Annotated in this window: 49 protein-coding genes and 2 tRNA genes (2 of these 51 running past the window's edge); 32 read left to right on the forward strand and 19 right to left on the reverse strand. The window is 65.6% G+C overall.

All coding sequences use genetic code 11. The features are described 5' to 3' along the window. From HIM68_RS08050 to HIM68_RS08060, 3 genes are all read right to left on the reverse strand, one after another. Positions 1-974, reverse strand: partial view of an ABC transporter substrate-binding protein gene (locus tag HIM68_RS08050; RefSeq protein WP_172171203.1) — the 5' portion only. 700 nt of this gene lie to the left of the window's left edge; only the first 974 of its 1,674 coding nucleotides appear in the window; it begins with the start codon at positions 972-974; its stop codon lies off the left edge, out of view. A gap of 143 nt (positions 975-1,117) precedes the next feature. Beyond that, positions 1,118-2,116 (reverse strand): ABC transporter permease, encoded by a 999-nt coding sequence (locus HIM68_RS08055; RefSeq protein ID WP_172171205.1) that lies wholly within the window; start codon positions 2,114-2,116, stop codon positions 1,118-1,120. Beyond that, entirely contained in the window at positions 2,113-3,102 is a 990-nt protein-coding gene (locus HIM68_RS08060; RefSeq protein WP_172171207.1) for an ABC transporter permease, read from the reverse strand. The genes HIM68_RS08055 and HIM68_RS08060 overlap by 4 nt, the downstream gene beginning before the upstream one ends. Positions 3,103-3,387: 285 nt before the next feature. Between HIM68_RS08060 and HIM68_RS08065 the strand changes: the two genes are divergently transcribed. After that, positions 3,388-4,680, forward strand: coding sequence for a GNAT family N-acetyltransferase (locus HIM68_RS08065; RefSeq protein ID WP_139908478.1), 1,293 nt, complete (start codon positions 3,388-3,390; stop codon positions 4,678-4,680). Positions 4,681-4,807: 127 nt separating this feature from the next. Beyond that, positions 4,808-6,400 carry a phosphoglycerate dehydrogenase gene (gene serA / locus HIM68_RS08070; protein ID WP_172171209.1) on the forward strand — a complete coding sequence of 531 codons (1,593 nt, stop codon included), beginning with the start codon at positions 4,808-4,810 and terminating at the stop codon, positions 6,398-6,400. 22 nt (positions 6,401-6,422) lie between these two features. Here serA and HIM68_RS08075 read toward each other — a convergent pair whose 3' ends face one another. Together HIM68_RS08075 and HIM68_RS08080 are read right to left on the reverse strand one after the other, a co-directional pair. Beyond that, on the reverse strand, positions 6,423-7,124 hold the full coding sequence (locus tag HIM68_RS08075) for a phosphatase PAP2 family protein (protein ID WP_172171211.1): 702 nt from the start codon (positions 7,122-7,124) through the stop codon (positions 6,423-6,425). After that, a complete protein-coding gene (locus HIM68_RS08080) occupies positions 7,121-7,972 on the reverse strand; it encodes a CoA ester lyase (protein ID WP_139468861.1) in 852 nt (283 codons plus the stop codon). Before HIM68_RS08080 ends, HIM68_RS08075 begins: the two co-directional genes overlap by 4 nt. A 298-nt stretch (positions 7,973-8,270) precedes the next feature. Here HIM68_RS08080 and HIM68_RS08085 point away from each other — a divergent pair, with 298 nt between their 5' ends. The 11 genes from HIM68_RS08085 (at position 8,271) to HIM68_RS08135 (ending at position 21,057) form a co-directional block, all read left to right on the forward strand. Then, positions 8,271-9,308: a 3-isopropylmalate dehydrogenase gene (locus HIM68_RS08085; RefSeq protein WP_172171213.1), complete on the forward strand. Its 1,038-nt coding sequence runs from the start codon at positions 8,271-8,273 to the stop codon at positions 9,306-9,308. A 214-nt stretch (positions 9,309-9,522) separates the two neighbouring features. After that, positions 9,523-10,614, forward strand: a complete 1,092-nt coding sequence (locus HIM68_RS08090) for a branched-chain amino acid aminotransferase (RefSeq protein WP_172171215.1) — start codon at positions 9,523-9,525, stop codon at positions 10,612-10,614. A 151-nt stretch (positions 10,615-10,765) separates the two neighbouring features. Continuing rightward, positions 10,766-12,169 (forward strand): MFS transporter, encoded by a 1,404-nt coding sequence (locus tag HIM68_RS08095; protein WP_367647473.1) that lies wholly within the window; start codon positions 10,766-10,768, stop codon positions 12,167-12,169. 130 nt (positions 12,170-12,299) lie between these two features. Then, the gene (locus HIM68_RS08100; RefSeq protein ID WP_172171219.1) at positions 12,300-14,057 is read left to right on the forward strand and encodes a DUF222 domain-containing protein; all 1,758 of its coding nucleotides are present in this window, start codon (positions 12,300-12,302) and stop codon (positions 14,055-14,057) included. Between the two features lie 78 nt (positions 14,058-14,135). Beyond that, a complete protein-coding gene (locus HIM68_RS08105; RefSeq protein WP_172171221.1) occupies positions 14,136-14,798 on the forward strand; it encodes a GNAT family N-acetyltransferase in 663 nt (220 codons plus the stop codon). Between the two features lie 74 nt (positions 14,799-14,872). After that, positions 14,873-17,074 carry a prolyl oligopeptidase family protein gene (locus tag HIM68_RS08110; protein ID WP_172171223.1) on the forward strand — a complete coding sequence of 734 codons (2,202 nt, stop codon included), beginning with the start codon at positions 14,873-14,875 and terminating at the stop codon, positions 17,072-17,074. Between the two features lie 10 nt (positions 17,075-17,084). Then, positions 17,085-18,164: a biotin/lipoate A/B protein ligase family protein gene (locus HIM68_RS08115; protein ID WP_172171225.1), complete on the forward strand. Its 1,080-nt coding sequence runs from the start codon at positions 17,085-17,087 to the stop codon at positions 18,162-18,164. Further along, complete coding sequence (locus HIM68_RS08120) at positions 18,161-18,964, forward strand: Type 1 glutamine amidotransferase-like domain-containing protein (RefSeq protein ID WP_367647474.1); 804 nt, start codon at positions 18,161-18,163, stop codon at positions 18,962-18,964. Before HIM68_RS08115 ends, HIM68_RS08120 begins: the two co-directional genes overlap by 4 nt. Positions 18,965-19,057: 93 nt before the next feature. Next, positions 19,058-19,843, forward strand: coding sequence for an FAD-dependent thymidylate synthase (gene thyX, locus HIM68_RS08125; RefSeq protein ID WP_139468853.1), 786 nt, complete (start codon positions 19,058-19,060; stop codon positions 19,841-19,843). Positions 19,844-19,962: 119 nt separating this feature from the next. Then, the gene (locus tag HIM68_RS08130) at positions 19,963-20,541 is read left to right on the forward strand and encodes a hypothetical protein (RefSeq protein WP_172171227.1); all 579 of its coding nucleotides are present in this window, start codon (positions 19,963-19,965) and stop codon (positions 20,539-20,541) included. An 81-nt stretch (positions 20,542-20,622) separates the two neighbouring features. Beyond that, complete coding sequence (locus HIM68_RS08135; RefSeq protein WP_172171229.1) at positions 20,623-21,057, forward strand: HIT family protein; 435 nt, start codon at positions 20,623-20,625, stop codon at positions 21,055-21,057. Between the two features lie 73 nt (positions 21,058-21,130). Here the strand turns inward: HIM68_RS08135 and HIM68_RS08140 are convergent, their stop codons facing one another. The 3 genes from HIM68_RS08140 to HIM68_RS08150 form a co-directional block, all read right to left on the reverse strand. Then, positions 21,131-22,186, reverse strand: a complete 1,056-nt coding sequence (locus HIM68_RS08140; RefSeq protein WP_172171231.1) for an alcohol dehydrogenase catalytic domain-containing protein — start codon at positions 22,184-22,186, stop codon at positions 21,131-21,133. 128 nt (positions 22,187-22,314) lie between these two features. Then, positions 22,315-23,283: a 3-methyladenine DNA glycosylase gene (locus tag HIM68_RS08145; protein ID WP_367647475.1), complete on the reverse strand. Its 969-nt coding sequence runs from the start codon at positions 23,281-23,283 to the stop codon at positions 22,315-22,317. A 37-nt stretch (positions 23,284-23,320) separates the two neighbouring features. Continuing rightward, positions 23,321-26,098 carry an ATP-dependent RNA helicase gene (locus HIM68_RS08150; protein ID WP_172171233.1) on the reverse strand — a complete coding sequence of 926 codons (2,778 nt, stop codon included), beginning with the start codon at positions 26,096-26,098 and terminating at the stop codon, positions 23,321-23,323. 128 nt (positions 26,099-26,226) lie between these two features. Between HIM68_RS08150 and HIM68_RS08155 the strand changes: the two genes are divergently transcribed. The 5 genes from HIM68_RS08155 (at position 26,227) to HIM68_RS08175 (ending at position 30,317) form a co-directional block, all read left to right on the forward strand. After that, the gene (locus tag HIM68_RS08155; RefSeq protein WP_139468848.1) at positions 26,227-27,033 is read left to right on the forward strand and encodes a fumarylacetoacetate hydrolase family protein; all 807 of its coding nucleotides are present in this window, start codon (positions 26,227-26,229) and stop codon (positions 27,031-27,033) included. A gap of 111 nt (positions 27,034-27,144) precedes the next feature. Beyond that, a complete protein-coding gene (gene gltX, locus HIM68_RS08160; RefSeq protein ID WP_172171235.1) occupies positions 27,145-28,611 on the forward strand; it encodes a glutamate--tRNA ligase in 1,467 nt (488 codons plus the stop codon). Next, positions 28,608-29,933 carry an alpha/beta fold hydrolase gene (locus tag HIM68_RS08165; protein ID WP_172171237.1) on the forward strand — a complete coding sequence of 442 codons (1,326 nt, stop codon included), beginning with the start codon at positions 28,608-28,610 and terminating at the stop codon, positions 29,931-29,933. Before gltX ends, HIM68_RS08165 begins: the two co-directional genes overlap by 4 nt. A gap of 202 nt (positions 29,934-30,135) precedes the next feature. Next, positions 30,136-30,207 (forward strand) — tRNA-Gln (locus HIM68_RS08170). Positions 30,208-30,244: 37 nt separating this feature from the next. After that, positions 30,245-30,317: transfer RNA gene (locus HIM68_RS08175), tRNA-Glu, on the forward strand. 163 nt (positions 30,318-30,480) lie between these two features. On the opposite strand, the gene HIM68_RS19180 is transcribed toward HIM68_RS08175, so the two are convergent. Together HIM68_RS19180 and HIM68_RS08185 are read right to left on the reverse strand one after the other, a co-directional pair. After that, positions 30,481-31,242 carry a DUF4282 domain-containing protein gene (locus HIM68_RS19180; protein WP_172171239.1) on the reverse strand — a complete coding sequence of 254 codons (762 nt, stop codon included), beginning with the start codon at positions 31,240-31,242 and terminating at the stop codon, positions 30,481-30,483. Between the two features lie 106 nt (positions 31,243-31,348). Next, on the reverse strand, positions 31,349-32,350 hold the full coding sequence (locus HIM68_RS08185) for an aldose 1-epimerase family protein (protein ID WP_172171241.1): 1,002 nt from the start codon (positions 32,348-32,350) through the stop codon (positions 31,349-31,351). Between the two features lie 119 nt (positions 32,351-32,469). On the opposite strand from HIM68_RS08185, the gene galT reads away from it, so the two are divergent. The 3 genes from galT (at position 32,470) to HIM68_RS08200 (ending at position 36,001) form a co-directional block, all read left to right on the forward strand. Then, positions 32,470-33,690, forward strand: coding sequence for a galactose-1-phosphate uridylyltransferase (gene galT / locus HIM68_RS08190; protein WP_172171243.1), 1,221 nt, complete (start codon positions 32,470-32,472; stop codon positions 33,688-33,690). Continuing rightward, the gene (gene galK / locus HIM68_RS08195; protein ID WP_172171245.1) at positions 33,687-34,994 is read left to right on the forward strand and encodes a galactokinase; all 1,308 of its coding nucleotides are present in this window, start codon (positions 33,687-33,689) and stop codon (positions 34,992-34,994) included. Before galT ends, galK begins: the two co-directional genes overlap by 4 nt. A gap of 131 nt (positions 34,995-35,125) precedes the next feature. Then, a complete protein-coding gene (locus HIM68_RS08200) occupies positions 35,126-36,001 on the forward strand; it encodes an alpha/beta fold hydrolase (RefSeq protein ID WP_172171247.1) in 876 nt (291 codons plus the stop codon). 24 nt (positions 36,002-36,025) lie between these two features. On the opposite strand, the gene HIM68_RS08205 is transcribed toward HIM68_RS08200, so the two are convergent. The 8 genes from HIM68_RS08205 to HIM68_RS08240 all read right to left on the reverse strand — a co-directional run bounded on the left by HIM68_RS08205 (position 36,026) and on the right by HIM68_RS08240 (position 44,631). Continuing rightward, complete coding sequence (locus HIM68_RS08205) at positions 36,026-36,304, reverse strand: hypothetical protein (protein ID WP_139468840.1); 279 nt, start codon at positions 36,302-36,304, stop codon at positions 36,026-36,028. Positions 36,305-36,321: 17 nt separating this feature from the next. Next, complete coding sequence (locus HIM68_RS08210; protein WP_139468839.1) at positions 36,322-38,019, reverse strand: sodium:solute symporter family protein; 1,698 nt, start codon at positions 38,017-38,019, stop codon at positions 36,322-36,324. Between the two features lie 216 nt (positions 38,020-38,235). Further along, a complete protein-coding gene (locus HIM68_RS08215; RefSeq protein WP_172171249.1) occupies positions 38,236-39,288 on the reverse strand; it encodes an ABC transporter permease in 1,053 nt (350 codons plus the stop codon). After that, positions 39,285-40,253 (reverse strand): ABC transporter permease, encoded by a 969-nt coding sequence (locus HIM68_RS08220; RefSeq protein ID WP_172171251.1) that lies wholly within the window; start codon positions 40,251-40,253, stop codon positions 39,285-39,287. The genes HIM68_RS08215 and HIM68_RS08220 overlap by 4 nt, the downstream gene beginning before the upstream one ends. Beyond that, entirely contained in the window at positions 40,250-41,806 is a 1,557-nt protein-coding gene (locus tag HIM68_RS08225) for a sugar ABC transporter ATP-binding protein (protein ID WP_172171253.1), read from the reverse strand. The genes HIM68_RS08220 and HIM68_RS08225 overlap by 4 nt, the downstream gene beginning before the upstream one ends. A gap of 1 nt (position 41,807) precedes the next feature. Continuing rightward, a complete protein-coding gene (locus HIM68_RS08230; RefSeq protein ID WP_172171255.1) occupies positions 41,808-42,902 on the reverse strand; it encodes an ABC transporter substrate-binding protein in 1,095 nt (364 codons plus the stop codon). A gap of 118 nt (positions 42,903-43,020) precedes the next feature. Next, the gene (locus tag HIM68_RS08235; RefSeq protein WP_172171257.1) at positions 43,021-43,779 is read right to left on the reverse strand and encodes a DeoR/GlpR family DNA-binding transcription regulator; all 759 of its coding nucleotides are present in this window, start codon (positions 43,777-43,779) and stop codon (positions 43,021-43,023) included. 135 nt (positions 43,780-43,914) lie between these two features. Continuing rightward, on the reverse strand, positions 43,915-44,631 hold the full coding sequence (locus tag HIM68_RS08240) for an IclR family transcriptional regulator (protein WP_025777351.1): 717 nt from the start codon (positions 44,629-44,631) through the stop codon (positions 43,915-43,917). Positions 44,632-44,806: 175 nt separating this feature from the next. Here HIM68_RS08240 and leuC point away from each other — a divergent pair, with 175 nt between their 5' ends. The 7 genes from leuC to HIM68_RS08275 all read left to right on the forward strand — a co-directional run bounded on the left by leuC (position 44,807) and on the right by HIM68_RS08275 (position 51,990). Further along, a complete protein-coding gene (gene leuC / locus HIM68_RS08245; protein WP_139468837.1) occupies positions 44,807-46,291 on the forward strand; it encodes a 3-isopropylmalate dehydratase large subunit in 1,485 nt (494 codons plus the stop codon). A 16-nt stretch (positions 46,292-46,307) separates the two neighbouring features. Beyond that, complete coding sequence (gene leuD / locus HIM68_RS08250) at positions 46,308-46,907, forward strand: 3-isopropylmalate dehydratase small subunit (RefSeq protein WP_139908461.1); 600 nt, start codon at positions 46,308-46,310, stop codon at positions 46,905-46,907. Positions 46,908-47,113: 206 nt separating this feature from the next. Beyond that, the gene (gene murA / locus HIM68_RS08255) at positions 47,114-48,430 is read left to right on the forward strand and encodes a UDP-N-acetylglucosamine 1-carboxyvinyltransferase (protein ID WP_139468835.1); all 1,317 of its coding nucleotides are present in this window, start codon (positions 47,114-47,116) and stop codon (positions 48,428-48,430) included. Further along, positions 48,427-49,194 (forward strand): 1-acyl-sn-glycerol-3-phosphate acyltransferase, encoded by a 768-nt coding sequence (locus tag HIM68_RS08260; protein ID WP_139468834.1) that lies wholly within the window; start codon positions 48,427-48,429, stop codon positions 49,192-49,194. Before murA ends, HIM68_RS08260 begins: the two co-directional genes overlap by 4 nt. Continuing rightward, positions 49,191-50,204: an NAD(P)H-dependent glycerol-3-phosphate dehydrogenase gene (locus HIM68_RS08265; RefSeq protein WP_172171259.1), complete on the forward strand. Its 1,014-nt coding sequence runs from the start codon at positions 49,191-49,193 to the stop codon at positions 50,202-50,204. The genes HIM68_RS08260 and HIM68_RS08265 overlap by 4 nt, the downstream gene beginning before the upstream one ends. Positions 50,205-50,248: 44 nt before the next feature. After that, positions 50,249-50,782, forward strand: a complete 534-nt coding sequence (locus tag HIM68_RS08270) for a YbhB/YbcL family Raf kinase inhibitor-like protein (protein ID WP_172171261.1) — start codon at positions 50,249-50,251, stop codon at positions 50,780-50,782. 92 nt (positions 50,783-50,874) lie between these two features. Beyond that, complete coding sequence (locus HIM68_RS08275; protein ID WP_139468831.1) at positions 50,875-51,990, forward strand: D-alanine--D-alanine ligase family protein; 1,116 nt, start codon at positions 50,875-50,877, stop codon at positions 51,988-51,990. Positions 51,991-52,047: 57 nt separating this feature from the next. Here the strand turns inward: HIM68_RS08275 and HIM68_RS08280 are convergent, their stop codons facing one another. Then, the gene (locus HIM68_RS08280; RefSeq protein WP_139468830.1) at positions 52,048-52,572 is read right to left on the reverse strand and encodes a DUF3515 domain-containing protein; all 525 of its coding nucleotides are present in this window, start codon (positions 52,570-52,572) and stop codon (positions 52,048-52,050) included. A gap of 32 nt (positions 52,573-52,604) precedes the next feature. Here HIM68_RS08280 and thiL point away from each other — a divergent pair, with 32 nt between their 5' ends. The 4 genes in view from thiL to rsmD are tightly spaced (at most 10 nt apart) and all read left to right on the forward strand, a layout consistent with a single transcriptional unit that may run on beyond the window. Beyond that, on the forward strand, positions 52,605-53,639 hold the full coding sequence (thiL, locus tag HIM68_RS08285; protein WP_172171263.1) for a thiamine-phosphate kinase: 1,035 nt from the start codon (positions 52,605-52,607) through the stop codon (positions 53,637-53,639). A 1-nt stretch (position 53,640) separates the two neighbouring features. Beyond that, positions 53,641-55,272, forward strand: a complete 1,632-nt coding sequence (locus HIM68_RS08290) for a DAK2 domain-containing protein (protein ID WP_172171265.1) — start codon at positions 53,641-53,643, stop codon at positions 55,270-55,272. Further along, entirely contained in the window at positions 55,269-57,416 is a 2,148-nt protein-coding gene (locus HIM68_RS08295; protein WP_172171267.1) for an ATP-dependent DNA helicase RecG, read from the forward strand. The genes HIM68_RS08290 and HIM68_RS08295 overlap by 4 nt, the downstream gene beginning before the upstream one ends. A gap of 10 nt (positions 57,417-57,426) precedes the next feature. Continuing rightward, positions 57,427-57,671: the 5' end (the start) of a 16S rRNA (guanine(966)-N(2))-methyltransferase RsmD gene (gene rsmD / locus HIM68_RS08300; protein ID WP_172171269.1), read on the forward strand. The gene runs 358 nt beyond the window's last position; only the first 245 of its 603 coding nucleotides appear in the window; it begins with the start codon at positions 57,427-57,429; its stop codon lies beyond the right edge, outside the window.

Here is a 57,671-nt window from a genome sequence, read left to right on the forward strand (position 1 = left end):
TTGTCGAGTCCCTTCGAATCGTTGTTCATCGCCAGGTATGACAAAGCTCCGGGGCCTGAGGTGACCAGACGCGACTTCGCATTCGGATCGTTCTGCACCTGGGCGAGCTGAGCAGCGGGCACGAAGCTTGCCGAGAAGCCGTTCTTCGCATCCCCGGAATCGGAGATGAGCGCCTGCGCAGTCACCGAAGCATCCTGACCGAGTTTGAAGACGACTTCGTCGGGGCCGGCGGTGCGCACCGGATCGGTCTTCTCATCCCAATTGTCATTGCGGGTCAGCACCGCCTCGGCACCGGACTTGTTCGACTCGACCTTGTACGGACCCGATGCGATGGGATCGAGGCCGTATTTGCCCGGATCGTCCTTCGACTCGGGCACGGGGGAGAAGGCCGGCATCGACGCGATCCACGGGAAGTCGCCGAACGAGGAATCGAGGTGGAAGACGATCGTCTTCTCATCAGGAGTCTCGACGGACTTGAGCTCCTTGCCCTTGAACGGGCCCGCATAGTCATCGCCGCCCTCAAGCAGCGTCTTGTGATAGCTGAGCCCTCCGGAGAGTTCGGTGGAGAAGGAGCGTTCGATGCCGTACTTGATATCGGCCGAGGTGATCTCCGAGCCGTCTTCGTACTTCAGCCCGTCCCTCAGCGTGAAGGTCCAGGTCTTGCCGTCGTCGCTGGCTGTACCGGTGTCAGTGGCGAGATCCGGGACGACCTTCGCCTGTTTGCCTGGCTGGATGTCCCAGGTGGTCAGGCGGCGGTGGACGAACGACAGGGACGTGATCGCCAGGCCCTGGCTCTTGCCCGGATCGAAGTCCATGTCCGGGGCGTCGGAGAAGATGTTGAGCGTCCCGCCCTTGTGCGTTTCGCCGAGGGTGTTGGACTCCCCGCCGTCCTCGTTCAGTTCAGGGTTGGCATTGCAGCCGGTGAGGACGAGACCCAAGGACAGGGTGGCGGCGATGAGTGCTGCGCGTTTCATGGTGTGCCTTTCGGATGTGCGGCGCTGACTGCGTCGCGAAGTCGGTCAAGAGACGAATGAGGAGGAGAGCTGGTATCGACATCGCCGCCGAGGCGGCCCCGTGCGCATGTGTTCGTGTGCGGTGCTCATCGGCCGGTCACCGTTCATCGGACGGCCTTGATTCGCGGGTCGAGCAGCGAATAGCTGAGATCGGCCAGCAGGTTGGCGATGATGACGACGGCGGCTGCGAAGAGAGTCACACCGACGATGACCTGGATGTCGAGGTTCGACACCGATTCGAGCAGCAGAGTCCCGACTCCGCCGAGCCCGAAGACCTTCTCCGTGATCACGGCCCCGCCGAGGAGTCCGCCGATATCGATGGCGAAGAGGGTGGTCAGAGGAACCACGAGGTTGCGCAGGCCGTGTTTGCCGATCACCGTCGTTTCGGACAGTCCCTTGGCCCTGGCAGTGCGGATGAAGTCCTGGCTGAGCACTTCGAGCATCTGTCCGCGAGTGAGCCGGGCATAGATGGCGCCGTTGGCGATGGCGAGCACGATCCACGGCAGGATGAGGTGGAAGGCCCACATTCCGGGGTTCTCGGTGAACGGCACGTAGCCGCCGATCGGCAGCACATTGAGGGTGAAGCCGAAGAGGAGGATGCCGAGCAGCCCGAGCAGATAGGTCGGTGCGGAGATGCCGGTGATGGCGGCGCCCATGACCGTGCTGTCGGCGGCAGTTCCGCGTTTGAGAGCGGCGATGAGACCGGCGGCTATTCCGCCGATTCCCCACAGGACCGCAGCTCCGAGGGTGAGCGAGAACGTGATCGGCAGGCGGTCGATGACGAGATCGGTGACCGAATCGCGCAGACGGAACGAATACCCGAAGCAGGGTGCGTTGCAGTGGATTGCGGCCGCGCCCTCACCATAGGTGCGCCCGCCGACGATGCCGCCGAGGAAGTCGAAGAGCTGCTTCCACCAGGCCTGATCGACGCCGAGATAGCGCTCGACCTCGGCCAGACGTTCCGGGGAGCAGGGTTTGCCGCACGAATACTGTGCCGGGTTCGCAGGCATGAGGTAGAAGATCGCGAAGCACGCAGCGGCGATGATGAGCAGTACGAAGGCCGCGCCGAGGAGGCGCATGAGGATGAATTTCGTGCGGTTCATGCCTGCCCTCCCGCGCTCAGCGGATCAGTCGAGACGGGAGCAGCCGCGGGGGCCGCCTCGGTGCTGGTGGTTGTCGAGGCCTCAGCCTCGGACGGGTCGAGGGCATCGCGGAGGCCGTCGCCGAACATGTTGAATCCGAGCGTGACGAGGAACAGTGCCATTCCGGGGAAGATGAGATACATCGGGTCGACTTGGACCCAGCTGATGGCATCGGAGATCGATCGGCCCCATGACGGAGTGGGCGGGTTGACGCCGACGCCGAGGAAGGACAGCGCAGCCTCGGCGCCGATCTTGCCCGGAATCGACACTGTCGTGAAGACGATGATGGTGGCGAGGATGTTCGGAATGATCTCGCGGATGATGATGCGGCCGCTGCCGATGCCCTGCGCCGCGGCGGCGCGGACGAATCCGCGCTCCCGCAAGGACAGGGTCTCGCTGCGGACGACGCGGGCGATCGACGGCCAGCCGAAGAACCCGATGACGAGGATGAGCAGCAGCGGTCGGGGGACGCTGGCCGGGACCGTTGCGGACAATGCGATGGCGAAGATGAGGAACGGGAAGCCGAAGATGATGTCGGTCAGCCTGGAGAGCAGACGGTCAGCGACTCCACCGTAGAAGCCGGCGATGAGGCCGACGGCGACGCCGACGATGATGGACACCGCGGTGGAGGCAAGACCGATGAGCAGTGACACCTGCGCCCCATAGCTGACGATGGCGAAGAGATCTCGGCCCGTGCGGGGTTCGACGCCGAACCAGTGTTGAGCACTTACTCCGCCCAATGGTTCGGTCGGGGCTGTGTCAGGGCCGAGTGCATCCGGGTTGTAGGCATACGGGCTGTTGCCGGTGATCGCAGAGAATGCGGGAGCGAGCGCAGCGAGGGCGACGAAGAAGACGACGAGCGCGAGGCCGATCATGGCGGGACGGGACCGCCTCAGGCGCGTCCAGGCGGTGATGCGCTGACCGCGTGGGGGTGGTGCTTGAGCCATGTTCTGCTTTCTTCGACGGCGTCGCCGTTCTTGAGTCGAGCGGGTGTGCTCGGAGAAGGGCGGGTGCGACCCGGAGGTGGCCGGGTTCGGCTTGGTTGCCTGAACTGCTCAACAATTATTACTCCTGAATTCCTCCTGGGCAAAGTCTGGATGCTTTCTCGGTCTGCGGACGGTCGGCTCCCGTGGGCGGCGATCGGCCGGTCCGTCTGGGATCTGTGAGCCCTCTGCCTAGCCTGAGCGCAATCATTCGTGGGCATGGAGGGTGATCTGGACTACTGTGGATGTGTGACGAATTACAGATTCGAAGACTTCGAGCCCACCATCGACGAAGCCGCCGGCGAGCCGGATGAGCGCACCAAGGCGTACTTCGCCTCGACGAGTGTGGGCTTCCACGACCCGCGTTCGACGGATGCGGCCCTGGTGGGCAGGGTGAAGCGGGCGATCGCCGATGGGCGCAAGCTCACCGCCGTCTACGCCGACCAGGAGTTCGGCCACGGATTGGATTCGTCGATCCCGGTCGCGACCTTTGCCTGGTTCGAAAAACTCGTCAACGTCGGCGGCGGTCGGCTGGTCCCGGGTCACCTCATCACCTGGATCACGGTGCGACCGACCCACCGGCGGCGCGGTCTGCTGCGGTCGCTGATGACCACGGACCTCGCCGAGGCGAAGGCGGCCGGCTACCCGTTCGCCGCACTGACCGCGACCGAAGGCGGAATCTACTCGCGCTTCGGCTTCGGTGTGGCGACCTGGCTGCGTTCGATCGAGGTCGACACCTCTCCCGGCTTCAAAATGGTCCGCGAACCCGATCGCCGTGTCGAGATGTGCCTGCCCAGCGAGCTGCGCGAACTCGCTCCGAAGATCTACGACCGTTTCATGCGGACCTCGCCCGGGGCGATGGAGCGCCAGCAGACCTACATCGAACGCGCCACCGGCGCCCTGAACACTGAGACGGGCGAAGAGGACCGCGGCGTCCGCGCGGCCCTGCACTTCGACGAACAGGGCGAGCCCGACGGCTATGTGTCCTACAAGTTCGCCGGCTGGTCGAAGACCCCGCCGACCGTCGACATCATCGACTTCGTGGCCGTCACCGATGCGGCCTACGCCTCCCTGTGGTCGTTCCTCGCCGCCATCGACCTGTCGACCCGCGTGACCTTCGGCGAGTCCGCCGAATACTCCCCGCTGCCGTGGCTGCTCACCGATTCCAGGCGTGTGAAGACCGTCGCGAGCGAGGACAATATCTGGATCCGCATCCTCGACGTCAAGGCCGCACTCGAAGCCCGGCCCTGGTACGTGCCCGGAACGCTGACGATCGACATCGACGATTCCCTCGACCTCGCAGGGGGACGCTTCACGATCACCTCGGATGGTGAGAGCGCCGAGGTGACCCCTGCCTCCGATTCGACGCCGGCAGACCTGGGGCTCGGCATCGCCGAGCTCGGGTCCCTGTACCTCGGCGGCGCCGATCCCGTCATCCTCGCGCGGGCCGGACGCATCGATGAGCAGACGCCGGGATCCGCCGTACTCGCCAGCGCAATGTTCAGCCTCGGTCGGGCACCGTATTCTCCGAACGGATTCTGAGCACGCCGCGGATTCTGAGCAACCCGAACGGTCTGTTGAGCGATTCTTCCCAGAATCTGAGACCTTGTGAAGGAATCCTGAAAGTCTCATAAGGTGGACGCGTCCCGGACGCAACAGGAGGAAATCAGTGCCCAAGCCCGTCGTGCTCATCGCCGAAGAACTGTCACCGGCCACCATCGAAGCTCTCGGAGGAGACTTCGAGATCCGTCACACCGAGGGCGCCGACCGATCCCAGCTCCTGCCCGCCATCGCCGACGCCGATGCGATCCTCGTCCGGTCTGCCACGCAGGTCGACGCCGAAGCCATCAACGCTGCGAAGAAACTCAAGGTCATCGCCCGCGCCGGCGTCGGACTCGACAATGTCGATGTCCCCGCGGCCACCTCGGCGGGTGTCATGGTCGTCAACGCACCCACGTCGAACATCATCTCCGCAGCCGAGCTGACGATGGCCCACATCCTCGGCTCGGCTCGCTACTTCGGTGCCGGAAACACCTCGCTGAAGGCGGGGGAGTGGAACCGGAAGAAGTACACCGGCGTCGAACTCTACGAGAAGACCCTGGGCATCGTCGGCCTCGGCCGCATCGGCGGACTCGTCGCCGAACGCGCGAAGGCCTTCGGCATGCGACTCGTCGGCTACGACCCCTACATCACCCAGGCCCGCGCGGCTCAGATGGGCGTCGAGGTCCTCGACCTGCCCGGTCTGCTCGCCGTGTCCGACTTCGTCACCGTGCACATGCCGAAGACGCCGGAGACGGTCGGCATGATCAGCACCGAGGAGCTCAAAGCCGCCAAGCCCGGAGCCCGGTTCATCAACGTCGCCCGCGGCGGCATCATCGACGAGGCAGCCCTGGCCGAGGCTGTGGCCAACGGCGAGGTCGGCGGTGCCGGAATCGACGTCTGGAACGTCGAACCGCCGGAGCACTCGGCACTCATGGATCTCGATGCCGTCAACGTCACCCCGCATCTGGGCGCCTCGACTCATGAGGCCCAGGAGAAGGCCGGCGTCGCCGTGGCGAAGTCCGTGCGCAAGGCCCTGGCCGGGGAACTCGTCCCCGACGCGGTCAACGTCGCAGGTGGCGCCATCCACGAGGATGTGCGCCCGGGCATTCCCCTGGCCGAGCGTCTGGGCCGGGTCGTCAACGCTCTGGCGGACTCCTCGGTCACGCACTTCAAGGTCGAGGTCAACGGCGAGATCGCCGACAAGGACGTCTCCGTCCTCAAGCTCTCCGCGCTCAAAGGCCTGTTCAAGGACGTCGTGTCCGATCAGGTCTCCTATGTCAACGCTCCGCTGCTGGCCGAAGAGCGTGGAATCGGCGTCGAGCTCGTCACCGATCCGTACTGCGAATCGTTCCGCAACATCACCCGACTTACCGCGACGACGAGCACCGGGCAGCGCATCTCCGTGTCCGGCACGGTCACCGGTCCGAAGCTCGTGCAGAAGCTCACCGAGGTCGACGGCTACTCGCTCGAGATCGAACTGACCGACAACCTGCTGATCTTCCGCTACGAGGACCGTCCGGGAATCATCGGTCAGCTGGGTCTGGCGCTCGGTGCGAACAACGTCAACATCGCGGGAATGCAGGTCTCGCCTGCGTCGACGAGCAACGAGGCGCTGTCCGTGCTCGCCGTGGATTCGGTCGTCTCGGACGAGGTCGTCAAGGCCGTGGCCGGTGCCGTGAACGCCTCGGCCTTCACCGGCGTCTCGCTCCAGGAGGACTGAGCCCCTCAGCAGCTGGACCCGTTCACCCCGCAAGCCACAGAGCGAAGCGGGGTGAACGGGTCCTCTGCGCTGTCAGGGTCCAGAATTCGTCGACGAGAACGGCGACGGCGATGCCGATGAAGGCACCGGCGATCGTGTCGGTGAGCCAATGGACCTGGAGCGCTGTCCGAGACCACATCATGCCGAGGATCCAGATCCCGGCGAGGATGAACGACCAATGGAAGCCCATCCTCGGTGCTTGTGCTTGTGCTTCCTGGGCTGTCGATCCGCGCAGCTGATGACGGCGGCAGGCGATGATGGCCAGACTCATGGCCAGTGCGGCGGCGCCCATCGAATGCCCCGAGGGATAGGAGAACCCCAAGGATTCGTAGAGCTGGTCGCCGGGGCGCAGCCGGGTGACGATGGCCTTGAGGATCTCCGAGGCGGCGATGCCGGCGAGCATTGTAGTGACGAGGAAGAGCGCCGAGCGCAGGCGTCTGCGCAACACGAAGACGCCTGTGAGCAACGCGGTGCAGATGACCACACCCGTGCCGCCGCCGACCTCGGCGAGGACGACGGCGATCCAATACGGCACCGAGCCTCTATCGAGGCCGACGAACTCCAACCAGGACTGATCGACCGGGGTGGGCCCGATGCGCTCGAAATGCAGCCACAGTCCGAAGGCGATGACGAGCAGGACGGCGGGCAGTGTTGCCCACAGCAGCCAAGGCGGCTGTCGGCTCAAGCGTTCCAGAGACCGTAGGCGTCGGCCATGGACGCGATCTTCTTGGCGCGGGCCAGGCGCGGCAGGTAGGAGCCGTCGGTGATCTCGGATCCGCCTTCGGCGGCTTCGAGCATCTGGCGGGCCCAATCGCGTTCGTCTTCGCTCGGGCTCATGGCCTCGTTGAGGGTGTTGACCTGGTCGACGGTGAGGACGAGCTTTCCGGTCATGCCCATCATATGTGTGACTTCGGCATCGGCCCAGACCTTCTCATCATCGGCATCGGCGGCCGAAGGGCCGTCGATGGGTCCGGGAAGGCCGCCCATGCGAGAGGCGATCGTCAGGCGTGAGCGGGCATAGGCCAGAGCCATCGGATCGCCGGAGAAGCCGGTGTCCTTGCGGAAGTCATTGGTGCCGAAGGCCAGACGGAAGGTGCCGGGCGCCTCGGCGATGCGGGTGGCGTTCTCCACTCCGCGGGCCGATTCCAAGAGGGCGAGCACGGGCAGGCCGGCCTTCGCGCGCATCGCGGTGTAGGACACCTGCTCAGGGCGTTCGGTCTCGGGCAGCATGACTCCGCGCAGGCCCGGAAGCATGGCGACGGCGGCGAGGTCGTCGGCCCAGAACTCGGATTCCATCTTGTTGATCCGCACCCAGGCGGACATTCCCGAGTCGAGGGCGCGCACGACATTGTCGCGGGCTTCGATCTTCTTGTCATCGGCGACAGAAGCCTCGAGGTCGAAGATGACGGAATCCGCTTCCGAGGTCTGCGCAGGAGTGAACAGTTCCTCCCTCGCAGCATTGACGAGCAGCCAGGACCGGGAGAGTTTGGCGGGCAGAGCTGCGGCGCGGGCGTTGCGGATGATTTCGGTCAATGATCGACTTTCTCTCGGGGCTGGGTGCGGTTGGCCCCCACGGGGTTTGGGGTGCTGTCTCCATTTTCGTCCCTGCGGCGTCGGATGTGTAGCCGAGAACAGTGATTGAGACGTGAATTTGTTCATGTCGGCACACGGAGCGCGGGGCAGCGGCGGGTGCGGCGGTCGTCGTCCGAAGTGTTCGCGCCACTGTTGCGCCGACGTCGCTGCATCTCCGCCCCTCTGCGACGGCGCAGACGACGGTTCACATTGTAAGACGCTGTAGTTGTATCGTGAGATTGAGTCCTATTCTGTGAGCATGAAGTTCTCAATCGCAGTCATGCCCGGAGATGGAATCGGCAACGAGGTCGTCCCCGAAGGCCTCAAAGTCCTCAAGCGCGCCATCGAGGTGTCCGGCGAGCCCGTCGAGCTCGAGCTCACCGATTACAAGGTCGGTGCTCAGCGCTATCACGAGACCGGTGAGACGCTCACCGACGAAGAGCTCGAATCGCTGCGTGAACATGATGCCATCTTCTTCGGCGCCTGCGGAGATCCGTCCGTGCCCTCCGGCGTGCTCGAGCGCGGAGTCATCCTCAAGATGCGCTTCGGGCTGGGGCATGCTGTGAACCTGCGTCCCTCGAAGCTGTTCGCCGGAGTCACCAGCCCGCTGGCCGAGCCCGGGAAGATCGACTTCGTCGTCGTCCGCGAGGGCACCGAGGGCTCGTACACCGGATCCGGCGGTTCCGTGCGTACGGACACGCCGCAGGAAGTCGCGACCGAGGTCTCGGTCAACACCTGGTACGGCGTCGAGCGCGCCGTCCGCGATGCCTTCGCCCGTGCTCAGGCGCGGAACAAGAAGCTCACCTACGTGCACAAGCACAATGTCATGGTCCACGCCGGTCACCTGTGGCGTCGCGTGGTCGAGGAGGTCGGGCAGGAATTCCCCGAGGTGGCCGTCAACTACGAGCACACCGATGCGTGCACGATCTACATGGTCACGAATCCCGAGCGCTACGACGTCATCGTCACCGACAACCTCTTCGGTGACATCCTCACCGACCTCGCAGCCGCGGTCACCGGCGGAATCGGTCTGGCAGCCTCGGGGAACCTCAATGTCGAAGGAACGGCGCCGAGCCTGTTCGAACCGATCCACGGGTCCGCTCCGGACATCGCCGGGCAGCAGATCGCCGACCCGACCGCCTCGATCCTTTCGGGGGCGCTCATGGCTTCCCATCTGGGGCTCGAGACCGTGGCCAAGGCGATCGAGACGGCCGTGGAGGCCGACCTCGCCGAGCGCGACGGTACGAAGCGGTCCACCGCCGAGGTGGGCGACGCGATCGCGGCACGCCTCGGCTGACCGGATCGACCGGCTCTGCGAGGGGGCGAGTGGGTGACCATGGGGTCACCTCTGCGAGGGGGCGGATGGGCAACCATGGGGTCACCTCTGCGAGGATGAACCCAGCCGAGCGACACCCGATTTCAGGTTTGACGACATCACCCCGGTGCGACGAGCGCCGGGGTGATGGACTACCCTGAAAGTGTCACTCATCACAAGTGAGAAAAGAGTTTTCATGACAGATTTCACCGTTCTTAAGAACCTCCAGCCGCAACCCGAGCTGGTGCGCGAGAACATCAAGAAGGATCCCGGCTTCGGCCAGTACTTCACCGACCATATGGCGCACATCCGCTATACGATCGATGACGGTTGGCAGGGACACGAGGTCCGGCCGTATGGTCCGCTGCTGCTCGACCCGGCAGCTGCCGTCCTCCACTATGCCCAGGAGATCTTCGAGGGGCTCAAGGCCTACCGTCATGCCGACGGATCGGTATGGACGTTCCGACCCGAGCGCAATGCCGCGCGCATCAACAAGTCTGCCGAGCGTCTCGCGCTGCCGCAGCTGCCCGAAGAGGACTTCATCAACTCGCTCAAGCACCTGGTCAGCCTCGATCAGGTATGGGTTCCGACGCCGGAGTCGGACGCCGATGAGTCGAGTCTCTACCTGCGGCCGTTCATGATCGCCACGGAGCGGTTCCTCGGCGTGCGGGCCAGCCACGAGGTCGACTACTACGTCATCGCCTCACCGGCCGGACCCTACTTCTCCGGCGGCATCAAGCCGGTGTCGATCTGGCTCTCGCCGAAGCTCAAGCGCGCCGGCGCGGGCGGCACCGGATTCGCCAAGTGCGGCGGCAACTATGCATCGTCGCTGGTGGCGACCAACGAGGCGGCCGCCAAGGGCTGCCAGCAGGTGCTGTTCACCGACTCAGTGGAGAACAAGTACATCGACGAGCTCGGCGGCATGAACCTCATGCTCGTGACGAGGAGCGGCAAGCTGCTCACCCCGGCGCTGAGCGATTCGATCCTCGACGGCGTCACCCGCCGTTCGCTGCTCGAACTGGCACCTCAGCTCGGACTCGAGGCCGAAGAGCGTCAGATCTCCATCGAGGAGTGGCGCGAGGGTGCGGCCAGCGGCGAGATCGTCGAGGCGTTCGCCTGCGGCACCGCCGCGGTCATCACGCCGATCAGTAAGCTCGTCAGCGAAGACTTCACCATCGACCATGGTGAAGAGGCCGGTGAGAAGACCATGGAGCTGCGCAAGACGCTGCTCGGCATCCAGTACGGACGCGTCGAGGACAAGAACAACTGGCTCGTGCGGCTGGCCTGAGGGGCGGGGCTCTGGAGGGCCGGGCGTCGCGATGATCGCGGAGTCCGGCCCTTTGTGTCGGTCCGTCTGCTGTTGCGGAGCCGTTGATTACGGGGTGACCGGTCGGCAGTTATTTTACTCAGCTGTGCGTTAAATGGGGTACTGTGTCTTCGTGCACACGACCACCTCGGCGTCGGTACCGACAGCCTCCGAAGTCATCGCTCACCTGCCATGGAAGTGGCGCACCCAAGGTGCCATCTTCATCATCGGCGGGCTCGGTTTCATGTTCGACGCATGGGACGTCGCCCTCAACGGATTCCTCATTCCGCTGCTCAGCGACTATTGGAGTCTCACCGTCGGCCAGGCCGCCTGGATCGCGACCGCCAACCTCATCGGCATGGCACTTGGTGCCTTCATTTGGGGCGGCATCGCCGACGTCATCGGTCGGAAGAAGGCCTTCACTCTCACGCTCCTCGTGTTCTCGATCTTCACCGTCGCCGGAGCCTTCGCGCCCGCATATGGGTGGTTCATCCTCTTCCGCTTCTTTGCGGGATTCGGGCTCGGCGGATGTATCCCCGTCGACTACGCCCTCGTCGGGGAGTTCACTCCCAGCCGTCACCGCGGACGCGTGCTCACGGCTATGGACGGCTGGTGGCCGATCGGCGCCTCGCTCTGTGCGTTCGTGTCGGCTTACCTCCTCGGCTTCGGGGACTGGCGCCTGATCATGCTCGTCATGATCGTGCCGGCTCTGTTGACGGTGGCGGTGCGTTTCGGGATTCCGGAATCACCTCTCTATCTGGCCTCGGTCGGACGCTACGCAGAGGCCGATGCGATCATCAAGCGACTGGTCGAGCGCACCGGCGCCGACGTGCGTGAGTGGACACACGAGCCGGTCGGAGGGACTGCTGCGACGCCGACCTCGAGTGCAGAGCCCAAGGTAGGTGGGCAGCTGCGTGCGGCCAGTGGTCAGCTGGTGCAGCTGTGGCAGCATTCCGCGAGAACGACTCTCGTCGCCTGGTCGCTGTTCGTCTCCGTCCTTCTTGTCTACTATGCGGCGCTGACATGGCTGCCGGGGATCCTCAAGAAGCAGGGGCTGGCCGATCAGGCGGCATTCCTCGTCACCGGGTCGATGACAGCGGTGGGCATCCTCGGTGTGATCGTCTCCGCGCTCATCGTCGAACGATTCGGTCGCAAATGGGTGCTCGGGGTCTCGTCGATCGTGGCCGCGATCCTCCTCGTCGGATCGGCAGTGTTCATCGAAGCCTCCGGCGCCGACCTCACCTGGACTGCGAAGGCCGCAATCATCGGGTTCGGCTTCGTCATCCAGATCGCCATCCCGACGCTCTACACCTACGTCTCCGAGCTCTATCCCACCCGCCTGCGCGGATCCGGATTCGGATGGGCGTCGGCAGCGTCTCGACTGGCGACAGGAATCGCCCCGATCGTCTTTGGTGCGTTCATGTGGCCCGTGCTCGGACTGGCGCTGACGTTCGTCCTCACCGGCGCGCTTGTGGTCGTCGCCGTGCTGCTCATGGGCTTCCTCGCCCGAGAGACGACCGGCGAAGAACTGAGCTGAGGCAGCCGCGAAAGCAGCGGGGCAGTTCCACCTCGAACCGATTGGCAACGGATCTGCTTCCATGAAGCTGTGACCTGCACAGATGGTCGCGCGAAATCTCGTGTCAGTGGCGAACGATAGTGTTCTGGACATGGAGGCAAAGCCGGTTCCAGACGTGCTCACCGAGATCGCTCGGTGGTGTGAGAGCCTGTCCGAAATGCCTCCTGCCGCGACCGAGGAAGAGGCGATCGATCGCATCACGGCTCTCGAGGAGCTGACTTCCGCCTGCGCCGCCGCGCAGGCCCGCGAATCCCTGACGTTCGATACGCACCGCAGGAATCGGGAAGCCGAAGACGGGATCCCGAGCAAGAAGCAGGGCCTCGGAGTCGGTGCGGAGATCGGCTTAGCCAGAAAGGTCTCCCGGCACCGTGGCAACGCGCTGCTCAAATTCTCTCGGACCCTGCTCTTGGATCTGCCCAATGTCTACAGGGCGATGAAAGGTGGCGACATCTCGGAGGAGAAGGCCCGCACGGTCGCAAAGGAATCCGACTGGCTTCCCCGGGAGAAGAAGCACGAGCTCGACGAGCAGATGGCCGGACGCCTGGCCGAGGTGGGTGTGAGGCGACTGGGCAACGAAGTGAGGGCTCTCGCACAGAGACTCGATCAGAAGGCTGCAGTCGACCACCTCGAGCGCTGTATCGAGGAGCGCTCGGTCAGTGTGCGTCCGGCACCGGGAAATATGGCGTATCTGACCGCTTTGCTGCCGATGCCGCAGGCTGTCGCCGCATTCGCCAACCTCAAGAAGTCGGCGCAGACTGCCATCGCCACCGGCAGAGCCGACGGTCGAGGTCAGAATCAGATCGCTGCGGATCTCTTGGTCGAGCGACTGACCGGGCAGGCTGCTGCTGCGGCAGTGCCCACTGAAGTCCACCTCATCATGCAGGAAAGCAGTCTGTTCGGGCCCGGGGAAGAATCGGCATGGTTCCCCGGAGTCGGCCCGATCCCGGCACAAGCCGCCAGGGCCGCCGTTGCCGAGAACGAGGCCGCCACCTTCATCCGCAGGCTCTACACTCGGCCCGAAGACGGGCAGCTCGTGAGGATGGACTCGCGCCGCAGGGAATTCTCCGGGCTGCTTCGACGCATGGTCGTCTTCCGCGACGACGTCTGCCGCTCGCCGTGGTGCGAGGCCCCCATCCAGCACGCCGATCATGCCGACGCGGCTGCCGGCGGCGGCGAAACCGAGTGGGACAACGCCTCTGGACTGTGCGCCGCCTGCAACTATCTCAAAGAGCTCAGAGGGTGGCGCCACAAGGCAACTGCCGACTCCCTCGAGGTCGTCACACCGACCGGTCACCACTACAAAACCCGCACCAAACCACTCAGCGGTCCCGATCCCGGATGCGCCTCCGGTCAGGACGGGGGACTCGGTGCGAGGCATGGCCCCGGCCAACAGGATCCTCCTGATCAGGAGCACGATCGGGAACGGCCGCAACTTCCCGGTCGACAACACGGTCCCGAGCCGGGACGAGACTATGGCCCCGAACCGGGACGAGGGCCCGTTCAAGCAGCGGAGGCGACGGCGTCGACCGGTGACGGACCTCGTGCCGCGCCGCTCGGCGAGGAAACACGTGCCGCGCCGCCCGGCGAGGGAACCCGTGCCGCGCCGCCGGACGACGGACCTCGTGCCGTTCCCCCGAGCGACCGTGACGGTGCTTCACCAGACGAAGCCGAACACGCGTTCTCGGTGCTGATCCCATGGCGGTACGTTCGCCGGACCTCGCAGCCGGCAATTGTCGAAGTTGGCGGAACCACTATCGGAATCGATATCTTTGATGCCGACGAACGCCCGATGAGCCCCACCGAAGAACTACTCTGCGCCGCAATCCTCGAACACCGAGGCAGGCTGTGAACCGAGTCTGCCGAAGCGATGATAAGTGGTCACCGAATGTTCAACTGCCCGCTCCATCACGGGACTATGGTGATAGTCATGAACGACCTCAACGGGCAGCCGTCGCCCGCTGACCACATCGCGCCCTCCGGCCGCGCAGACGTTCCCGCGGTCGAAATCGTGTGGGGGATGCCGACGGGAATGGGGCCGTTGTGGCAGGGCATGCCCTCGGGGCCGGGAATCACCGGAGTCCTCCCGCCCCGCAACGAGGTCGAAGCAGTCTATGGGGCCGCTGCCGCCGAGCCGCCGCTGAACGAGGACCCGAGGTTTGCGGCAGTGTTCGCCGACGTCTACGAAGTCTCCGTCCGCAACGGGCAGGTCCTCATGACATTGACGCGGACCCAGCCCGACGGACGGCTGAGCTCATTCGCCTACGGCCACCATTGGAAATGGGAAGAACAGAAATATCCGTGGGCATTCGAACTGCAGCGCCGCCTCGGCGTGGCTTCGACCGAACTCGAATCGACCTTCGCTCTCAACCTGCTCGCCCGTGATCCGAACCGGCGCGAACGAGGTTTGGGACGGCGCACTCTCGAGGCGTGGATCGGGGAGGTCGGACGTTTCGGCTGTTGGCTGCAGACCGACGATATCGACAGCCCGGCACGACGGCTCTACGAGGAACTCGGCTTCACCGAACTCGGCCACGGGCCCGAAGCACCCAACGGGCACCCCGGCTTGGTCATGTTCCGCCGCCCGCGGTGAGAAATCCTCGGCAGAACAGTTTCTCGTCAGCGGCGACACGTGGCCGCGTCGGCGGCGGTCACTAGGATGGGAGCATGCGTGAAGAAGACTCCTCGAAGGCGGCCTCGACGGTGAACGCCGAACTGCCCGACGACGAAAACCTCTGGCTCGAAGACATCTACGGCGAGGAGCAGATCGCCTGGGTGAAGGACCAGAACGCGAAGACCCTCGAACGTTTTCACGACGGCCTCTTCGACGACATCTCCGGTGATCTGCGCACTGCGCTGGACTCCGACGACCGCATCCCGATGGTCACCAAACGCGGTGATCACTTCTATAACTTCTGGCGGGACAAGACGAACCCGAAGGGCTTGTGGCGACGCACCTCCTGGGACAGCTACCGCACGGCCACTCCCGACTGGGAGGTGCTGCTCGACCTCGACGAACTGGCCGCAGAGGAAGACACCGCCTGGGTCTGGTCAGGAGCGATGGCGCGCCGCAGCGACAACCGCCGCGCACTCGTCCTCCTGTCCCCGGACGGAGGCGACTCACACCGAGTCCGCGAATTCGACCTCGACGACCGCGCCTTCGTCGACGGCGGCTTCGACATCCCCGCCGCCAAGACACGGTTGGCCTGGCTCGACGACGACACCGTGCTCGTCGCCACCGAAACCGACGCCGACTCACTGACGACCTCGTCCTACCCACGCCAAGCCCGAGCGCTCCGCCGCGGTCAGAGCCTCGACGACGCCCCGATCGTCGCCGAAGTGCCGCGCGACCACGTGGCGATCTTCGTCGGCAGCGACATCCGCCCCGACACCGAGGCCACCGACCGCGCCGTCATCATCGACGCCATCGACTTCTTCAACTCGACGATGAGCTTCCTCGACCTCGCCGACATCACGGGCGCAGACGGTTCGCTGTCAGCCGAACCGACGGCATGGGCCGACGCGCTCAACAGGGTCGACGTCCCCACTGACGTCGAGGTCGGCTTCGAGCGCGACCTCGTGCTCTTCCGACCCCAGTCGACGTGGACGTCCGCCACCACCGAGGTGGCCGCCGGCGGCCTCGCCATCGCCGATATCGATGCGGTCAAGGCAGGCGAGATCGCTCCGCGCGTGATCTTCACCCCCGACGCCCACACCTCCCTGCAGTCCTTCACCTTCACCCGGGACTACCTCGTGCTCGAGCTGCTCGCCGACGTACAGTCGAAGCTCACGGTCCTCGACCTGAACAACGACTTCGCCGAATCCGCACTGCCCGGAGTCCCGGCCAACCATATGGTCGGCCTCGGCGCGGTCGACAAGTACGACCCGGCCACCGCCAACGACTTCTGGATGGTCAGCACCGGCTTCCTCACGCCCTCGACATTGTCGTACGGCACCCTGGGCCCCTCGGACGAAGCTGCGGGAACGAAGGAGTCCACCATCGAGGTGATCAAGTCAGCCCCGGCGATGTTCGATGCTGAAGGGCTGAGCGTCGAACAGCACTTCGCCACCAGCGCCGACGGGACGAAGATCCCGTACTTCCAGATCGGAGCCGACGACCTCCCGCTCGACGGAGAGAATCCCACCCTGCTCGACGGCTACGGCGGCTTCGAAGTCAGCCGCACTCCCGGATACTCACCCGTCGTCGGCATCGGCTGGCTCAGCCGCAGCACCACCGGCAACACCCTCCCGGCAGGTCGCCGAGGCGTCTATGTCCTCGCGAACATCCGCGGCGGAGGCGAATACGGACCCGAATGGCACACCTCGGCGATGCGGGAGAACCGCATGCGCTGTTATGAGGACCACTCGGCCGTGGCACGCGATCTCATCGCCCGCGGAGTGACGAGCCCGAAGACGCTCGCCTGCGCCGGCGGATCCAACGGGGGCCTGCTGGTGGGCAATATGCTCACCCAATATCCCGAGCTCTTCGGTGCTGTGTCCTGCGGCGTTCCGCTGCTGGACATGGCCCGATACACGAAGCTCAGCGCCGGCTATTCGTGGAAGGCCGAGTACGGAGACCCGGACGTGGCCGAGGACTGGGCGTTCATCAGAGAGTTCTCTCCCTACCACCTCCTCGAGGACGGTCAGGCCTATCCGCCGGTGCTGTTCTGGACGGCCACGTCGGATGATCGGGTGGGGCCGGTGCAGGCACGAAAGATGGCCGCCCGGATGCAGGCGGACGGAATCGAGAACGTGTGGTTCTTCGAAGACACCGAAGGCGGACATTCCGCCGCTTCGGACAATGAACAGACCGCATTCACCCGGGCGCTGAGCTACCGGTTCATGTGGAACGCACTGACAGGGGAGTAGGTTGGGAGACATGACGAACGAGACGCAGCACTTCCACGGCGAATACAAGGTCATCGGCGGCAAACTCGTCGTCGCCGATGTCACCACCGACGGCAAGTCCATCACCGAGGTGAAGATCTCCGGGGACTTCTTCCTCGAACCCGAGGAAGCCTATTTCGACCTGGCACCGGCCCTCGTCGGCGCCAGCGTCACTGCCGATAATGCGGCGCTGCGCGGCCGCCTCGACGAGGCTCTGGCCGGCTACGGTTCGGAATTGGCGATGCACGGCTTCTCCACCGCCGATATCGCCACCGTCGTGCGACGGGCGCTGGGTTCGGCGGCGAACTTCACTGACTTCGACTGGGAGGTCATTCGCGGCGAGGTGCTGCCGACTCAGCTCAATGTGGCACTTGATCAGGTCCTGCTCGAGGAAGTTGCGGCAGGTCGTCGTCAGCCGACTCTGCGGTTCTGGGAGTGGGAGGACACGGCCACCGTCATCGGGGCCTTCCAGTCCTACGTCAACGAGCTGCGGCCCGAAGGCGTGGAGAAGTACGACGTCCAGGTCGTGCGTCGCATCTCGGGCGGAGGTGCGATGTTCATGGAAGGCGGCAACTGCATCACCTATTCGATGTTCGTCCCGCCTGCCCTCGTCGCCGGCCTCGACTATGAGGAGTCGTATGTGTTCCTCGACCAGTGGGTGCTCGCGGCTCTCAAGACCCTCGGCGTTGAGGCGTTCTACAAGCCGATCAACGACATCTCCTCGACCGGAGGCAAGATCGGCGGTGCCGCACAGAAGCGCAATCGCGACGGCACGCTGCTCCACCACGCGACGATGAGCTACGACATCGACGCGGACAAGATGGTCGAAGTTCTGCGCATCGGCGAAGCGAAGATCTCCGACAAGGGAGTGGCGAGCGCGAAGAAGCGCGTCGATCCGCTGCGGAGTCAGACCGGTGAGGCGCGCAAAGACATCATCGATGTCATGGCGGACACCTTCGCCACCCGCTACGGGGCCACTTACGGCACCTACACGGATGAGGAACTCAAGCGGGCCCAGGAACTCGTCGATGAGAAGTTCGGAACCGAGAAGTGGACGCACCGAGTGCCGTGAGCACCTCTGAATCCACCGCTTTCCGGGGCACGATCGTGGCCCTCGGCGGTGGTGGATTCTCGATGTCCGAGACCGGGGAATCGGCCATTGATGACGAGCTGGTGCGCATGGCCGCCAGACGGATCCGCGGCGGCGCTGAGGACGAGGCCGGTGCTCAGAGCGGCTTCGGCGCCTCTGTTGGACTCCCGAACGTCTGCTTCGTCCCGACGGCATCCGGTGACAGCCGCGACTACATCGAGCGGTTCGAAGCGGCATTCGAGGCGCGGGCACGAACCCATGTCCTCTCCCTGTTCGTGCAGAGTCCGTGGGACTACCAGGATCCGGCGATGCTGCTCGACATGGACCTCATCTACGTCGGCGGCGGCTCCACGGCGAACCTGCTCAGCCTCTGGCGGAGGCATGGCGTCGACCAACGGATGAGAGAAGCGGCCGCAGGAGGAACGATCCTCGCCGGCATCAGCGCCGGTGCGAACTGCTGGTTCGAAGCATCCTCGACGGATTCGTTCGGTCCGCTGGCACCGCTGAACGACGGGCTCGGATTCCTGCGGGGGAGTGCCTGCCCGCACTTCCATGGAGAACCAGGACGGAAGGAATCCTTCCGGGAATGGATCGCCCAGGGCCGGCTTCCGGGCCCCGGAATCGCCATTGATGATCATGCCGCGGTCGTGTACGTCGACGGTGCGGCCACCTCGGTGATGGTGGAATCCGCGGGGGCGCAGGCGTTCGTCGTTGATACGGGCGGTCGCCTGCACAACCTCGACGAACAGGCCTCCGTCGCACCTGTCAGCCAAGAGGGTTGAGGCGAGGAGAATTTCGGTGCGGACCGGTCGCCGCAACCAGCCGGGCTGTCTGTAGGATTGGGAATCAATCACGTCCCCTTCACTAGGAGAGCCATGCGCCAGGTCGAACCGTCCGTTGAACTGCTCGCCAAGCCCAATATCGATTGGGAAGCGATGAGGACTTACCTCGACGAGGTGGGCGGAACCTCCTGGGCGGACCGGGTCGAAGATGCGGAATCTCCCGACGCCGAGGATCTCCTCGAGTTCTCCGGACGCATGTGCTATCGCTCGTGGGAGCCGGGACTCAACCCGAACGTCTCGCGGGTGCGCACCGATTCCGCGCAGTACCTCGGCAACGTCGTGAAGTCCCAGCACGGATCCGTGCTCGAACACGCGAACTTCACCTTCGTCCTCCACAACGTTTCGCGCGTGCTCACCCACGAACTTATCCGCCACCGCGCAGGATCGGCGTTCTCGCAGGAATCGCTGCGCTACGTCCGCCTCACGGACATCCCGTTCTGGTTCCCCGAGTGGGCCCGCGAAGATCCCGAACTCATGGAACGCAGCCTCAAGGTCCTCGACACCCTCGAGGAGCACCAGCAGTGGATGGCCGATCATTTCGAGCTTGACGAGGAGGGCACGAAGTTCTCCCACAAGAAGCACATGACCTCGTTCATGCGCCGCTTCGCCCCCGAGGGCCTGGCCACCGGAATCGTCTACACCGCGAACCTGCGTTCTCTGCGCCACGTCATCGAAATGCGCACTGCGAAGGGCGCTGAAGAGGAGATCCGCCTCATCTTCAACAAGATCGGCGAGGTCATGCGCGAAGAGGCACCGGCAGTCTTCGCCGACTACGAAGTCGTCGACGGAGAATGGATCCCCGGCACGCGCAAGGCCTGAGACCACGCGCGGCCTGTTGCGAAGCGTCCGGAGACCTCCGAGCGCCTCACACCTACAGACACCTGAACCGCCCAGCCACACCTGACGCCGACGTCAGACAGATTTCAGGAGGAACCGTCATGGCAGATATCTACGCAGCTCAGCTCAATCCCGGCAAGCTCGAGGTCGTCACCGACTGGGTTGCCAAGCAGGACTGGGCCGCCGAGCTCGACCTCGCGGCGAACCCGCTCGAGACTGTTACCGCGTACCGCTTCGACGACCCTGCCGGCGAAGTGGGCATCGAGATCCACATAGTGAAGAGCGGCGACCAGCTGCTGCAGGTGCCGCTGACCTACCGCGGAGAACCGCTCGAAGGCGCCGACGAAGCATTCGTGGCGAACATGGATCACTCGGTGCTCGGCAAGCGGTGGGTCTACGCCGGCATGGGCGACCCGCTGTTCCGGCAGCGCCTCGACCACACCATCGCCACCGCGTCGACCGCAGCGAAGCAGTACCGCGTCGATGCTGAGGGCAACCGGGGCGAAGAGATCACCGAGGTGGCCCACGCCTTCGGGACGGGACCTCTGCCGGGTGCCGGCGACGTCGAGATCCTCTACCGCCTGTCGCCCGAGTCTCCGGCGGAGAAGTCCGACGCCGGTCTGCTGTTGGGCCGCTGGGATGGCCAGGACACGAATGTCGTCCTCGCCATCATGGTCTGAGGGCTCGTCAGCACGATCTGAGGGACTCGACCCAGCACCGAACTGGACAAGTGACTGACAGCAGGGGAGGAATCGGAACTCATGAGCAGCGACTGCATCTTCTGCCAGATCGTCGCAGGTGACGCACCGAGTGCGTCGATCGCCGAGACCGAGTCGACCTTCGCGTTCATGGACATCCAGCCCGGGTCGGACGGGCATCTGCTCGTCGTGCCGAAACGTCACAGCACGGACCTGCGGGACATCCCGGCCGAAGATCTGTCTGCGGTGGCGCTCGAATCCCAGCGCATCGCCAAGCACGCTTTCGATGCATGGGGAGCCGATGGCGTCAATCTCCTCAACTGCTGTGGTGCCGAGGCGTGGCAGACGGTATTCCACTTCCATATGCACGTCATTCCGCGCTACCGGGATAGGGACAAAGACCACCTGCGGCTGCCGTTCGAACCCGGTATCCGCGGCGATCAGGAGCTCATCGGATCTCTGGCCGCGAGTATGCGGGAGTCACTCGGCTACGAGTGAGGCATTGCCGTGACCGCCGCCGTTGCGCTCAACCTCGCCGAGGCGAGGCTCAGTGCCCGGGCCGTCGGCCGTCTCACCTGGCCAAGTCGATGATCGTCATCCCCGCCGAGGCAGAGGGTGACCCCATCGCCTCCATCGCCGCGGGCGCCTCGTCGAGTCCGATGACAGTAGTGACCAGCTCCTGCGGACGCAATCGTCCCTGAACGACAAGGTCCACGAGCTCTGGGTACTCGGCCGCAGCCATTCCGTGCGAGCCGAGCACGCTGAGCTCGAGAGCGATCACGCGCGGCAGATCGACGACCGGCTCCGCGGGCAGCAGCCCGATCTGCACATGCCGACCCAAGGGTGCCAGAGCACCGATCGCCGCCCGGATCGTGTCCTCCCTGCCCAAAGCATCGACGGTCACAGCCACCCCGTCGGGATCGGTCGACGCGAACTGCGCGACCACCTCGGCGCTCAGCTCCTCGGGACTGAGATCCCGAGCATTGACGCATCGTGCGGCACCGAACTCACGGGCGGATTCCAAGGCCGCATCGCTGACGTCGATGGCGATCACCTTCGCACCGAGGGCCCGGGCGATCATGATTGTCGACAGTCCCACCCCGCCGCAGCCGAAGACGGCGACAGTCTCGTCCGCGGCAAGGCGAGCCCGCACTCGCAGACCATGGAAGGCCGTGGCGAATCGACATCCGAGCCCGACGACGGCCGCGGCCGGCAGGTCCTCGGGCACGGCCACGAGGTTGGCATCGGCATTGTGGATGACGACCTGATCCGCCCACGACCCGAAATGCGTGAATCCCGGCTGCGTCTGATCGGGGCACACCTGCGCATTGCCGGAAACGCACCACCGGCAGCTCCCGCACCCGCACACAAAAGGAACGGTCACCCGCTGGCCGACACGGAATTCCTGTACGCCCACACCCGCCGAGGCGACCCGACCGACCAGCTCATGCCCGGGCACTTGGGGCAGGGTGATCGTCGAATCGTGGCCGGCCCACGCGTGATGGTCGCTGCGGCACACCCCGGTGGCTTCGACGTCGATGACGACTCCCGCACCAGGTGCGGTCGGGGCGGGAATGTCCGTGAGTTCGGGACGGACGGAGAACTGATCGAAGACGATGGCGCGCATACCGTCGATCGTAGGCTCGCCGGTGCCGCGACCGCGAAGACGTCCACGAAACGGCGCGGCCGCAGCGACTGGTCAGCACAGCGGGCCCGGCACAGCCGCAGCGGCTAACCAGCGCAGCCCCAGGCGACTCAGCGCGGATGAACCCCCGCGACCGCCAAAGCATCGAGCAGCCGAGCTCGCAGCGCCTGCGCCCTGCCCGAGAAATCCTTCTGCCGCTCCATGTATACGGCCTTGCCCGCAGCGGTCTCGATGGCGACGACCCCGTAGCCCCAACCACGCAGGTCATAGGGGGAGGCCTCCATGTCCAGGGTGCGGATGTCGAGGGCGAGGTCGAAGCAGTCGACGACGAGATCCGAATCAGCGATCGGCGAGATCTTCATCGCCCATTTGTACAGATCCATCCCCGCGTGCAGACACCCGGGCTGCTCGTTGGCGACCATGCCCTCGCGGCTCGGCTGCAAGGTGTTGAGAGGACGCGCGGGTTCGGTGAAGAAACGGAACGCATCATGATGCGAACACTGGATGCGGTGGCCTTCGACCACAGCGTCGGTCTCGGCGGGGCTCAACCGCAGCGGCACCTGCTGATGCCGGCGCTGTTTGTCGGTGAGACGGTAGACCATCGCCCATTCGTGGATGCCGAAGCACCCGAAGTTCGCTTCCCGACCCAATGTCGACGACAGCAGCGAGGCGATGAACTTTGCTCCGTCCCCACGGTCGGTGCGCCAGGACTCGAGGTCCACCTCGGCGAAATTCTGCGCATCGTCGATGCGATACCACCGACGGTCGAAATACCGACGATCTTCGGCCGTCTCAAGCGCGACGCGCACACCCGGCCCGGGATGCCATTTCTTCAGCTGCCCGACCTTGAACGGGTAGTAGGTGAAGAGGAAGTCTTCGACCGGGTGGGTCTCCTGTCGCATCCGCCGGTCGATATGCGCATCGGTGCGCTCGGCGATCCGATGTTCGTGCTCGTCACGCAGCCCGCGCCAGATCTCGGCAGGAACGACACCGTCACCGAGGCGGCCCGACGATGTGTCGGTACGCTCGGTCGCCGCCGTGGATGGGGCGGGAGTCGTGGTCGAGGGTGCGGACGTCACCGCACCATTGTCCCAGACGGTCGAATCGGGCTCCAGCTCAGCGACTCGAGCGCTTCGTGCCCTTCGCCGCCGGTGCGGTGAGTGGATCCTCCGGCCACGGATGCTTCGGGTAGCGGCCCCGGTTCTCGGCCCTGACATGGGCATACGCATTCGCCCAGAACGACGCGAGATCACTGGTGACCGCCAGGGGCCGCCTGGCGGGGGAGAGCAGGTGCATGGTGACCGCCACCCGGCCGTCACAGACGCGGGGCACATCGGTCCAACCGAAGCACTCCTGGAGTTTGACCGCGAGGATCGGGCTCGGGAGCTCGGCTCGCTCGGGGGCCGGATACTCGAGGCGGATGTGTGATCCGCTGGGCACTGTGATGTGGGTCGGCACAAGCTCGTCGAGCCGGGCCGCCTCGGGCCACGGCAGCAGACCGCGCAGCGCGGAGACGAGGTCCACGCGGGCAGGATCGGAGCCCTTCGCGGTCCGGTCGAGTGCATCAGGACACCACTGATCGAGCGTGCCAGAGAGGTGCTCCCACGTCATGTCCGGCCACGGGTCCCCGTAGATCGCGCGAAGCAGTCCCAGCCGGGCGCGCAGCGATTCGAAAGCCTCGGAGGGACGCAGAACCTCGCGGGCTCCTCGTTCGCGCACCGATTCGGCGATGGCACGGCGGGCGAGTTCGCGACCGGCCTGGATCGGGGTGGAGGTCATTTCGATTCCGCCGAGGCGGCTGCGCCGAACCGCACGAACCTTCCCGGACTCGAACGTCGCCGTCTCCTCCGTGTGCAGCAGCCCGGCTCCGGCGAGCTCCGCTGTGTCGCCGTCGATGGGAACAGCTGATCGGATGATCGCACGCGATCCGGCCAGGCCCACCTCGGCGATGGCCAACCATGGGCTGCCCTGCAATGAGGAGTCTCGGGGCAGGCTCGCCGCCGTGCCTGAAGCCAGTAGGTATTCAGAGTCCGAAGCGCTGCGCAGCCGCGCGATCTGCAGGGGATAAGAAAGCGCCGTGACGAGTCCGAGGTCCTGGGGAGTCAACGCTGTGCCGGAACCGCCGGTGACTTCAGTGCGGTCGCTGATTCCACCGTTCCCGGTGTCGTCTCCCGTGTCGCCGCCATCGCCGCCCTCGCCGCTCGAGGCGTACTCGCGTGCGATCGACGCGAACCGTTTGCGGTCCTGAGCGAATCGAGTATCCCTGCTGCGTCGCAGCTGCCGCAGCAGCGCGGAGAGATCGGCGCCGGGAGCCCTCTGATCGGATTCGATGACGGCGACCGCTTCTGCCGCACGCGCGGGTGAGAGCAGGGCAGCCCCGTCGAGGAGGCCACGTGCCGACCACACCGAGGCGGGAACCGCCGCGATCGCCCGCCCCGTCTGGGTGACGTTCAGTGCTGATATCGGGAACTCGGCAGTGTCGGGGAGCTCACCGGTGGGGCGCTCACCGGCGGAGCGCTCGCCTCCTGCACCGTCCATTGCCGCTGCCGAGATCTCCACGGCTCCCAAAGCGACCAGGTTGTCGACCGCCTGCCGTTTCGGTCCGGCCGGCAGCGGATCTGGCAAGAGGGTCTCGTCGCCGCCCCACACAGCGAGTGCGAGCACTGCGGAGGTGAGATCGGAGGTCGCAATTTCGGGAGGAGTGTGCTCGGGCAGGCTTGCCCAATCCGCCTCTGACATGCACCGATACGCAACACCCGGTCCCTGCCGGGCGGCACGACCGGAGCGCTGTGTTCCCGAAGCCTTCGACTCCCGCATCGTGACCAGCCCGGACATGCGACGCCGCGTATCCAGCCGTGGTCCTCGGGAGAGCCCGGAGTCGACGACGATGCGGACCCCGTCGATCGTCAGCGCCGACTCTGCCACCGAGGTCGAAACGATGACGCGACGGTTCCGTCCCTCGTCGGTGCGTGGGCGCAGAATCGCGTCCTGCTCCTTCGCGGGGGTCCGCCCCGTGAGAGTGTGCACCTCGATCGTGTCACCGGTACCCGAACCACCAGAGCCGATCGGTCCGCCATCACCCGAACCGCCACCTGATTCCACACGGCGCCGCACGCGAGAGGCCACCTCGTCGACTTCGCGTGCACCGGGAGCGAAGACGAGGACGTCGCCCTCACCATTCTCAGTCAGCGCACGCACCGTCGTCGCCGCCAGATGGTCAAGGAAATCCCAGGTCACACCCCGCGCATCAAGGGGCCGCTCCTTCGCCGGTGCCCACCGGACCTCCAGAGGATGAGGATCGGCGGCCACCGACAGCAGCGTCGCCGGCGACTGCGGTCCGTCACCGAGACGCGCGGCCCACAGCTGCGCATCCAAGGTCGCCGACATGACGACCACGGAGAGATCCTCACGCAGATCAGCCAATTCCCGGCACATCGCGAACGCGAGATCCGTATCCAGCTGCCGCTCATGCACCTCGTCGAGAATGACCCCGTCGACACCGGTCAGCTCGGGATCGCGCAGCAGTCGGAACAGAAGCACACCCGTGGTGACGAACTCGATCCGTGTCGCCCGCGAAGTCCGCGATTCACCGCGGACGGTGAACCCCGCCACCTCGCCGAGGCGGGTCCCCGTCAACGACGCGAGCCGCCTGGCCGCGGCGCGGGCCGCCATCCGCCGGGGCTGGGTGACGATGATGCGGCCCGGACCGGCCATGTGCTCAGCGATCATCGGCGGCACCACGGTGGTCTTACCGGTTCCGGGAGGAGCCTCCACGACCAATCTCGGGGTGGGGGTCGCCTCGGCGAGGCCCAGCTCATCGATGAGCGCGGCGGCGGGCAGGCCGGCCCCGATGCGGGCGAGATCGAAGGTGTGCGGCAGGTGCGGATCGGGCATGCCACCAGTCTCTCAGCAGGGCGGCCCCGCCCGCACACGGGACACAGCGGGGGATCTGTGGAGACCTGATCGCGGATCGATGAGCACCGACGCGCGGAAGGCACCAGGCACTGACTAGACTGTGACACATGCGTATCGCCAGATTTGTACATCAGGACGAACCCAAATACGGAGTCGTCGAAGGTGAAGTGCCGCCGATCACCGACGGAAGCTGGGACACGTCGGGACTCGAACTCGCCGTTCTCGACTCGGACCCCTTCTTCTCTCCGGCCCAATCGACAGGCGAGAGGCTGAAGATCGACGACGTGCGTCTGGTCAGCCCCATCCTGCCGCGTTCGAAGGTGATCGGCGTGGGCCGCAACTTCGCCGCACACGCAGCAGAACTCGGCAACGAGGTTCCCGTGACCCCGGTGACCTTCTTCAAGCCGAACACCGCGGTCATCGGCCCCGGCGACCCCATCCGCCTGCCCGCGATCAGCGAATACGTCTCCTATGAGGCCGAACTCGCCGTCGTCATCGGCCGTGTGGCCAAGGGCGTGAAGGCGGAGAACGCCTTCGACCATGTCCTCGGCTACACCGCGAGCAACGACGTCACCCTGCGCGACCTCCAGAAGTCCGACAAGCAGTGGACTCGGGCGAAGGGCTTCGACACCTCGGCCCCGCTGGGTCCCTGGATCGAAACCGAACTCGACGTCGACGACCTCGGCATCCGGTCCTGGGTCGACGGGGATCTCAAGCAGGACGGCACCACCGCCGACTTCATCTTCGATATCCCGACCATCATCGAACACCTGTCGGAGACGATCACCCTGCTGCCCGGCGATGTCATCCTCACCGGAACCCCGGAGGGAGTCGGCCAGATCGTGTCCGGCAACCGCGTCGACATCGCCATCGAAGGACTCGGTGTCCTGTCGAACCCGGTCATGGACGCCTGAGCCGACCGCCGCCTCGGCGATCGCATCCACGGAACACCAGAGCCGCCACACCACCAGCGCCACCGCGCACACCACAGACTCACACCCGAGAAGATCACGCAAAGGACAATCGTGAGCGTCAAAGTTCGTTTCTGCCCATCACCCACCGGCACCCCGCACGTCGGTATGGTCCGCACAGCCCTGTTCAACTGGGCCTATGCCAAGCACACCGGCGGCAAGTTCGTCTTCCGCATCGAGGACACCGACGCGGCACGTGACTCCGAGGAGAGCTTCGGTCAGGTCGTCGAGGCGCTGAAATGGCTGGGCCTGGACTGGGACGAAGGCATCGAGGTCGGCGGAGACAACGGACCCTATCGCCAGTCCCAGCGTGGCGAGATCTACGCCGACGTCATCGAGAAGCTCAAGGCCGGCGGCCACATCTACGAGTCCTACTCGACGAACGAGGAAGTCGAAGCCCGGCACAAGGCGGCTGGCCGTGACCCGAAACTCGGCTACGACGGCTACGACCGCGACCTCACCGACGAGCAGAAGGCCGCCTTCCGCGCCGAGGGCCGCGAACCTGTATGGCGCGTGCGCATGCCCGATGAGGACATCACCTTCACCGACCTCGTGCGCGGCGACATCACCTTCAAGGCCGGAACCGTGCCCGACTTCGTAGTCGTCCGCGCGAACGGCCAGCCGCTGTACACCCTGGTCAACCCCGTCGACGACGCGCTCATGGGCATCACCCATGTGCTCCGCGGCGAGGACATCCTGTCCTCGACCCCGCGTCAGATCGCTCTCTACGAACACCTCAAGGCCATCGGCATCGCCGAGGCGACCCCCGAGTTCGGTCACCTGCCCTACGTCATGGGCGAAGGCAACAAGAAGCTGTCGAAGCGCGACCCCGAATCGAACCTGTTCCTCCACCGCGAGAACGGGTTCATCCCCGAGGGACTCATCAACTACCTCGCCCTGCTCGGCTGGTCCATCGGACCCGACCGCGACGTGTTCAGCGTCAAGGAATTCACCGAGGCATTCGACATCCACGATGTCCTGCCCAACCCGGCCCGCTTCGATGTGAAGAAGGCCACCGCCATCAACGCCGACCACATCCGCCTCCTCGATCCGGATGACTTCCGTGACCGTCTGGTGCCCTACCTCCAGGCCGCCGAGGTGCTCCCGGAGTCCCCGACGGAAGCTCAGCTGCAGATCCTCGACGAGGCGGCTCCGCTCGTGCAGACCCGCATGAAGCTGCTCGGAGAGGCTCCCGACCTGCTCGCGTTCCTTTTCACCTCCGATGACGACCTCGTCATGGCCGAAGACGGACTGAAGACGCTCAAGGACTCCGCCCCCGAGGTGCTCGCCGCCTCCATCGAGGTCCTCGAAGACCTCGACGAGTGGACCACGGCGAAGCTCGAAGAGGTGCTGTCGGCGAAACTCGTCGACGAGATGGAGATCAAACCGCGCCTGGCCTACGGACCCCTGCGTGTGGCCGTGTCCGGCCGCAAGGTCTCACCACCGCTGTTCGAGTCGATGGAGATCCTCGGCAAGGACTCCTCGCTGAAGCGCCTCAAGGCACTCGCGGCACAGCTGTGAATCAGACGACCTGGACCCGTGGGGGACTGCACTTCCGTGACGTGACGGTCACCGTGCCCTTCGACCATTTCGGACGGTCGGGGGAGGCCGCCTCGGCGGGGGAGAACGCCGCGACTGCCGCCTCGGGGAAGGTGAATCTGCCGGACACGATGGACGTGTTCGCCCGGATCATCGCCACCGAGGCGGACAGTCAGAAGCCCTACCTCGTGTACCTGCAGGGCGGGCCCGGCGTGGAAGCCCCGCGCCCGGGCATCGTCGGCGGTCCCGGCGGCTGGGTGAAGCGTGCCCTCGAGGAATTCCAGGTCGTCATGCTCGACCAGCGTGGAACCGGAAGATCGAATCCGATCGGCTCTGTCGATGGGGCCATCACCGGACTGGAGACGGTAGGGGACGACCCGGCCGCGATCGCCGAGGCGCTGTCCTTCTTCCGTGCCGATTCGATCGTCGAGGACGCGGAGATCCTGCGCCGCCACCTCGGCGCGGAAACCTGGTCCCTGCTGGGGCAGTCCTTCGGCGGCTTCACGACTCTGCGCTACATCTCCGCGCATTCGAATGCCCTTCACGAGGTGTACTTCACCGGCGGTCTGCCGGCGATCGGCCTCGACCCGGCGACCGTCTACGGACGCACGTGGGAGGGCATGATCCGCAAGTCCGAGCAGTATTACGCAGCGTTCCCCGGCGACCGTGAGAAGCTGCGGCGCCTCGTCGACCTTGCGTCTGTCGGTGACGGTCTCGCCCTCCCCGGGAGAGCGCGGGCGACGCCGGAGCGGATCCGTCTGCTTGGGCACTTCCTCGGCGCCTCGGATGGTCCGGAGAAGCTGCATTATCTGCTCGACCTCGACTTCTCTTCGGGGGCTTTCCGGCATGACCTCGCCGCGTCTCTGCCGTTCTCGGGGCGCAACCCGCTCTATGCCGTCATCCACGAATCCTGCTGGGCCGACGGCACGATGACGAACTGGGCGGCCAGGCGGGCGATGCCCGATGCCGTGGTCAAGGATCCGACGCTGCTGGCCGGCGAGCATGCCGGGCCGGAGTCGCTGCACGAGGATCCGGAGCTTACGCCCTTCGCTGAGGTGGCCGAGCTCGTCGCCGCGCGTCAGTGGCCCGGTCTCTACGACGTCGACGCTCTGCAGGCCGCCTCGGTGCGTGGTGCGGCGGCAGTGTACTTCGAAGACGCGTACGTGCCGGTGGAGTATTCGCTGGCCACGGCCGAGCATCTCTCCGGGGTGCAGCCGTGGGTGACGAACGAGTACGAACACAACGGTCTGCGCGCCGACGGCTACCGGGTCCTCGACCGGCTCATCGGCCTCGCTCGCGGGTGAGGCCGGGGCCGTCGGGCCGGCAGAGCGAGCCTGCGCGCGCGGGACTACTGGGCCTGTCGGCGGGCTGGGTGCGGTGAGCCTGTTGTGTTAAGAAGGTCACACTGAAAAGGAGCCTCTCGGATTTGTCGGGAGGCGGGGTGCTTGTGTAGAGTTATATCTCGTTGCTCAGGGAAATCTCCTCGGGGATGACCTTGAAAAACATTGGGCTATGGTGTAATTGGCAGCACGAGTGATTCTGGTTCATTTAGTCTAGGTTCAAGTCCTGGTAGCCCAGCGGACACAGTCTGGATCAGTCCAGGAGTGTTGTTCTAGCCCCCGTCGTCTAGTGGCCTAGGACGCCGCCCTCTCAAGGCGGTAACGGCAGTTCGAATCTGCTCGGGGGTACGGTTGAGCCCCGCATCGAATTTCGGTGCGGGGCTCACTCTAATTCACGGGCGTTCCTGCACCGTGTCAGCATCTGCGGGTTCAAGATTCATATGCACTGATTGAGATCACCACTTCTGCACATTGAAGCCGCTCCTGCACCAGAAATATAGGGCGCAGTGAGTCAGCGGCCGACTGAATCGGCGATGCGCTTCGTATGTTCGGCAGTCTTGATATTGGAGACGATGAGCTCGAGCACGAGACGCACGCCGATGACCCACAGGGCCGGGATGATCCAGCCGAAGATGATCGACAGGATCAGCGGCAGCACGCTGAAGCTCGGTCCACCGCTGAGGTAGCTCGACGCCGAACCTGCGGCGATTCCCGTGGTGATGCCGGCGACGATAGTCCCGAGATAGGACAGGACCGCGACCACGATCGCGATGATGTAGATGAAGCCCGCCCACTTCACCGCGATGAAGTTGTCGAAGCGGATATCGAACAGCGACTTGAAGAACCCAGCCTGCTGAGGCGCCGACTGCGGAGCCTGACCATACCCAGGCTGACCGTAGGAGGGCTGGCCGTACGCCTGTTGCTGTGCCGCTCCTTGCGAGTATGCGTGCTGCTGATAAGGATCCTGCTGATAAGCGCCGGGCTGCGAATATCCGCCCTGCTGGTACGGCTGCCCCTGTGCCTGGTTGGCATGGGGATCATAGGTGCCCTGCTGATAGGTGGGCTGCTCGGGCCGGAACTGTGCGTCCTGGCCGTGCTGCGATGCCTGAGCATCCTGGCCGGGCTGGAACTGGGAGTTCTGGGGACTCTGCGCCGACTGGTCCGAGGCGGATTGAGCACTCTCCGGCTGGTCTCCCGGTCCGGGGTTCTGGCCGTCGAGGTTCTGCTCAGCCGAGCTGCTGTTCGGGTCGTTCGGGTTCTGCGGTGTCGACATGGTGTCCCTCTCGAGAAAGGAACGCACCCAGGACAGGGCACGCTCGCCTGATATCTGCCTGTAGTCGCAACCTATCAGGATGCGCCTTCTCGCGGCAGGGCGACTGTCATTTCGGAAGGAAGCACGAAGTATCGTCTGCCCCGGTCAGAGCGATGCTCCACTCGACGACAAGCTCGTCACCCGGGGCGACGACGTCGAAGTCCTCGCCTGCTTCGCCCGCAGTGAACGCGTTCGGGGGACATGTCATCGGCTCGATCGCAATCGCCCGACGTGCCAGATCCTCATCGAGGCCGTCGCCCGTACACGCCTGCCAGGTGCGGAACCCCGGCCCCATCCCGACGACGACCTCGCGCAGATCTGCACCCTTCAGCCGTGCCCGCGACCATCCGTCGTCACCGCGCCGAGGTGAGCCGTACGCATCATCGAGGATCGTGCCGCCGATGAGGCGCAGCGCCCGGAAGTCCTTGCACACCATGCATGCCGAATCATCGGAGGCGTGATCGGCCGGGACGGCAGTGCCGTCATCGAAGGGGCGAACAGCCGTGGGGATGAGTCGGTCATCGGTCTCGTACCAGTGCTCAGCGGGAATGACGAGCTGAGCCTCATCGACGAGGGCATCGTCAACAGGGTCGGTTGTACCCGGTGGGGCCGTGCCCGGGGAGAGCCACGGATGAAATCCGAAACCGAACGGTGCGGGAGCCGACCCCGAGTTCAGGGCACGTGCACGCATGCGCAGCTCCGCCTCGGCGAGTTCGAAATCCACCTGCAGATCGAACGCGAACGGATATCCCTCGGTCGGCTCCAGCGTGAATGCGAGACTGACCGCCGACTCGGTGCGCTCGACCACGGACCACGGCACATCGGCGACGAGGCCGTGCAAGGCAGTACCCCGCTCGGGCTCGGTGATCGGCAGCCGGTGGCTGTCTCCGGCGAAGTCGTAACGACCCCCATCGATTCGATTCGGCCATGGCGCGAGCACGGCTCCGTCGAACGCGTTCATCGGCACCACGACCGGACGATCGCCGACGCCGAAGCGAACCAGGCTCGCGCCGATGGGGGAGATGACCGCCGCTGACTCGTCACAAGCGAGTTCGATGGTGGCGGTCATGGGTCTCCAGGGTGCTCGAGCGCGGGAAGAACAGTTGCAGATATTCTACTCCGTCCACGCGCATCTTGGCCGCCGGATGTTAGCATTATGATCGAAAATGATAACTTTTGGGAGGTCAGATGCCAGCGTCGCATCGCCGGGCGAACCTGTCCGATGGTCGTGAGATCCTGTTCTTCCAGGACCCCGACTCACCTGCACCGACGATCGCCGCCGACCCCCGGCCACACGATTCGCGCCCCGACAGCGGAACCCTGCGCTTCGACGTCCTCACCGGCGAATGGGTCGCCGTGGCCACCCACCGACAGACCCGCACCCACCTGCCCGCCGCCGCCGAGTGCCCGCTGTGCCCGTCGACGACGGACCGTCCCACAGAGATCCCGGCAGTGGACTTCGACGTCGCCGTCTTCGAGAACCGCTTCCCCTCCCTCGGCCCCGGCCTCGGTGATGTTCCGTCCGCGCAGAGCGTGGACACCACCTTCGCCGAGGCGGCCTCCGACTCCGCCGAAACCGTGACCTCCGCGCTGTCGGGACCGGGATACGGCCGCTGCGAAGTCGTCGTCTTCTCCTCGGAGCACACCGGCTCCTTCGCATGCCTCGGCACCGCACGCGCCCGCACCGTCATCGACGCCTGGGCCAATCGGACCGCCGAACTCTCTGCCCTGCCGGGCATCGAACAAGTCTTCATGTTCGAGAACCGCGGGGAGGAGATCGGGGTGACGATGAACCACCCGCACGGTCAGATCTATGCTTACCCCTATGTCTCCCCGCACACCGCGATCACCTCGGCCCGGGCGCATGAACACCTGCGCCGGACCGGTCGGCCGCTGCTCGGCGATGTGCTCGCCTTCGAACGCGAGGCAGGAGAGCGAATGATTCTTGAGACCGATCACTTCTCCGCTTTCGTGCCCTTCGCGGCCCGCTGGCCGATCGAGGTCCACCTCGTTCCGCACCGCCAGGTGGGAAGCGTCGACGAGCTCGACGAGACCGAACGCGACGACCTGGCCCGCGTCTATCCGGAGGTGCTGCGCCGCATCGACGGCCTCTACCCGAGTCCCACCCCGTATATCGCGGCCTGGCACCAGGCACCGGTCAACAGTGCCGACCGCCGGGCCGACTGGCTCCACCTCGAGATCACGAGCCCCCGCAGAGCGGAGAACAAGCTGAAGTTCCTCGCCGGTTCGGAGGCCGCCATGGGTGCCTTCGTCGGCGACGTCTCCGCCGAGGAGACCGCAGCCAGACTGCGTGCCGTGGCCCTGGAACCCCTCGCCGGGGCAGCCGTACCCGTGAGCGCGAACGCGAGCACGGCTTCGGCACTCGACCCGGAAGACGATCGTTCATGACCACAGAGACCCCCGAGGCCGTATCCACACCGACCCCCGGACACCTCGCCGAGGAGTTCGAGTCCCTGTTCGGATACCGTCCGATCGGTTCCTTCCGTGCTCCAGGCAGGGTGAACTTCATCGGCGAACACACCGACTACAACGCCGGCTTCGTCCTGCCGATCTCCATCGATCGGGCGGTGTACGTCGCCATCGGTCGGCGACCCGACAACGGCGCTGCCGGGCGAGGCGGGGACGCCTCAGAGCAGCAGGTCGATGACGCAGGGAACACTGGATCTGTGGAACCGCCTCGGCGTGGGGAGAGCATTCGCATCGTTTCAGACCATCGCGATGACACCGGCCGGAGAATGTCCGGCCAGTTCGCGGCCGCGGAACTCGTGCCCGGAACCCTGCCCGGTTGGCTGAGCCATCCTGCCGGAGTCGTCGATGAGATCGCGAAGACCACCGGCACGGTGGTCGGCGGAGTCGACCTCTATATCGAATCCACCGTGCCCGTCGGTGCCGGACTGTCCTCATCGCACGCACTCGAAGTCGCGGTGCTCATCGCCCTCGACGAGGTGTATGGCCTCGGTCTCGACGACCGGGAGAAAGTCCTGCTGACTCAGCGAGCCGAGAACGACTTCGTCGGTGCACCGACAGGAATCGTCGACCAGGCCGCGTCGATCATGACCGAGGCCGGGCATGCGCTCTTCCTCGACTGCCGCGACCTCAGCGCTCGCCAGATTCCCTTCGACCTCGACGCCGAGGGACTCAGACTCCTCGTCATCGACTCGAAGGTCTCTCACTCGCACAGCGAAAGCGGATATGGCGCCCGGCGGAGGACCTGTGAGGAATCCGCTGCGATCTTCGGAGTCGACAGTCTGCGGGAACTCGCCGACGACGTCGACCTGAGCGATCTGACAGAGGAGCAGCGCAAGCGGGTGCGCCATGTCATCGCCGAAAACGCCCGGGTCCGCGCCACCGTCGAACTGCTCGAGGACAATGAACGAGCAACCGGCGACGACCATGACGCGCGCATCAGTGCCATCGGCGACCTGTTGGTGGCCTCCCACGAATCTCTGCAGCACGACTACGAGGTCTCGTGCGTCGAACTCGACGTGGCGGTGGCCGCCGCGATGGGAGCCGGGGCGCTCGGCGCGCGGATGATCGGCGGCGGCTTCGGCGGTTCCGCGATCGCCCTCATCCACGCAGACCGGGTCGAACAGGTCGGCGATGCCGTCACCTCGGCATTCGCCGAGCACGGCTACGGGGAGCCGGACATCTTCGCCGTCAGCGCGGGCCGGGGTGCTGCCCGTTTCGACTGAGCCCCTGATTCGGCCGAACCTGTTTCGGCTGAGCCGCCGGTGCGGCCGAGCCGGGCAGGCATTGACCTCTCTAAGCAACGCGGTTCATGCTTGAACCTCAGACGAGGATGAACTCGGAGCGGGGGAGCGGCATGGATATCTGCGACGTCAATGGAGTGAGCCTCGGCGTCGACGAGTTCGGAGAGGCGGATGCGCTGCTGGTTCTCTGCCTCGGTGCCCCGACGATGCTGTCCTGGCCCGATGCTCTGTGCGAGCAGCTGGCAGAGCAGGGACGTCACGTTGTGCGCTGCGATCTCCGGGATGCCGGGGCCTCGAGCCATGGTGACCTCGAATCACCGGACTACACCCTGCGAGACCTTGCTGCTGATGCCGCCGAACTCGCACGGATCTTCGACGGTCGGCCCGTTCATCTCGCAGGAATCGGTATCAGCGGGATGGTCGCACAGGTCGCGGCGCTCGACCACCCTGAGGCGTTTTCGGCACTCACTCTCATCGGCACCCGACCGGTCGCTCCCGGTCCCGTCGACGATGACCTGCCGGATCATGATGAGGCCACGATGGGTCCGCTCTTCTCCCGACCGCAGCCGGACTGGACGGACGTCGACTCGGTGGCCGACTATATGGCCGAAGGTGCACGGATCCTCGGCGACGACCCTGAAGAGGCACGGGCAGTCGCCGCGCGGATCTGGGAGCGAACACAGAGCTCTGATTCAGAACAGGGCTCAGTTCCGACACAGAACTCAGATCCGGAAGCTCATCTGGCCGATCAACTGGGAATGGTGTTCTCCCGCCTCGACTGCCAGCCACGCTGGCGAGAACGCCTGCCGCAGCTGCGAGTGCCGACGCTGGTCATGCACGGCAGGCGTGACCCGTTCTTCCCCGTGGGCAATGGAGAGGCGCTCGCCCGGGAGATTCCACGTGCCCGGCTGCTGACCCTCGAGAACGCCTCGACCGTCGTACCGACCGCCGACATCCCCGAGGTTGCTGCAGCGATGGCAGCGCTCTGAGCGGATCGACGCAGACTGAGGCGATCAGTCGGTGCCGGCCGCGCCTGCGGCGTCGTCGGGAGTTTCGACGATGCGGATCGGGCGCAGCTTCGCCCAGATGAGGAAGACGGCCGCGGCGATGATGAGGCCGATTCCGGTCCACAGGTTCGCATCGACCCCGCCGGTGCGCTCTGCTTCGTCGGGAGTGAAGCCGACGATTCCGGCGATCGTGAGGATGACGCCGAAGATCGCCAGCAGCGCACCGATGAAGTTGCGGACGTCGAAGGCGCCTGCGGTCTTGGTCAGTTCGTTGGATTTGCTCATGGGTCTCACTGGCTCCTTCAGCCGAATGTCACGTTGAGGATGATGACGAGCACCAGGGCGACACCCGCGACGGGCACGGGGCGCTTCCAAAACGGCGCCTTCGGTTCGCTGAGGTCCTCGAAATCGGACTTCGGGGTCTCCGAGTAGACGAGTCCGCGCAGCTCCGCGGCGGGCTTCGGCGTGGTGAACAGGGTGACGATCACCGACAGAACGATGTCGACGACGAACGCCGTGCTGGCCGCGAGGAATGCGGCACCCTGACCGGGCAGATCGAGGACTCCGGTCTCGGCGAGGATGAACACGAACACGGCCGAGAGCGTGCCGCCGACGAGGCCGACCCAACCGGCGGTCGCCGACATCCGCTTCCAGAACATACCGAGGATGAACGTGGCGAACAGCGGGGCGTTGAAGAAGCCGAACAGCGTCTGCAGGTAATCCATGAGGTTGGAGAAGTTGCCCGCGATGAGCGCCGTGAAGATCGCGACGACACAGGCACCGATCGTCGCCCAGCGGCCGATCTTCAGGTAGTAGTCGTCCTCGCGGTCCTTGACCACGTACTGCTGCCACAGGTCATAGCTGAAGACCGTGTTGAACGCGGAGATGTTCGCGGCCATACCGGCCATGAACGCGGCGAGGAGGCCGGCGATCGCCACACCGAGGAGACCGTTGGGCAGGACCTCGCGCATGAGCAGCAGAAGCGCGTCGTTGTACGTCACGCCCGTCTGTTCGAGCGCGGTCGCCTCGTCGATGGAGGCCGAGATCTCCTTGAACTGCGTCATCTGCGGCACGAGGACCGCGGCGATCATGCCGGGGACGACGACGATGAAGGGGATGAGCATCTTCGGGAATGCGCCGATGATCGGGGTCAGGCGCGCGGCATTGATCGACTTCGACGCCATGGCGCGCTGGACCTCGACGAAGTTCGTCGTCCAGTAGCCGAAGGAGAGGACGAAGCCGAGGCCGAAGACGATGCCGACGACCGAAAGCACGGGGTTGGAGAAGCCGGAGAGCTGCTCGCCGGGCCAGCTGCTCAGCTGCTCGGCGCCGAGCATTCCGTCATTGCTCACTCGGTCGACCAGCCCGTCCCAGCCGCCGACGCGGTTGAGGCCGATGAGGGTGAGCGGCAGGAGGGCAGCGACGATGACGAAGAACTGCAGCACCTCGTTGTAGATGGCCGCGCTCAGCCCGCCGAGGGTGATGTAGGACAGGACGATGGCGGCGGCGACGATGAGGGTGATCCACAGCGGCCAGCCGAGCAGTCGATTGACAATCGTGCCGAGCAGGAACAGGTTGACGCCGGCGATGAGCAGCTGTGCGACGGCGAAGGACAGTGCGTTGACGAGGTGGGCACCCGTGCCGAAGCGCTTGCGCATGAACTCCGGAACCGACCGGACCTTCGATCCGTAGTAGAAGGGCATCATCACGACGCCGAGGAACAGCATCGCCGGGACCGCGCCGATCCAGAAGTAGTGCATCGTCGGCATGCCGTACTGGGCGCCCGTGGCGGACATGCCCATGATCTCCACGGCGCCGAGGTTGGCCGAGACGAACGCGAGGGCCGTGACCCAAGCAGGCAGGCTCCGTCCGGAGAGGAGGAACTCGATGCTCGAGGAGATCCCGCGCTTGGCGAACCAGCCGATGCCGAGGACGAAGATGAAGTAGATCGCTATCAGCAGATAGTCGATCCACTGTGCGTCCAAGCGGATTGCTTCCAAGGTTCCTCCATATGCGTCAGTGCATCGCTTCGTAATGCGTCAGTGCATGGCTGCGTGTGGTGTATGACACCCGAGTGGACACTTTAGAGGATTGTGAGCCTGATCGCTAGTGATCGAACCTGAACAGTTTTGATCGTTTGCGCCGGAGCCGTGCGCAGACCGCCTGCACGCGCGCTTGTGCGCACTTCTGCGAGCCTGTGAGCGCCCCTGTCGGAGTCAGGTCGGTTTCGGCGCGTCGGCCTCGCCGCCTCGGCGTCTCTGCCGTTCTTGGGCCTGAACTCTGGACAGCAGCACCTGAGCAACGGCGACGACGAGCAGCACGGCGCCGTTGACCACGGCCTGCCAGTTCGAATTCGTCAGTCCCATGCGGTTGATGAGGTTGGCCACCACCTGCAGCAGCACGACTCCGACCAGGGATCCGACGACAGTTCCCGCTCCTCCTGTGAGCAGAGTGCCGCCGAGGACAACGGCGGCGATCGCCGTGAGCTCGAGACCGACACCGAGAGTGGTCACTCCCGACGCGGTATAGGACGCGGTGAGCGCTCCGGCCAGCCCGGCCATGGTCCCTGACACAGCGAAGACGATGAGGGTCGACCGCAGCACCGGCAGACCCATGAGGCGGGCGGCATCGGGTTGACCGCCGATCGCCAGCAGGGTCGAACCGTAGGAGGTGCGGTGGAGCACGAGGACGCCGATCGCGAAGAGGACGATGACGATCCACACCGGGAATCCGAGACCCAGAAAGGATCCGCGGCTGAGCTCGAGGAAGGCGGAATCAGCGGGTACCTTGTAGGTCTCCGACCCTTCTTCGGTCAGTGCCAAGAGCAGACCGCGGGCGAAGAGCAGACCGGCGAGGGTGACGATGAACGACGGGATCGACGTGAACGCGACGATCGCTCCCTGCACGAGACCGATTAAGGTGCACACGATGAGCGGGACGAGGAGGGCAGCGAGGAATCCGTATTGAGATGCCCACGCTGCGAGCACTCCGCCGAGGGCGAAGACCGACCCGACCGACAGGTCGATGCCCCCGGTGAAGATGACGAACGTCAGCCCCAGGGCCAGGGGCGCGAGGAATGCGGCCTGCAGAGCGATCTGGCTGAGATTGCCCGCAGAAGCGAACGTCGGAAAGGCGAAGGCAGAGACGACGATGAGGCAGAGCAGAATCACCAGCGCACCGTTGCGCTGAGTCAGCCGAGCCAGCTTCTCGACTCGTGTTCGCCTGCCCGCATCGGCGAGTCCCGCCTCGGTGGTGGAGGTGGTGCTCATGTCTTTCTCCTTCCGACCTGGAGGGCGACAGCGACGACGATGACGATTGCCTGAACCATCTGGGACACGGAGTCCGGAATGTTGTGGGAGACGAGAGTGGACACGATGAGCTGCATGAGCAGCGCACCGCCGACAGTGCCGAGGATGCGCACCTTGCCGCCGGCCAGTGAGGTTCCGCCGATGACGACGGCGGCGATGGCCGACAGTTCCATGAGCAGGCCGAGGGTGCGTGGGTCGCTGGCCGACGAGCGGGCGGCCACGAGGACTCCGGCGAACGCTGCGAGCAGACCGGAGAGGACATAGACGCTGACCAGCACGGACTTGATGCGGATCCCGGCGAGTTCGGCGGCCTTCTTATTGCCGCCGATGGCCTCGACCATGACCCCGAAGGTGGTGCGGCGCATGAGGAACGCCGCAACAAGGACGAGGATGACGGCGCTGAGAACCGAATACGGGATGCCGAGCAGAGAGCCGGAGCCGAGCACGGCCAGTCCGGGGTCGGAGAGGTTTTTGATCTCACCGCCGATGACGTTCGCGAGACCGCGCCCGCCGATGAGCACGGCCAAGGTCGCGACGATGGGTTGGATGCCGAAGTACGAGACGAGAGCACCGATCATCAGTCCCGAGAGGCCACCTGCAGCGATCCCGACGAGGATCGCCGGAACGGTCCCGTAGCCGATGTACAGCGGCATGATCGCCGCCGACAGCGCCATCACGCTGCCGACCGACAGGTCGATGCCCTTGGTGCCGATGACCATGGCCATGCCGAGTGCCACGATGAGGACGGGAGCGGTCTGGATGAGCTGCAGGCGCAGGTTTGCGACAGTGAGAAAATGCGGAGTGATGATCGCGTTGATGACCACCAGCAGTGCCAGGGCGACATAGACCCCGTAGTTCGCGATCCACGCTCGCACGGACATCGAGCGCTTCACCGGCACCGAGGCGGTGGTGGGCGAGGCCTTCATCGCTGTCCTCCGTCGACGAGGGCCGACAGGAGTCGAGAGTTGTCCACCTGGTCGTCAGTGAGGATCTCGCTGACCTCTCCGTCGCGCAGCACGAGGATCGAGTCCGAGCCGGCAACGAGCTCCTCGGTCTCCGAGGAGATCAGGACGACGGCCATTCCCTTCTCCGCCAGTTCGTCGATGAGGGCCTGCACCTCCTGTTTGGCTCCGACGTCGATGCCGCGAGTCGGTTCGTCGAGGAGGAAGACCGAAGGCTCGGTGCACAGCCATCGGGCGATGAGCACTTTCTGCTGATTTCCCCCGGAGAGTTCGGAGATGAGCTGTCGGGATGACGAGACCTTGATGCCCAGACGGTGAATCCAGCGATCGACGAGTTCATCGATTCGGCGGTTCGACAGCACGCCTGCGTTCGAGACCCGCGGCAGGATGCCGAGGATGATGTTGTCGCGGACACTGAGCTCGGGGACGATGCCCTCGGCCTTCCGATCCTCGGACAGCAGTGCGATTCCTGCTCTCAGTGCAGCGGGGACGGAACCCCGTCGGACCGGTCCGCCCTTGACTGTGATCTGGCCTGAGCTCGTATCCAATCCGCCGTAGATCGCTTTGACGGTCTCGCTGCGACCTGACCCGAGGAGACCGGCCAAGCCGACGATCTCGCCTGCCCGGACGGACACGTCAACGGACTGCAGACGGCCGGGCGCGCTGAGATCCTTCGCCTCGAGCACCACCTCGGCGGTCGTTTCGGAAACATCGGTATCGGTGAATGAGGTGACGCCGTGTTCGGTGATGTCACGACCGAGCATTGCCGAGATCAGGGACCGGCGGTCGAGTTCGTGCATCGGACCGGTATGGACGACGCGACCGTCGCGCAGGATCGTCACCTCATCGCAGAGTTCCCACAGCTCATCGAGTCGGTGTGAGATGAAGACGATGCCGACTCCCTGGTCACGGAGCCGGCGGGCCACGGAGAACAGCACTTCGACCTCGCGGCGTTCCAAAGACGAAGTCGGTTCATCCATGATGACGACGCGTGCCTCGGTCGTCACCGCGCGGGCCAGTGCGATCATCTGCTGGACGCCGAGGCCCAAGGCTCCGAGCTCCGCAGTCACGTCCACATCGATGCCGAGATCCTGGACCACCTCGGCGGCCTTCCTGTTGAGTGCGCGTACGTCGATGAGGCCGAGGCGTCCCCGCGGCTCGCGGCCGAGGAAGATATTGCGGGCCACCGACAGGAGCGGGACGAGGTTCACCTCTTGGTAGACCGTGGAGATTCCGGCGTCCTGCGCCTGGGACGGATGGTTGAACCGGACCTCGCTGCCGGCAAGCTCGATGCAACCGGTCTCGGCCTGATAGACCCCGGTCAGCGATTTGATGAGAGTGGACTTCCCGGCCCCGTTCTCGCCGACGACGGTGTGGATCGTTCCGGGACGCAGGGAGAAGTCGACGTCGTGGAGGACATGGACACCGGAGAAGGATTTGTTCAGTCCTCTGGCGGCCAGCGCCGGCGCAGCCTCCTCGTGAGGCTGCGCCGGGCCCTGTTGGGATGTGTCGGTCACGTCAGAACGCCTGACCGGCCTGTTCTTCGGCGTTGTCGGGTGTGTACTCGCCGTCCTTGATGATGATGTCCTCCGGGATCTCCTCACCGGAGTAGAACTTGCTCAAGGTGTCGAAGACCAGCGGTCCGAAGCGCGGATTGGATTCGATCACTGCGTTGTACTTGCCGGCGACGATGGCATCGACAGCATTCTTCGTCCCGTCGATCGACACGATCTTCACGTCTTTGCCCGGTTCCTTGCCCGCTTCCTGGATGGCGGCCATCGCGCCGAGGCCCTCTTCATCGTTGAATGCATAGACAGCGTCGATCTCCGGGTTCGACTGCAGCAGCTGAGCCGTGACCTCCTGACCTTCGGAACGGGAAGCATTGGCCGTCTGTTCGGCGACGATCTCGATGTCCGGGTACTCGGCCTTCACCTGATCCTTGAAGCCCTTCTGCCGGCCGTCGGTGACGTTGTTGCCCGAGGGCCCCAACAGCACTGCGACCTTCGCCTTGCAATCGGTGGCCTCGGCCAGGGCATCCGCCGCGCGCTCGCCCTGCTTGACGAAGTCCGAACCGATGAAGGTGAGATAGTCGTCGCAGGACTTGTTGGTGACCTTCCGGTCGATGGTCACGACCGGGACCTTCTTCTTCTTGGCTGCATTGAGAGCCGAGTCGAGTCCGTCGGAATTGACCGGGGCGATGACGAGCATGTCGACGTCCTGGCTGAGGAGGTTCTCGATATCGCTGATCTGTTTGGGCAGTTCGTTGTTGGCGTTTGTGACGACGAGGTCGGCACCGGCGTCCTTGGCCGCGTCCTTGAGAGATTTGGTTTCTGCAGCGCGGAAGCTCGCGGAATCCGGCTCGGACTGGGAGAAGCCGACCTTCGCACCTTTGATGTCGACTTTGTCGACGCCGTAATCGTCCATCGTGCAGGTCGGACCCGATGATCCGGCACTGTCAGCGGCCTGAGCGGCTTCGCCTCCGCTGCCTCCTGAAGCTTCGGGGTCGCTGCCTTCGTTGGTGCAGCCGGACAGCAGCAGCCCACCGGCTGCAGCGATGGCACACACTCGAATTGCTGTGGAGCGGAAGACCGAATGCGATTCTCTGATTTTCATTGGTGCCTCTTCTGTCGGTACGGCCCCATTGCCGTGACTGATCAAAAGTTATCAGAATCACAATAAAACTATCAAGAAGTAGAGATGTAGTGACGGAGAATGTCAGCAGATCGATATCTCAGACGACCTCGACCTCAACCCCCGCCTCGCGCAGGGCGGTGAGTTCGGATTCTTCGCTCTTCGAATCGGTGATGAGCTGCTGGATCTGCTCGGTCGGAACAGTGAGCACCGACGAGCGGAGGCCGACCTTCGTGTGATCGACGAGTGCAGTGACGCGCCCTGCCCCGGCGGCCATGGCCCGATCCGTATCGGCGACGGGGAACGCCGGTGTCGACAGGCCGAAGTCCGCGGCCAGTCCGTTCCCGGAGAGGAAGACGGTGTCGGCGCGCAGGCCGAGCAGCTGAGACACCGTGCCGCCGCCGACGAAGGCCCGGATCGAATGGCGCAGCAGACCGCCGACGACGATGACCTCGTTGTCGGGGGAGGAGACCATGGCCTCGGCGACGAGCAGCGAATTCGTCACCACGCGCAGACCCGAACGCGTCACGAGCTCCTTGGCCAACAGCTCTGTCGTCGTTCCCGGCCCCAGCGCCACGACATCTCCGTTGCGCACCTGGGTCGCTGCAGCACGCGCGATCGCCGTCTTCTCGGCCAGAGCCTGCTCGAGCTTCTCCGCATAGCTCGACTCCCGCGCGCTCGAGGCGAGAACGGCGCCGCCATGGGTGCGGATGAGCCTGCCCTCCTCGGCGAGCTGATCGAGGTCACGTCGGATGGTCACGGCCGAGGTATCGAGCTTCTCCGACAGGGAGGTGATGGAGACGGCGCCGTCTCTCTCGATCGTATCGACGATGATGTTGCGTCTCTGAGCGGCGATCATGGGGCCATAGTACAAGCCCGGAGGTCGGGCCGACTTCAAGGACGAGGCACGACCGCGGGCCCGGAGGGATGATCCTCCGGGCCCGCAGTCAGATCGTTCGCCGCTGGGCGAGGTGCGATGGGGGCAGGGGCGGACTCAGCCGCGCACGAGTGCCTCGGTCAGCGCACGCGCGGCGTCGATGACCGACTTCGCGTGCAGGCGACCGGGCTGGCGGGTGAGCCGGTCGACCGGCCCGGAGATCGAGACGGCCGCGACCACCCGATTGCTCGGCCCGCGCACGGGAGCCGACACCGAGGCGACCCCCCGTTCGCGTTCGGCGATGGACTGGGCCCAGCCTCGGCGGCGGACCCCGGAGAGCATGGTCGCGGAGAACCGGGCGCCGCGCAGACCCGTGTGCAGGCGGTCCGGCTCCTCCCAGGCCAGCAGCACCTGAGCCGCAGAACCGGCGCGCATCGACAGCGTCGCGCCGATCGGCACGGAGTCGCGCAGACCCACGGGGCGCTCGGCCGCGGCCACGCACAGGCGCAGATCGCCCTGACGGCGGAAGAGCTGAGCGGACTCACCCGTCTGATCGCGCAGCTGACCGAGCACCGGCCCGGCCGCGGCCAGCAGGCGGTCCTCGCCGGCGGCCGACGACAGCTCGGCCAGACGCGGCCCGAGGACGAAACGTCCCTGCAGGTCGCGACCGACGATGCGGTGGAATTCGAGGGCAACAGCCAGGCGGTGGGCAGTGGGGCGTGCCAGTCCGGTCAGCGTCACCAATTCGGCGAGAGAGGCGGGTCCGGCCTCAAGTGCGGAGAGAACCATTGCGGCCTTGTCGATGACCCCGACGCCGCTACCATTGCTTGTCATAGGCACCATTGTGCGCGTCTCAGTGGGCGAGATGCAAGTTCGCATTGCGATACGGGCGAGTAGATTTCGAATACGCACTCACTCCAGTGCGCACATCGCAGTTCATCGACGCGCCGTACCTCGGCCCGTCAGGTCTACATCGGGTGCAGAGATCCCTGCACCGGCGGGAGGAACCATGCCACGCACATTGGCCGAGAAGGTCTGGGCCGATCACGTCGTCTCACGAGGTGTTGACGGTGCGCCGGACCTTATCTACATCGACCTCCACCTCGTCCACGAGGTGACCAGCCCGCAGGCCTTCGACGGACTCCGACTCGCCGGGCGCCCCGTGCGCCGCCCCGACCTCACCATCGCCACCGAGGACCACAACACCCCGACGTGGGACATCGACAAGCCGATCGCCGAACCGACCTCGGCCACGCAGATCAACACCCTGCGCAAGAACGCCGAGGAATTCGGCATCCGCCTGCACAGCCTCGGCGACGCCGACCAGGGAATCGTCCACGTCGTGGGACCGCAGCTGGGTCTGACCCAGCCGGGCACCACCGTCGTCTGCGGCGACTCGCACACCTCCACCCACGGCGCCTTCGGAGCGCTCGCCTTCGGCATCGGCACCTCCGAGGTCGAACACGTGCTCGCCACGCAGACGCTGAGCCTCAAGCCCTTCAAGACGATGTCGATCACCGTCGACGGCGACCTGCCCGAAGGCTCGAGCGCCAAGGACATCATCCTCGCCATCATCGCGAAGATCGGCACCGGCGGGGGACAGGGCTACGTGCTCGAATACCGCGGCTCGGCCATCCGCCAGCTGTCGATGGAAGCCCGGATGACGATCTGCAATATGTCGATCGAAGCCGGCGCCCGCGCCGGAATGGTCGCCCCCGACGAGACGACCTTCGAATACGTCAAGGGCCGTCCCCACGCCCCCGAAGGCGAAGACTGGGACGCGGCCGTCGAGTACTGGAAGACCCTCTACACCGACGAAGGCGCGGAATTCGACGCCGAGGTGGTCCTCAAGGCCGAAGACATCGAACCCTTCGTCACCTGGGGAACGAACCCCGGCCAGGGCCTGCCGCTGTCGGCGAGCGTGCCCAGCCCCGACGACTTCACCGACGAGAACGACAAAGCCGCAGCCGCCAATGCGCTGGCCTATATGGGCCTGACCCCGGGCACGCCGCTGCGCGAGATCGACGTCGACACCGTCTTCCTCGGGTCCTGCACGAACTCCCGGATCGAAGATCTCCGGGCCGCCGCCGAGGTGGTCCGCGGCCGCAAGAAGGCCGACAACGTCCGCTTCATGGTCGTTCCCGGCTCCGCGAAGGTCCGACTCCAGGCCGAAGAAGAGGGCCTCGACGTCATCTTCAAGGACTTCGGCGGCGAATGGCGCTTCGCCGGCTGCTCGATGTGCTTAGGGATGAACCCGGACCAGCTGGCCGAAGGCGAACGCTGCGCCTCGACCTCGAACCGCAACTTCGAAGGCCGCCAGGGCAAGGGCGGGCGCACCCACCTCGTCTCACCCCTCGTGGCCGCGGCCACCGCGGTGCGCGGCACGCTGTCCTCACCGGGCGACGTCGCCGACCTGCCGCGGGATGCCGAACCCGTGGAATGGGCCGACAACCGCCTGTCCCTCAACCTGACACCCGTCTCGGCGAACGACTGACAAAGGAGGACGAGCCATGGAAGCTTTCACCACCCACACCGGCATCGGCGTTCCTCTGCGCCGATCCAATATCGACACCGACCAGATCATTCCCGCGAAGTTCCTCAAGCGGGTCACCCGCACCGGCTTCGAGGACGCCCTGTTCTACCGGTGGCGGACCAACGACGATTTCGTCCTCAACGACCCCGATTTCGCATCCGGCTCCGTCCTCGTCGCCGGCCCCGACTTCGGCACCGGCTCCTCCCGCGAGCACGCCGTCTGGGCGCTCAAGGACTATGGCTTCCGCGTCGTCCTGTCCTCCCGCTTCGGCGATATCTTCCGCGGCAACTCCGGCAAAGAGGGCCTGCTGGCCGCCCAGCTCGAACAGGCCGATATCGAACTGATCTGGAAGATCCTCGAGAACCATCCCGGCACCTCGATCACCGTCGACCTGAACGAGAAGACCGTGACGTGCGACACCGTCACCGTGTCCTTCCAGATCGACGACTACACGCGCTGGCGCCTGCTCGAAGGCCACGACGACATCAGCCTCACCCTGGCCAAGGAAGACGAGATCGTCGCCTACGAATCCTCCCGCTTCGCCTTCAAGCCGACGACCCTGCCCGCCAAGGTCTGACCCTCACCTGAGCCGGCCCACCCGTATCGTTTCCACCCCGCCGAGGATGCCCACCGTCACACGTCCGGACGTGACGGTGGGCATCCTCGGCGAATCGGTGGGATACCGTCGGCTGGGTTAGTCTAGGACGGTGCCCGCGGCAATCGTCGGGCACCGTCTCCGGGTGGCATCCCGCCCGGATCCGATCATCGGAATCAGGGAGGAACATGCTCGAAGTACGTGGGGGAAATCCGCTGGACGGCACCGTCCGAGTCCGCGGCGCCAAGAACCTGGTGCCCAAGGCGATGGTGGCCTCTCTGCTCGGTGAGACCCCGTCCGTGCTGCGCGGCGTGCCCAACATCCGCGATGTCGAGATCGTCACCGGACTCCTTGAACTCCACGGAGTCCGCGTCACCTCCGGCCCCGACGGGGACCAGCCCGACGGCGAACTCCACCTCGACCCGGCCGATGTGGCTCAGGGCTCCATCGTCGACATCGACGCCCACGCCGGATCCTCCCGCATCCCGATCCTCTTCTGCGGACCTCTCCTGCACAGCCTCGGTCAGGCGTTCATCCCCGACCTCGGCGGCTGCCATATCGGCGACCGCCCCATCAACTTCCACCTCGATGTGCTCCGCAAGTTCGGAGCCGAGGTCGACAAGACCCCCGGCGGCATCATGCTCAAGGCGCACAGCCGCCTGCAGGGCACCAAGGTCGAACTGCCCTACCCCTCCGTCGGTGCCACGGAACAGGTGCTGCTGACCGCGGTCCGCGCCGAAGGCGTGACCGAGCTGCGGGGCGCGGCCATCGAACCGGAGATCATGGATCTCATCGCGCTGCTGCAGAAGATGGGCGCGATCATCACCGTCGACACCGACCGCGTGGTGCGCATCGAAGGCGTCGACACCCTCCGCGGGTTCATCCACCGCGCCCTGCCCGACCGCAACGAGACCGCGTCCTGGGCCTCGGCGGCACTGGCCACCGGCGGAGACATCTTCGTCGAAGGCGCCAGCCAGCCGGAGCTCATCACGTTCCTCAACGTCTTCCGCAAGATCGGCGGAGAATTCGATGTGCAGGAGAACGGCATCCGCTTCCGCCACCCCGGCGGCAAACTCCGATCCTTTGCGCTGGAAACCGACGTCCACCCCGGCTTCATGACCGACTGGCAGCAGCCGTTGGTCGTCGCGATGACTCAGGCCGAAGGTCTGTCGATCATCCACGAGACCGTGTATGAGAACCGCTTCGGCTTCACCGACGCCCTGCGCGATATGGGTGCGCAGATCCAGCTCTACCGCGAATGTCTCGGCGGCACTCCCTGCCGCTTCGGACGACGGAACTACCAACACTCGGCCGTGATCTCCGGACCCACCGACCTCAAGGGCACCCGCATCGACGTTCCCGATCTGCGCGGCGGCTTCAGCCACCTCATCGCCGCATTGGCTGCCCAGGGTGCGAGCGAAGTCCACGGCATCGAACTCATCAACCGCGGCTACGAGAACTTCCTCGACAAACTCACCGGACTCGGTGCCGAGGTCTCCGCATGAGCGCCGACATCGAACCGGACGCGAACGACCACGATCTCGTCTCCTTCGATCCCGCCTCGGTGCGGTCCCAGAACCGGGCCGGCACCGTCGCCGCCACAGCGGCCTTCGGGCTCATGCGCACGGCCACGAAGATGAGCGTGCGGGGAGTCGAGCACCTGCCGCCGGCCGGCACGGGCATCATCGCCGCCGCCTACCATGCCAACCATCTCGACCCGATCCTCGTGGGGCTGGCGCTGAAGCGCAACGGTCGGATGCCGCACTTCCTCGCGAAGTCGACGCTGTTCACCGGGGTGCTCGGCAAGATCCTCAAGACCATCGGGCAGATCCCGGTGCTGCGCGCCTCGGCCTCGGCCGGGGACTCCCTCGAATATGCGAAGGACGCCCTGGCGAACGGCCAGACCGTCGTCATCTACCCCGAGGGCACGCTGACGAAGGACCCGGAGCTGTGGCCCCAGCACTTCAAGACCGGCACCGCCCGGCTGGCGCTGGAGACCGGAGCCCCGATCATCCCCGTCGCCCACTGGGGACTGGACACGGTCTACCCGCGTGGGCAGAAGAAGGTCCGCTTCCGCCCCTTCAGCCATGACTCCGTCGTGGCCTTCGGCCCCGCCATCGACTATTCGGATCTGTGGGATCACCGGGCTGAGAAGAAGACGATGGGAGACCTCTCCCAGCGTGTGAAGAACACCGTGGCGGCGATGGTGGCCGAACTGTCCGAACGCGAACTGCCGCAGCGTTTCACAGCTAAGGAGACTGGCGAATGAGCGTCGACAAGATCACCGTCCTCGGAGCCGGATCGTGGGGAACCACCTACGCTGCGGTCATCGCCGACGCCGGCTTCCCCGTCACCCTGTGGGCCCGCCGTCCCGAGGTCGCCGAAGAGATCAACTCCACGCACACCAACGAGCGCTACCTGGGCGAGCGAGTCCTGCCCGAGGGTCTGAGTGCGAACGCTGACGATATCGCCGCGGTCACCGACGCCGAGGTCATCGTCCTCGCCGTGCCCGCCCAGACCCTGCGGGAGAACCTCACCCGGTGGAAGCCGCATCTGCGTGAGGGTGTGAAGCTCGTGAGCCTGATGAAGGGCATCGAGGTCGACACCGGCAAACGCATGTCCGAGGTCATCGCCGAGGTCGCCGAGGTCGCCGAATCCCAGATCGCCGTCGTCTCCGGACCCAATCTGGCGCGTGAGATCGCCGACCGGCAGCCCACCGCCACCGTCGTCGCGTCCTCCGAGATCACCACCGCCGAGGTGGTCGCAGAGATCAGCGCGAACGCGTACTTCCGCCCGTATACGAACACCGACGTCGTCGGCGTCGAGATCGGCGGTGCGATCAAGAACATCATCGCCCTGTCCGTGGGCATCGCCGACGGACAGAAGCTCGGCGACAACTCCAAGGCGTCGATCATCACCCGCGGGCTCGCCGAAACCTCTCGCCTGGCCGCGGCCATGGGTGCCGAGGCGCACACCCTGTCCGGACTCGCCGGGCTCGGCGACCTCGTGGCCACCTGCGCCTCGCCCCTGTCGCGCAATCGCACCTTCGGACGCCACCTCGGTGAGGGGATGAGCCTCGACGATGTCATCGCCCACACCTCGCAGACGGCCGAAGGCGTGAAATCCGCTCCTGCCGTCCTCGCCCTGGGGCGACGCAACGGCGTCGACCTGCCCATCACCGAGGCGGTCTGTGCGGTTCTCGCCGGAAAACTGCAGGTTGACGAACTCGCCGGATTGCTGTTGTCTCGGAAGCGTAAGCACGAAGGACCACCTGCCTGAGCCACACCGAGTCTCAGGCACCCGCTGGAAAACTAGGAGCACAAATGAGCGCCAACTCACCGTTCTTCAACCTTCCCGAACTTCCCACCTTCACGCTGACGAGCACCGACATCGAAGACGGTGGGGTGCTCACCGGCCCCCAGCTCTCCGGCGCCATGGGCGTGCCCGGCGGTGAGGACGTCTCGCCGCAGCTGTCCTGGTCCGGGTTCCCCGAAGAGACCAAGGCCTTCGCCGTGATCTGCTACGACCCCGACGCTCCCACCGGCTCGGGCTTCTGGCACTGGGTCGTCACGGACCTCGACGCCTCGGTGACGAGCCTAGAGGCCAACGCCGGTGACCCGGCCGCCGACCTCCTGCCCAGCGGTGCCGTGACCCTGCGCAACGACGCCGGCGAACCCCGCTTCGTCGGTGCCGCCCCGCCGGAGGGCCACGGACCGCACCGCTATTTCTTCATCGTCACCGCTCTGGCCGAACCGCTGGGCATCGACGAATCCGCAACACCTGCCTTCGCCGGCTTCAACATGTTCTTCAAGGGCATCGGCCGGGCGTGGCTGGAATGCACGTACGAGGCCAAGTGAGCTAAAGTCTTTCAGTCCGCGCACACCTGACCCGCTGTGCGCACCCGTGTCCGGTCCGAGTGCACGGGAGTACCACTTCAGCAAGGAAACTCATGGCAGACAACGATCACCGGCCCCTTGTCGCAGTCCTCTTCGGAGGCCGTTCGAGCGAGCACTCCGTCAGCTGCGTCACCGCGGCCGGGGTGATCGGTGCCATCGACGCCGATGCCTTCGATGTTCTGCCGATCGGCATCACGAAGACCGGTGTGTGGCGGGTCGTCGACGACTGGGCGAGCATGCGCTTCGACCCGCAAGCCATGCCCGAGGTCACGGACAACGGCACCGAGGTGATCCCTCCGGTCTCTGCCGACGGGTCACCGCTGCTGCACCGCGATGCCGAGGGCAATTACACCGAACTCGGTGCCGTCGACGTATTCTTCCCACTCCTGCACGGCCGCTTCGGTGAGGACGGAACCCTGCAGGGACTGTTCGAACTCAGCGACACCGCGTTCGTCGGCTCCGGAGTGTTCTCCTCCGCCGCGAGCATGGACAAGCACTATACGAAGTCACTCATGGCCCACGCCGGAGTCCCCACCTGCCCGTGGGAGCTCGTGACCGAGACGATGTGGGCCGCAGACCGCGCGGAGGCGGAGAGGCGAGTGGCCGCGCTCGGCCTGCCCGTGTTCGTCAAACCCGCCCGTGCCGGATCGTCCATGGGAGTCAGCCGGGTCGCCGAGGCGGCCGACCTCGAAGCCGCCCTGCTCGGTGCCTTCGAACACGACTCCAAGGTCATCGTCGAACCCGAGGTCAGCGGTCGTGAGGTCGAATGCGCCGTGCTCGGTTCCGTCTATGACACGGAGCTCCGAGTGTCCTCTCCCGGAGAGATCCGGGTGAGCGGCGACCACTCCTTCTACGACTTCGACGCCAAGTACCTCGACCTCGCCGCCGCAGAGGTCACCTGTCCGGCCGATCTCGACGAGACGGTGACCGCCCGGGTTCAGGAGTTGGCCGCCTCGGTGTTCCGTCTCTTCGACTGCACCGGTCTGGCCCGCGTCGACACCTTCGTCACGGACACCGGCGAGGTCGTCATCAACGAACTCAACACCCTTCCCGGGTTCACTCCCACCTCGGCGTACCCGTTCATGTGGGCGCAGTCGGGACTCGAATACTCCGAACTCATCGGCGAACTCATCTCGATCGCCCTGATCGACCACGCTCGCGCGAAGTAGAAGCGGACGCCGCGGAGCAATCGCCTCCGTGGAGCAATCGCGTCTTCGGTGGGCGCTCTAGCCGGCGATGTCCTCGGCTCCGACGCACTCGTTCTCCGGAGGGAACTTCGACAGGGTCGGTGAGATCGCGGCGAGCACGTCATTGCCTGACTCGGCCTTGCGGTTGACGAGCACCTCGACGGCGGGGGTGCGCCCGTAGCTGGTGAACCTCCACGTCGAATCGTCGTCCTCGACCGGCTTCGAGATCCAATCGACTCCGGACACGCTCACGCACTGATCCGTCGTCGGCCCGGGGGGAGTGACTCCGCAGCGCAGCACCGCGACGTTGGGATCTCCCCACGCCTTCGTGCCCTGCGAGGAGGTCGTGCGTGCCTTCTCACCCGAGATCTCATCGGGCAGGGTGAGCAGGATGTCGGCACACTTCGGATTCGCCGCATCCTTGGCCGGTTCGACGATGACGGTGCGCGAACACCCGGTCACCGCCAGACCGGTGAGCACCGTGGCCAATGCGACGAAGGTGAGAGAACGACGACGGTGCGCGGGCCGGGCGTTGCGGCGCGTCGAAGCAGGGCGAGATCTCATAGGACTACCGTATCGCCCGATAACCTGGAGCCATGACCCGACTGTCCGAACTTGGCGAATCACACATCATCTCCCGCGTGCTGGGCCGCAACCCCAGCAGCACGCACGTGATCGTCGGACCCGGAGATGATGCGGCCGTGACCGCACCTGAGGGTCGACTCGTCTCGACCGCGGACATGCTCGTGGAGAACGAGGACTTCACTCGCGAGTGGTTGGACTGGAAGAAGCTCGGAGTCAAGGCAGCGGCCCAGAACCTGGCCGACGTCTGTGCCATGGGAGCGATGCCGCACGGACTGCTCGTTTCCGTCGCCGTTCCGGATGACACGGACATCGTCTGCCTCGAAGCCCTGTACTCCGGGCTCTTCGACGAAGCGGAACGAGCAGGGACGGCTTTGGACTGCACGGTGCCGATCATCGGCGGGGATCTGTCGTCCTCGGGTCTCATCGTCATCGCCATCACCGCTCTCGGGACGGTGGGCGAGGAGTCCGCAATTCTGCGCTCCGGCGCCCAGCCAGGGGATTCGCTCTTGCTGGCCGGAACGGTCGGGCGAGCCGCCGCCGGACTCGACCTGCTCTTCGCCGGAGCGCGACCAGACACCGTCGGACCTGAATTCCGCTCCCTCATCGACACCCAACTGGCACCACAGCCGGACTACGGCGCGCTGGCCACGCTCAGGGCCTCTGCGATGATCGACGTCTCCGACGGGCTCAGCCTCGACCTCGCCCGGGTGGCGACCGCCTCGGGGGTGGGAATCGACCTTGACTGTTCCCTGCTGAGCGACCTCGTCGACCCGCTGCTGCCCGCAGCCGAATTCGTGCTCGATGCCCGAGCAGCGGACGGTGCGTCGGAAGCGGACGGTGGGAACGATGCGGCCACGACGGCAGAGGATCTGGCGCTGTCCTGGGTGCTCGACGGGGGAGAGGATCACGGCTTCGCCGCGTCTGCGCCGCCGGCCGCCGCGCCTGGAGTAGGCTGGCGGAGAATCGGTGAGATCCGCACCGGACACGATGTCAGCCTCGACGGCACACCCGTGCCGGCGAGCGGTTTCAGCCATTTCGGGAAGTGACATGAGCAACGCCATCAGCCTCAACGGTCGTCTGGCCGCCCGCTGGGCCCGCCGTGCGGTCGACCGGCTGCGCAAGGAACGCACCGAGATCGACGAGCTCAACGTCTTCCCCGTCCCCGACGGCGACACGGGCACGAACATGTACCACACTCTGCGCGCCGCCTACCTCGCCGTCGAAGAGCTCACCGGCCCCGTCACCCTCCCGCAGGTCGTCGCCGCACTCGCCGCCGGAGCCGGACGCGGCGCCCGCGGCAATTCCGGGCTCATCCTCGCCGTCGCCCTGCAGGGCGTCGCCGATGCCCTGGCCGGAGTCACCGTGGCCACCGCCGACGCCATGGCCACTGCCCTGGAGACCGCGTCCGATCGGGCTCGGTCCGCCGTCGCCCGACCCGTCGACGGCACCATGCTCACCGTCCTCGACGCCATGGCCACCGAGGCCCGTGAGCAAGCCGACGACGGAGCCTCCCTGATCGATGTCATCGCGGCAGTGCGGGAACGCTCCCGGTCGGCGCTGCGGGAGACCACCGGACAGCTCACCGTGCTGCGCGAAGCCGAGGTCGTCGACGCCGGATCGACGGGCATCGTCGAACTCTTCGACCTCCTCTACGCCACCGTCACCGGCCGCACCCCGCAGGATTCGATGCTCGCCGAGGTGGCCCGCGCCCCGAAGATCATCCACGAAGCCACCGCCGACGAACTCGAGATCGTCGCCATCCTCGCCGACACCCCCGCGGACTCGCTCGCCGAGGATCTCGACCGCCTCGGCGGGACCTCGATCGTCATCAACGCGGCCAAGGTCCACGTCCACGTCGCCGACGAAACGACCGCCGCGACCGTCATCGACCGCCTCGGCGAATACGGGATCGCCCGGCTCGATATGGAAGACCTGCGGATGCACGAGGAGGAGGGCGAGACGAAGCTCATCGCCCTGGTCAAGGGCACGGGACTGCTCATGCACACCGCGCTCAACGGGGCCACGGCGCTGACTCCGGAGGTGGGGGACCTGTTCGAGACGATGTCCGAACTCATCGCCGCCGAGGACCGGGAGGTCATCGTCATCCCCAGCTCCACCTCGGCGCTGAAGTCCCTGGCAGGGCTGGGTGCGCACGTTGTGCGCTCCCGCAACGTCGGCACCCTGCTCTCGGCCCTGGCCGTCTACGACCCGTTCGCCCCGGCGGGGGAGATCTTCGCCGATATGACCGAAGCGGCCGCAGGCACGAGGGTGGGCACGATCTACTCGGCCGATCAGCTCGCCACCGACCCTCCGACGGGGATGCTGCCGGTGATCGATGAGCACGTCGGGGATAGGGCAGGTGCCGGTCTGGGGTCGGGCACGGCTCTCGGTCCGGGTGGGGGCACGGCAGTGGCGGCACATCCGGCACAGTTCTACAGGGTCTTCATCGAAGGCCGCGCGAAGACCCAGAGCACGGAGCTGCGGACCTTGGTGGAGAAGCTCGCCGATCGGCTGCTCGGTGCCGGGGGAGAGCTGCTCACCGTCGTCCACGGACCCGACTGCGCACCGGAGGTGCTCGACCACCTGCGTGACTGGATCCAGAAGTCACACGAGACCGTCCACTTCCAGGACATCGATGCCAGAGACTCCGGAGTGCTCGTGATCATGGGGGTCGAATGACGACCCGGCTCGAAGACAACTTCCGGCCCGCCGATCGGAAGAACTTGGCCCAGCGCGGTGTGCATTCGGTCACTGACCTGCTCCGCTTCTTCCCGCGGCGCTACCTCGTCCCCGGGGAGCGCACGGAACTCGGGGATCTGCCCCTGGGGGAAACCGCGATCATCCAGGCCGAAGTCATCCGGGTGGAGACGCGGCGGATGAAACAGCGGAAAGGCACGATCACCGAAGTCATCGTCCATGACGGGAAGCAGTCGATGAAGATCGCGTTCTTCAACCAGTATTGGTTGGAGAAGTCGCTGAAGCCGGGACTGACCGTCGTCTTCGGCGGCAAGGTGGAGTCGTTCCGGGGGCAGCTGACCCTGGCGTCTCCGGTGTGGCTCAACCGCACCGAGGATGACCATGAGTGGACTCCCGAGGACCTCAACTCGCCGTTCCCCATCTACCCGGCCGTGAAGAAGATCGCGCAGTCCCGGCTGTGGAGTTCGATCAAGACCCTGCTCACCGTCGCTGGGCCCGAGGAGTTCGAGGATCCGCTGCCGAAGGGGCTGCGGGACGCTCATGAGCTGCCGGACCTGCGCACAGCTCTCGAAGACATGCATCGACCGCGGAAGATCGAGGACGTCGAACGGGCCCGGCTGAGGTGGAAATGGGAAGAGGCGCTCGCCCTACAGACCGAATTCGCCGCCCGCAAAGCGAAGCTGGCCGACGAAAAGGCGACGCCGCTGCTCACGCAGGGGACGAAGAGCCGCCGGTTCGACGAAGACCTGCTCTTCACCCTCACCGCATCCCAGGTCAGGGTCGGCGAGGAGATCGCTGAGGACATGGCTGCGGACCGGCCGATGCACCGGCTCCTGCACGGTGACGTCGGTTCCGGTAAGACCCTCGTGGCATTGCGGGCCATGCTCACTGCGGTCGACTCCGGTGCCCAGGCCGCCATGCTCGCCCCCACCGAGGTGCTCGCCACTCAGCATTTCCATTCGATCCAGACATTCCTCGACGAGCAGATGGCGCTGTCGCCGCTGCTGGCTGACGACGACCAGGTGACGGTGGCGCTGATGACCGGGTCGATGCCGGCGAAGGACCGTCGCGAACTCGCCCTCGACCTCGTCGCCGGGAACATCGACATCGTCGTCGGCACGCATGCGCTGGTGTCGGAGTCGACGATGTTCTCAGATCTCGGTCTCATCGTCGTCGACGAACAGCACCGCTTCGGTGTCGAACAGCGGGAAGCGCTGCGTGCGAAGGGCGGGGACACCACCCCGCATACTCTCGTGATGTCGGCGACGCCGATCCCGCGCACAGTGGCGATGACGGTCTTCGCCGACCTCGATATCTCGACGCTCGACGAGATGCCGGCGGGGCCGAAGGACATCGCCACCCATGTGGTGCCGATCGTCGACCAACCTGCCTGGTACGTCCGGGTTCGGGAGCTCATGCGGCAGACCGTCGAGGCTGAGAAGGGGGTCTTCGTCGTCTTCCCGCGAATCGAACCGACGGATATCGAAGATCCGGAGTCCGGGGACGTAGTCGGACAGAAGCAGGGCATCGAAGACATCACACGGAAGCTGTCTGAGACCCCGGAACTGGCTGGTCTGAAGTTCGGTCTGCTGCATGGGCGGATGTCGACGGCGGAGAAGGACCGGGTGCTCGCGGACTTCGTCAAAGGCGACATCGAGATCCTCGTCTCGACGACGGTCATCGAGGTCGGCGTCGACGTAGCGAGGGCGACGATGATGGTCATCATCGAAGCCGAGAACTTCGGGGTCGCACAGCTGCACCAGCTGCGTGGACGCGTCGGACGTGACGGCAGCTCGGCCCTGTGCTTCCTGCTCACCGAGATGAGTGCTGAGGATGAGAGCTATGGACGGCTGCAGGCCGTGGCCGAGACGCTTGACGGCTTCGCTCTGGCCGAATACGATCTCGACGCCCGAGGCGAAGGCGATGTGCTCAGCGGCTCCCAATGGGGCGGGTCGTCGCTGCGGCATCTGTCGATCCTCCGCGACTCCGAGATGGTCGCCGAAGCGAAGACGATCGCTGAGCAGATCGTCGCGGTCGACCCGACACTGGAAGCGGTGCCCGCGCTCAAGGCCTTCATCAGGCGCGTCCTGCCCGAGGACGACGCCCACTTCATCGAGGCAGGCTGAGGGAGCAGATATGAGAATCATCGCCGGCGCACATAAGGGCGCCAGACTGTCGTCACCGTCGGGGGCGAACACCCGGCCGACGTCCGACCGCGTCAAGGAGTCCCTGTTCTCCATGCTCGACGGCTACGGGGTGCTGCCTGCAGCGAACGTCCTCGACCTCTTCGCCGGTTCCGGTGGACTCGGATTCGAGGCGATGTCGCGGGGCGCAGCACAAGTCGACTTCGTCGATTCATCCCTGGCTGCGACTCGCGCTCT

It is taken from the genome of Brevibacterium sp. CT2-23B (assembly GCF_013168765.1).
GTDB classification, from domain to species: domain Bacteria; phylum Actinomycetota; class Actinomycetes; order Actinomycetales; family Brevibacteriaceae; genus Brevibacterium; species Brevibacterium sediminis.

Coding starts and splice junctions, on each gene's coding strand:
- HIM68_RS08215 (WP_172171249.1), bottom strand. CDS start 39,288: ATGAGCACCACCTCCACCACCGAGGCGGGACTCGCCGATGCGGGCAGG.
- HIM68_RS08105 (WP_172171221.1), top strand. CDS start 14,136: ATGAACGACCTCAACGGGCAGCCGTCGCCCGCTGACCACATCGCGCCC.
- HIM68_RS08290 (WP_172171265.1), top strand. CDS start 53,641: ATGAGCAACGCCATCAGCCTCAACGGTCGTCTGGCCGCCCGCTGGGCC.
- HIM68_RS08090 (WP_172171215.1), top strand. CDS start 9,523: ATGACAGATTTCACCGTTCTTAAGAACCTCCAGCCGCAACCCGAGCTG.
- HIM68_RS08200 (WP_172171247.1), top strand. CDS start 35,126: ATGGATATCTGCGACGTCAATGGAGTGAGCCTCGGCGTCGACGAGTTC.
- HIM68_RS08270 (WP_172171261.1), top strand. CDS start 50,249: ATGAGCGCCAACTCACCGTTCTTCAACCTTCCCGAACTTCCCACCTTC.
- thyX (WP_139468853.1), top strand. CDS start 19,058: ATGCGCCAGGTCGAACCGTCCGTTGAACTGCTCGCCAAGCCCAATATC.
- HIM68_RS08060 (WP_172171207.1), bottom strand. CDS start 3,102: ATGGCTCAAGCACCACCCCCACGCGGTCAGCGCATCACCGCCTGGACG.
- thiL (WP_172171263.1), top strand. CDS start 52,605: ATGACCCGACTGTCCGAACTTGGCGAATCACACATCATCTCCCGCGTG.
- HIM68_RS08085 (WP_172171213.1), top strand. CDS start 8,271: ATGAAGTTCTCAATCGCAGTCATGCCCGGAGATGGAATCGGCAACGAG.
- HIM68_RS08185 (WP_172171241.1), bottom strand. CDS start 32,350: ATGACCGCCACCATCGAACTCGCTTGTGACGAGTCAGCGGCGGTCATC.
- HIM68_RS08220 (WP_172171251.1), bottom strand. CDS start 40,253: ATGAAGGCCTCGCCCACCACCGCCTCGGTGCCGGTGAAGCGCTCGATG.
- HIM68_RS08265 (WP_172171259.1), top strand. CDS start 49,191: ATGAGCGTCGACAAGATCACCGTCCTCGGAGCCGGATCGTGGGGAACC.
- HIM68_RS08135 (WP_172171229.1), top strand. CDS start 20,623: ATGAGCAGCGACTGCATCTTCTGCCAGATCGTCGCAGGTGACGCACCG.
- HIM68_RS08275 (WP_139468831.1), top strand. CDS start 50,875: ATGGCAGACAACGATCACCGGCCCCTTGTCGCAGTCCTCTTCGGAGGC.
- HIM68_RS08230 (WP_172171255.1), bottom strand. CDS start 42,902: ATGAAAATCAGAGAATCGCATTCGGTCTTCCGCTCCACAGCAATTCGA.
- galT (WP_172171243.1), top strand. CDS start 32,470: ATGCCAGCGTCGCATCGCCGGGCGAACCTGTCCGATGGTCGTGAGATC.
- HIM68_RS08205 (WP_139468840.1), bottom strand. CDS start 36,304: ATGAGCAAATCCAACGAACTGACCAAGACCGCAGGCGCCTTCGACGTC.
- murA (WP_139468835.1), top strand. CDS start 47,114: ATGCTCGAAGTACGTGGGGGAAATCCGCTGGACGGCACCGTCCGAGTC.
- HIM68_RS08115 (WP_172171225.1), top strand. CDS start 17,085: ATGACGAACGAGACGCAGCACTTCCACGGCGAATACAAGGTCATCGGC.
- HIM68_RS08140 (WP_172171231.1), bottom strand. CDS start 22,186: ATGCGCGCCATCGTCTTCGATCAGTTCTCCGTCCGTCCCGAACTCACG.
- HIM68_RS08295 (WP_172171267.1), top strand. CDS start 55,269: ATGACGACCCGGCTCGAAGACAACTTCCGGCCCGCCGATCGGAAGAAC.
- HIM68_RS08100 (WP_172171219.1), top strand. CDS start 12,300: ATGGAGGCAAAGCCGGTTCCAGACGTGCTCACCGAGATCGCTCGGTGG.
- HIM68_RS08130 (WP_172171227.1), top strand. CDS start 19,963: ATGGCAGATATCTACGCAGCTCAGCTCAATCCCGGCAAGCTCGAGGTC.
- HIM68_RS08110 (WP_172171223.1), top strand. CDS start 14,873: ATGCGTGAAGAAGACTCCTCGAAGGCGGCCTCGACGGTGAACGCCGAA.
- HIM68_RS08055 (WP_172171205.1), bottom strand. CDS start 2,116: ATGAACCGCACGAAATTCATCCTCATGCGCCTCCTCGGCGCGGCCTTC.
- galK (WP_172171245.1), top strand. CDS start 33,687: ATGACCACAGAGACCCCCGAGGCCGTATCCACACCGACCCCCGGACAC.
- leuD (WP_139908461.1), top strand. CDS start 46,308: ATGGAAGCTTTCACCACCCACACCGGCATCGGCGTTCCTCTGCGCCGA.
- leuC (WP_139468837.1), top strand. CDS start 44,807: ATGCCACGCACATTGGCCGAGAAGGTCTGGGCCGATCACGTCGTCTCA.
- HIM68_RS08280 (WP_139468830.1), bottom strand. CDS start 52,572: ATGAGATCTCGCCCTGCTTCGACGCGCCGCAACGCCCGGCCCGCGCAC.
- HIM68_RS08260 (WP_139468834.1), top strand. CDS start 48,427: ATGAGCGCCGACATCGAACCGGACGCGAACGACCACGATCTCGTCTCC.
- HIM68_RS08150 (WP_172171233.1), bottom strand. CDS start 26,098: ATGCCCGATCCGCACCTGCCGCACACCTTCGATCTCGCCCGCATCGGG.
- HIM68_RS08155 (WP_139468848.1), top strand. CDS start 26,227: ATGCGTATCGCCAGATTTGTACATCAGGACGAACCCAAATACGGAGTC.
- HIM68_RS08235 (WP_172171257.1), bottom strand. CDS start 43,779: ATGATCGCCGCTCAGAGACGCAACATCATCGTCGATACGATCGAGAGA.
- HIM68_RS08240 (WP_025777351.1), bottom strand. CDS start 44,631: ATGACAAGCAATGGTAGCGGCGTCGGGGTCATCGACAAGGCCGCAATG.
- HIM68_RS19180 (WP_172171239.1), bottom strand. CDS start 31,242: ATGTCGACACCGCAGAACCCGAACGACCCGAACAGCAGCTCGGCTGAG.